Source organism: Tolypothrix sp. FACHB-123 (genome assembly GCF_014697075.1).
Classification (GTDB): domain Bacteria; phylum Cyanobacteriota; class Cyanobacteriia; order Cyanobacteriales; family Nostocaceae; genus Aulosira.
Map to the genome: position 1 here is coordinate 1 of NZ_JACJRE010000049.1, position 55,898 is coordinate 55,898.

The following is a 55,898-nucleotide window of genomic DNA, read 5'->3' on the forward strand; positions in this document are numbered from 1 at the left end:
ATGTCAATACATATAAGGCTTTTGGCAAAATAAAGATGCTTTTTTTGTGTTTATATGAGTGCTATAACTAATAATTTGGCATAATAGCTACTGAAGAACCATATCAATTCAAAACTCAAAACTTGTACTGAGAGCTTCGTGAAGTATTCAAAATTAAGCAAGCCAGAGTTTACAAGGGTTTTGAGACGAGAATTTGAGTTATGAGTTTTGGCAGATCGGTACAATTGATAATTACCGTTTCGCTGATTGTTTGCGACTTTAGCAGTGGGTGATTGATTGACGCAGTGCTTTACTAGCTAGACAATCTAGCCTAGTGTGTGGTATATACATTAGTTCCTAATCACCCAAAGATTGTGTCTGGATTTTGGCAGATTGTATTGTATATATTTCTCGGTCAGTAATCAATGGCACAAGCAATAGCTGACAAGTTACCACTAATGGTTTGCAGTGTTAATTAAAATACGCCATAACGAGCTTTTCCTTGTCGCTTCGCACGGTACATAGCAATATCAGCATCTCGGAGTAGGTTGTGTGGTTCTTCGTAATGACTACTACTTAATGCAATCCCAATGCTAGCGGAGGGAAAGATCTGATTTCCGTTGAAGTTAATTGGTACGCTTAAAGATTCCTGAATGCGTTTGGCTACATTGGTTGCGTCTGTAACGTCTTTGATATCTTCTAACAGTACAGCAAATTCATCACCACCAAATCTAGCTACTGTATCGCCACTGCGTAAACATGACTCTAAGCGTCGGGCGATCGCTACTAAAAAATCATCGCCGATCACATGTCCAAAGCGATCGTTAATTCCTTTAAAACCATCTAAATCTAAAAACAAAACTGCAAAATTATAATCATTGCGCCGTTTGCTGCGTTCAATTGTTTGTCTGAGGCGATCGAGAAATAAAACTCGATTGGGAAGCGCTGTTAATGCATCATGACAAGCATTGCGTAGTAGTTGGGCTTCTGTTTGTTTGCGTTGACTAATATCTTGAAACACTAAAACTGCACCATCAATATTGCCATCCACATCACGAATTGGGGCGACAGAATCACCAATAGGTATAATCTTGCCATCCTTAGCCAGCAGGTTACAGTTGTCTGGTATGTTTAAAACTTCTCCTGCTTGTATTGCTTTTGTGGCTAAATTATCAATTACTTCATCCATGTCTTTGTCAATTAAGTTTACAACTTCACTTAAATCCTTGCCATAAGCTTCATCTTGTCTCCAACCTGTGAGGGTTTGGGCGACTGGATTCATCATTTGAATACAGCCATTAGCAGAAGTGACTACGACTCCACAGCCCATACTATTAATAATTGCTGTGAGTTTCTGCTTTTCTTGTTCATATTTTTTATGCAGTCGATGCTTATAAAGTGCCATTTCGACAGCAAATTGCAAGTCTTTTTCAGCACATGGTTTGAGAATATAGCTAAATGGCTCACTGAGTTGCTGTTGGTATGTTTGATTATCTCCTGAATACTCCGTTAAATACACAACTGGTATCTGGAAATCATTTTGGATAATATCCACAAATTCAGTACCATTAATTTTACCTGCTAAACAGATATCAATTAATACTAGATGTGGATTATCCTCCGCTACTTTTTTGATAGCTTCTTCACCGGAAGCTGTCAATTCTAGAACAGAATACCCTAACTTTTGCAAACTATTTCTTATATCTAAAGCTAGGATTTTTTCATCCTCAACAACTAGGATTTTGTGGGAGAACATGTTAGACTAATCTGTTGGCTAAAGTGCAGATTTTGTTTTCAGTCTCGGCTCACTCTGAAAATCAATAATCCTATAATAATCAATCTGTAATCTACCTGTGTAGTGCCGTGAGTGAAATAATAACTAAGTTTTTATTTACATATTTTTTCTGGCGCTCATACAGTTAATATCCTGTTAATAAGCCAAAATCCTATTTGGAAATGTAAATTGTCATACAGTTATCAGAAACTCAAGAAATATTTTGGCAATTTGGCAGATTTACATCATAAAGAACACAAATCTTTGCGGGCTTTACGTAAGGGAGTAAAGATTTGAATGTTAAGAGAGTAAGCAGAGAACAGGGATTGTAGAAGTAATATCAAATTCTTCTATACTGTTGCAAGTATTCAGGGCATTTAATTGGTATTCCGGTTATTTTTTGCTACAATTTTGACTTAGTAGATTAAAAAATTTAATGTATCTTTTAGCAACAAATACAAGAATATACTCTGCAAAAGGTATAACAATATACGATTTTAATAAAGCTGAAGATTGGGTTTAAATGATAGATTGCTTGTATGAAAAGCAATATAAAAAATTAAATTGCATGTATCAAATATCTTTAAGGAAATTTCCCGGTCGAGAAATGTTAATAAGGAAGAAGAATAGTTGCCAAGAAAGCCAATAGTCAATAGCTAAGAATTGATTGATCAATAACTATTGACTAATGACCAATGACTAATGACCAATGACTAATTAGACTTGGTTCTTGTTAATTCAATGTGAATTTTGCCGCTAAAGTCGGGAATAGGTGCTGCGGGTTTGATGAGAGTAACTTGGACTTGGGTAACGCGATCGCATTCTTGGAGAATTGCATCTGCAATTGTGCTGGCTAGCTTTTCGACTAAAGCGCACGAGTATGTTTTAATTAGGTTTTGCACTAAGCCAATTACATGGCGATAATCTACTGTGTCTGCGATCGCATCTGTGCTCGCCGCAGCAGACAGATCCAACCATAACTTGACATCAGCCTCAAACCATTGTCCTAACACCTGTTCTTCAGCTAAAAACCCGGTGTAGCCGTAGCCACGAATTCCCGTTAAATAAATGCAGTCCATAACAGTAAAAGTGCGAATGAAAGCATTCTGGATTTTAGCTGGATCTGTCCCGTTGCAGTATAGGCTTGAGTAGTTAAGAATTCATTTATTGCTCTGTTTGCTGGAATGACGATCGCTTATAGCAATGTTAATCAACTTTGGGCTGATATCTTAACCCAGACACTAAAGCGCCTCGGATTGACTTGTGCTGTTATTTGTCCGGGTTCCCGTTCTACACCCTTAGCAGTGGCTTTTGCTACCCAAAGACCGGATATTGATGTTATCTCAATTCTGGATGAACGTTCCGCTGCTTTCTTTGCTTTGGGACAAGCTAAAGTTAGTGGAAAACCTGCGGTACTGGTTTGTACTTCTGGGACAGCTGGTGCTAACTTTTATCCAGCGGTGATTGAAGCTAGAGAAAGCCGCGTACCGCTGTTGGTGTTAACGGCGGATAGACCACCAGAATTGCGTGATTGTCACTCTGGGCAAACTATCGATCAATTAAAGTTATACAGTGGATATCCTAACTGGCAAACAGAATTAACTTTGCCTATAGCAGAGATGGGAATGCTTGGCTATCTGCGACAAACAATTATTCATGCTTGGGAACGCACACAAACCCCCTCACCAGGGCCAGTACATTTAAATATTCCGTTCCGCGATCCCTTAGCACCAATTCCTGATGGAACTGACTTGAGTCAGGTGCAATCTCAGTTAAATTTTGCAGATTTTTTTGCGGGACTAACAAATACTTTCCCCTTCCCCATTCCCCGTTCCTCATTCCCAATTCCCGATGAATGGCGACAATGCGATCGCGGTATTATTATCGCTGGTGTTGCCCAACCACAGCAATCACAAGAATATTGTAGAGCGATCGCCCAACTTTCCCAAACCTTAAAATGGCCAGTTCTGGCTGAGGGACTCTCACCCTTAAGAAATTACGCCCACCTCAACCCTTATTTAATTTCTACCTACGACCTGATTCTACGCCATCCCCAATTAGCTAAACAGCTAGCACCCACAATGGTAATTCAAGTGGGAGAAATCCCCACAAGTAAAGAATTGCGTAATTGGATCAATACTACACAACCGCGACGCTGGGTAATAGATCCTAGCGATCAAAATCTCGATCCTTTGCATGGAAAGACGACTCATGTGCGAGTTTCAATTACAGAATTGAAGTTTGGGGAGAAGGGGGATACATTTTCTGTGTCGATTCCTGAATATTTGCAATTGTGGTGTGATGGGGAAACTAAAGTAAGAACTGCTGTTGATCGGACTTTGGGGACAATGGCGGAGTTATTTGAAGGTAAAGCAGCTTGGTTACTTTCCCAAACTTTACCACCAGGAACGCCCTTATTCATTGCTAATAGTATGCCAGTGCGGGATGTGGAATTTTTTTGGCAACCAAATAATTTAGGAGTGCGATCGCATTTTAACCGGGGTGCGAATGGAATTGACGGTACATTATCCACCGCTTTGGGAATCGCCCATCACAATCAAAGTACTGTGATGTTAACGGGAGATTTGGCTTTATTACATGATACTAATGGTTTTTTAATCCGCAACAAGTTCGTCGGACATTTGACAATCTTGTTAATTAATAACAATGGTGGGGGAATTTTTGAGATGTTACCCATTGCCAAATTTAACCCACCTTTTGAGGAATTTTTTGGCACTCCCCAAAATATTGATTTTGCTCAGTTATGCGCCACCTATAACGTAGAGCATGAATTGATTACTAATTGGGAACAGTTGCAACAAAAATTAAATCCGCTCCCAACTCAAGGAATTAGAGTATTAGAACTCAGAACAAATCGCGCTCATGATGCTAAATGGCGACGGGAAAATTTACCAAAGTTTTACTAACTGTTGGTGGTTGACGCTTGACTGGGAAAAGAAATTTTCAGACTTGATTCACAGCTTAATTACGAATTACGAATTCCCTTGTACTTGTTTAATCGCATTCATTACTCGTTGGTAATTTTGCCTGTCGCCTTGTTTTTGATATAAATTTGCAGCTTGTTGTAAATCTTTCAGTGGTTGTGGGCGATCGCCTTGTTTGTAATATATTACCGCTCGGTTAAAGTAAGGATCGGCATAATCTGGTTCAATGGCAATAGCTTGATTGTAATCGGCTATTGCTGCGGGAACATCTCCTAGGCGATACTGCGTATTACCGCGTTTAAAGTAAGCGGCGGCATATTTGGGACGCAAGCGAATTGCTTGGTTAAAATCTTCTATTGCTGCGGTGTGATTATTTAATGATTCAGTTTGCAGCAGTCCCCGCAGATAATAAGCTTCGGGATAATCGCCTTTGAGGGTAAGAGCTTGATTAAGATCCGCGATCGCACCTTGAACGTCGGTAAATCTTCGCGCTGCACCTCGATTATAATAAGCTGCGGCAAACTTGGGATTTAATCTAATCGCCTCAGTCCAGCTTGCAATTGCCCCAGGGTAGTCTCCACGCTGGTATTTTTCCAAACCTTGGGCGAAAACTGCTTCCGCACTAGTTTGGGCAATTAACATCGGTACTGTCTGAGCTTGTACTTTAGGAGTGATGCCGATCAGCGCAATCGTCATTCCCAATATGGTACTCATCCCAACTAATGATTTCATAGTTCTCTACAGTCAAGACGCAATCAAATCATACCAGTGTTTTCCTTATTTGAGTTTTCATCAACCACTAATACAGCCGAACCTGTAATTTTCCCACTCCTGAGGGCGGTTAAGGCTTCATTCGCCTGAGTTAAATTAAAGGTATTGATTTCTGTGTGGATGGGAACTTGAGGTGCTAAAGCCAGAAACTCTTCGCCATCTTGACGAGTTAAATTAGCCACAGAGCGTAACACCCGTTCTTCCCAAAGAATGTCATAAGGAAAAGCCGGAATTTCGCTCATGTGAATACCCGCACAAATTACAGTACCGCCTTTTGCCACTGCACGCAAAGCTGTGGGTACTAATTTACCTATAGGTGCAAAAATAATTGCTGCATCTAAAGGTTCTGGTGGTAATTCCTCTGAACTACCAGCCCAAGTTGCACCCAATTGACGGGCAAACTCTTGACCTGCAATATCGCCAGCACGGGTAAAAGCGTATACTTGCCGCTGTTGATAGCGTGCTAGTTGAATCAAAATATGAGCTGCTGAACCAAAGCCATAAAAACCAATTTTTTCTGCGTCACCAGTCATGCGATAGGCGCGGTAACCAATTAAGCCGCCACATAATAACGGTGCTGCTTGCAAATCTGGAAAGCTGGGATCTAAAGGAAAGCAAAAGCGAGAGTCAGCTACAGTGTATTCTGCATAGCCACCATCAATATTGTAACCTGTAAATTCTGCAAAATCGCAAAGATTTTCTCGACCGTTAAGGCAATAACGACAGCGATCGCAAGTATGACCCAACCAAGGAACACCAACCCGCTGACCGATGGTGAATTGTACAACGCGATCGCCTATCGCCTCAATCGTACCGACAATTTGATGTCCGGGGATGAGGGGTAACTTGGGATGAGTTAATTCACCATCAACGATATGTAAATCTGTGCGACAAACAGCACAAGCATGAACGCGAATCAGTACTTGCTCAGGATGGGGTTGAGGTACTGGTACGTCAGCCAATCGCAAAGGTTGATGCGGTGCCTCTAATATCATTGCACGCATAATTAATTCAGGATGATTTAAGTAAAGTATTTAGACTACTTGACTATTAATCTTAAGCCCTAGATCGGGCAACCTGAGATTAAGCGCTAATTGTCAGATCAAACCTGGCTCATCTGTTTGATTAACTCTGACTGTGATTCAGTTACAGCTAGGGAAGACTGCTCCAGAACAACTGCGATCGCATTAGACTGTAAAGAAATATTTTCTACTGGGGGATTATCGGTACAACAACCGTCTTTCCACTTTCCACCTAGTTTCCGATGACATGCTTTTTCAATATGCTGTCCCATAAAAAGTAGCAATTATGTTAACTGCTGTAGTGTGTCTGATTATCATAGTATTAAATGGCAAATTCCGGCAACTAGCGGCAATGAACATACATAATTGGGCATAATCAGCAGAGTCAGCACAGGAAGTAAAGCAAGTAAATCACTATTGTTTACTTTTGCTGTGGTTACCACACAACTTCCGTGGTAACGACACTGAATCTGATGGTAACCAATGCTGTTTGTGAAATTAATACCAATTCAAATAATGTTTGCGACACATCAATATATTCTAGAGGGCAAGGCAATACCCACCTGTGTCAACTTAAGTCACAGATGGCTGATTGCAAGGCTTACCTGCTCACCTGGGAATGAATTCCAAGGCTCATAGTCAAAGTAGGGGCGGGTTAAGCGAGATAGTCGTGAATTACTTGGAGCATATCTGTAAACCCGCCCCTACTAAAGTAAACTGGGGATAAATGATAATTTTTAGTTAGCTTTAGCTTACTTTTGCTATTAGACTCAGAATTCATTCTGAGGCGGGCTATGGGTTTGGCGTGGTTTCACATTAAGTAGACACGCATGGATATTGCCTTCTCCCTACCATCTGTCGCGTTCTTTTTTCAAATTGGTATAAAATTTATGAAAAAAGTTAGGTTTAAAACCGAGCAGAATTGTAGGTGACTGTCTTTAATGCGCGAATTTTGCATTGATTCATCCCTCAATTAACAGTCAACAATGCCGAAGGAATGCGTTGACTGGGCAGCAACAGATGATCAATAATTTGGTTGCGTAAATCTTTGGTCAGGTAACTATCACTCTGAATACATTTAAGTAGCAAAATATTAGCGTAAAAATAATCTTTTAAAATCTTAATTTCATCTGGAGTAAATATAATATCATTCCAGCCAATATCTAAATATAATCTCATAGCCGATCGCAAGCGATTCGCCCAGTCTAGCCAATCTGCTTCTGGCGCTAGTTCGTCGGGGCGGCTTTCTTTTAAAAACACGAGAAACTCTGCTAAATCTTCATTGATATAATTACTGCGATCGTCTTCATACTGGCGACAATTATGAACTTGTGCTAGGGAGTAATTAGGTTGCAGTTGTTGCGATTCTTGAGGAATATTCTCCCGTTCTTGCTTAGTAATACAAATTAAACCACTATTTTTATCAACTAAACTTACTTCTGTGCGTAATTCCGGCTTTGTCACAATTTCATTGCTAGCAGGAAGTTCTTCTTTCAACAGCGGACTTAAATTTTGTGATTCAAAACCTTTTTCCTGGGTTTTAGTCGAAATTATATGCGCGTGATAATCAACTAAATCAAAGGCAAAATCAGATAATAGCGAACGCGGATGAATACTTTTGCGTTCTTTATTGATTTCTCTTAAAGTCACCGCTAGTTCCTGGGCTAAGTGATAATCAACCTTTGACTGTAAATTGCTATATAATTCAAATACCTGATCAACAAACAAATAAAATGCCCGCCACGAACTAGATTTGACTGCATGTAATGTGGTGACATTATCTAACCAAATTAACATATCTTGTAAAACCTTATTTTCGTCCACCAGCAGATTAATTTGGCGAAACATCATTTTAAAGAAATCATCAGTATTTGCCAATCTTCCAGCAATCATCAAAAATACTTCTCGCCACTGACGCTTAGTTAAATGCTGTTGGATAACTTCGTTTAAAGCTGCTGTATTTCTTGTTTCTACTACATGATGAGCAACGAAATATTCTTGAAACGTCAAATGTGAAAAAGAATATACATCTTTGGATTGCTTAATTAGTAAACCATGATTTGCTTCAATAGCTCTTAAAATATCTTGACTCTCTTCAGCCAGCTTATCTGGGGCAATTTCGAGAATATTTTCTAAATAATTTTCAATTAACCTTTCTAACACATTCTAATAATACACCGCACAAGAAGTTGAGATTTTTTTCTTGCATCTTGATTGGTTCGCTACTATTAAAAAAATTCCGAATAGTTTTATCAGAAATTACATCTTTGTTGCTGTTGGTTTTATCTTGATAAAGATTATTCAGTTCGGTAATCAGGAGTTTTGGCGAACCACCAAACTTTTCGATATAAGCTTGCTTTAACTTTTCCCAGATTTTTTGAGCGATGATGATTGCTGTCATTGCTATACCCTCTACCTGTGATAATTTTTGAGTCTTCTTGAAACTAGAGTGAATGCAGTGGGCAATATATAAAAAATACCATCGCTAAAAGTTGGGTCATTAATGATTTAACTGTTTCGTTTTATTGATTTTGCAAGCTTTTCTAGATATCTCATGCTGTAGTTTAACGTACAAATACTTATATTACTAGCTAGCGCTCATCTCCCGACTGACTTTTATTTTTACTTTACAAACATTTCCTGTGAGCAGTTAACCGTCAACCCTTGCCAATGTTTTGACAGCTGATTTTTCTAGTTTATCTTCCGCAAGTTAGAAGCGGTAATTAAAATTTTTCCCTCTCAAGATAGTAGCCATTCGGTAGAAAAGGTTTGAAGATGGCAAATAACCGCTCATTACCGATTCTTTCCTAAGTTCACTACCGCTTGTTCTAAAATTCATCTTATGAGCAACACCACAATCCGCCCTAAGGCGTACCTAGATCCACCAAATGAGCGTTTCAATGAATTTAATTGTCAAATTTGTGACAAATTTAGATTCGCCTTAAATAACATCAACTCCGCTCTCATACTTTTAATTAGAGTGCGGTTGGATCAAAAGAAGAAACGTATCGCCTTGGAATTTATTGAGGAAAATGCTCGAATGCAAGGCTTATTGCTAGATGAATTACTCAATGGGCGTTATGCTTCAGCCGCTGCTAGTCAGTCACTCCTAGGTTTAGTGGGGGAGATGAGATTTGTCATCAATACCATTAGTTCCTGGAGTAAATCTTTACATAGTAATCAGCTCGAGCAAAGTACTTTAATTCAAGGTATTGAAGTGATGGAACACCATGCAAGAAATCAAAACGAACTAATTGACAGGTTGGAAAATTGGATTTTAACGCAAAACCAGCTTGCTTGTGCAAATAGCGATCGAGAGTAGAGAAACAAGCGAAAAATAATCAATGCCCAATGCCCAATGCCCAATGCCCAATATGGCACAGCGATCGCTACATTAGAAGATATATAACCAAAAATCATTATCGAGTCAAAGCGATCGCAACTCGCACACACCATCATGAATGCAAACGCCATTATTTCTCAAAATCCCCTACTTAAAGGTGCTGGCTTACCTCCGTTTACAGAGATTAAACCAGAACAAGTAGTACCAGCCTTTCAGCAGCTAATCACACAACTGGATGCAGAGCTTGCTAATTTAGAAACTAATGTACAGCCGACTTGGAGCGGTTTAGTAGAACCCTTAGAGAAATTCACAGAACGCTTGTCTTGGACTTGGGGTATTGTCAATCACTTAATGGGCGTCAAAAATAGCTCTGAACTCCGGGAAGCCTATGAAGCAGTCCAACCAGATGTAGTGCAGTTCTTCACCAAGTTGGGACAAAGCCAACCCCTGTACAATGCTTTTAAAGCTCTGCGTAGCAGTGGAGAATGGAATACCTTAGAATCCGCCCAACAAAGGATTGTGTCAGCCGCAATTCGCGATGCAGAACTTTCTGGTGTCGGTTTAGAAGGCGAAGCAAAAGAACGTTTCAACGCCATTCAACTAGAATTAGCCGAACTTTCCACCAAATTCTCTAATCATGTCTTAGATGCGACTAAAGCCTTTAGCTTAACCCTCACCACTAAAGCAGAAATCGACGGCTTACCCCAAAGCTTACTGAGTTTAGCAGCCCAAGCCGCCCGTGCTGCCGGTGAAGAAAACGCCACAGCAGAAAATGGCCCTTGGCGCATCACCTTAGACTTTCCCAGTTACGGGCCTTTTATGCAGCACAGCACCAGACGTGATTTACGCGAACAGCTTTACAAAGCGTTTATCAGTCGTGCTGCTAACGGCGATTTAGATAATAATCCCCTAATTGAGCGGATTTTAGAATTACGTCAAGAACTCGCAGGTTTACTCGGCTTTCGTAACTTTGCCGAATTAAGTCTAGCTAGTAAAATGGCTCCCAATGTCGAAGCTGTAGAAGCTTTACTAGAAGAACTGCGTCGCGTCAGTTATGATGCAGCAGTCAAAGATTTAGCCGCACTCAAAGAGTTTGCTTTAGCCAAAGGCGCAAAAGAAGCCGAAGATTTAAAACATTGGGATATTAGCTTTTGGGCGGAACGTCAGCGAGAAGAAAAATTTGCTTTCACCGCCGAAGAATTACGTCCTTACTTTCCCCTTCCCCAAGTTTTAGATGGCTTATTTGGCTTAGTCAACCGTTTATTTGGCGTTACCGTCACTCCCGCCGATGGTCAAGCCCCATTATGGCATGAGGATGTGCGTTACTTCCAAATTGCTGATGAAACCGGCGCGCCCATCGCCTACTTCTACCTAGACCCCTACAGTCGCCCCGCTGAAAAACGCGGTGGTGCTTGGATGGATGTCTGCATTAATCGCGGCAAAATCGTAGAAAATGGCGTTACCAGCATTCGTTTACCTGTAGCATATTTAGTTTGTAACCAAACTCCTCCCATTGACGGTCAACCCAGCTTAATGACCTTCAATGAAGTAGAAACCCTATTCCACGAGTTTGGACATGGTTTACACCACATGCTCACCAAAGTGGATTATACAGGGGCAGCAGGTATAAATAACGTCGAATGGGATGCGGTCGAACTACCCAGCCAATTTATGGAAAACTGGTGTTACGAGCGTCCCACCTTATTTGGGATGGCGAAACATTACCAAACAGGCGAACCTCTGCCAGAACATTATTATCAAAAGCTGATTGCTGCACGCAATTACATGAGCGGTAGCGGGATGTTGCGCCAACTCCACTTTAGCAGTGTGGATTTAGAACTCCACTCCCGCTATCGTCCCGGCGGTAATGAAACCCCAAGCGATGTGCGTCAGCGCATTGCTAAAACTACTACAGTGTTACCACCACTTCCCGAAGATGCTTTCTTATGTGCTTTTGGGCACATCTTTGGTGGTGGTTATGCAGCCGGCTACTACAGTTACAAATGGGCGGAAGTTTTGAGCGCTGATGCGTTTGCTGCCTTTGAAGAAGCGGGGCTAGAAAACGAAGAAGCAATCAAAGATACAGGCAGACGCTATCGAGATACAGTCCTGTCCCTTGGTGGTAGCAAACATCCAATGGAAGTATTTAAAACCTTCCGGGGACGGGAACCCAGTACGGCTCCCTTGCTCAGACACAATGGTTTAAATTAACCTTTAATTGGTTGACGGTTGACGGTTGACAGTTCACAGTCAATCGTCAACCGTGAAGGATTTTATGCCAATTTGAAAAAAGAATGCGACAGATGGTAGGGGCATAACAGTGCCATGCCCTTTAGAATATAGGGAAAAAAACTCCATCTCCTTGTGGATGGAGTTTCTTTTCACTTGAATAAAAATTTAACTTTTGCCCAAAACTACTAAGGCGACGCGATCCCACAAGACTCATAAAAATTGACTACTTACAGTTGCGCTAATATCACAAGTAGATGTGCTACGTTATCCCAAGCAAAGATACCGCAGTCAATTATTTAGCTTCATCAACTGGGGGGAATCTCCGATGTTGGCACAATGGCAAGGCTTCAAAAGTGGCAAATGGACAGAAGAAATCAATGTCCGTGATTTCATCCAAAAGAATTACACCCTTTACAGTGGCGATGAATCTTTTTTAACAGGTGCGACTCCCACCACTCAAGCACTCTGGGATAAAGTCAAGGACTTAATGGCAGTTGAGCGCGAGAAAGGTATTTTAGATACAGATACAGAAGTTGTTTCCACAATTACCTCCCATCAACCCGGTTATATTCACCGCGAACTGGAACAAATAGTAGGATTGCAAACTGATAAACCCCTAAAACGCGCTATCATGCCGTTTGGTGGCATTCGTGTAGTTAAAGATGCATTAACAGCTTACGGTTACGAACTCAGTCCCCAAACCGCAGAGATATTTACCAAATATCGCAAAACTCATAACGACGGCGTATTTGATGCCTATACTCGCGAAATGCGCTTATGTCGGCGCTATGGTATTATCACCGGATTACCCGATGCTTACGGACGGGGGAGAATTATTGGTGATTATCGGCGCGTAGCTTTGTATGGTGTTGATGGTTTAATTGATGATAAAAAATCACAACTTTTGTCTTTAGAGTTAGATGAGATTGTTGAAGATACAATTCGCTTGCGGGAAGAAATTTCTGAACAAATCAAAGCTTTGTTTGAATTGAAAACAATGGCTGCAAGTTACGGGTTTGATATTAGTCAACCCGCAGCTACAGCCAAAGAAGCTGTGCAGTGGTTATATTTTGGCTATCTTGCAGCTGTGAAAGAACAAAACGGTGCGGCGATGTCTTTGGGAAGGGTTTCGACGTTCCTAGATATTTACTTTGAACGAGATTTACAACAAGGAACAGTTACCGAATCCCAACTGCAAGAACTCATCGACCATTTTGTGATGAAGTTACGCATGGTGAGATTTTTGCGGACACCAGATTATAACCAACTGTTTTCTGGCGATCCTACTTGGGTAACGGAATGTGTTGCCGGTGTGGGTGAAGATGGTAGACCTTTAGTAACGAAAAATAGTTTCCGGATTCTGCATACTTTGTCTAATTTAGGCCCAGCACCGGAACCAAATTTAACTGTGTTGTGGTCGGAACAGTTACCAGAGAACTTTAAACGTTTTTGCGCTAAAGTTTCAATAGACACTAGCTCGATTCAGTATGAGAACGATGATTTGATGCGTTCTTACTGGGGTGATGATTATGCGATCGCCTGTTGCGTTTCTGCCATGCGTATTGGTAAGCAAATGCAGTTTTTTGGCGCGAGAGTTAATCTAGCCAAGTGTTTGCTGTATGCGATTAACGGCGGTAAGGATGAAATTTCTGGCGAACAAGTTGCAAGTGCGATCGCGCCGATTACTTCCGACTACCTAGATTATCAACAGGTACGGGAGCAATTTGAAACAATGATGGGGTGGTTAGCCAAGGCGTATATTAATACCCTTAACGTCATCCATTACATGCATGATAAATACTGCTACGAACGGATCGAAATGGCACTCCACGATCGCGATATTTTACGGACAATGGCTTGCGGAATTGCTGGGTTATCGGTGGTTACAGATGCTTTATCAGCAATTAAGTATGCCAAAGTCAAAGTATTGCGTAACGAAGCCGGATTAGCCGTCGATTATGAAATTACCGGCGATTATCCCAAATATGGCAACAACGACGATCGCGTTGATGAAATCGCGGTAGATTTGGTTACCAAGTTCATGAACGAACTGCGTAAACATCCCACTTATCGCCAAGCCACACCAACACAATCGGTATTAACAATTACCTCAAACGTTGTGTATGGTAAGAAAACCGGTAACACCCCCGACGGGAGAAAAGCGGGCGAACCCTTTGCGCCTGGTGCAAACCCCATGCATGGAAGAGATAGTAAAGGTGCAGTTGCGTCTTTAGAATCTGTAGCGAAAATTCCTTACCAATGCGCGCAAGATGGAATTTCCAACACTTTCTCAGTCGTACCATCAGCTTTAGGTAAATTAGAAGTCGATCAAATCAGCAACCTAGTGGGAATGCTGGATGGTTACTTCCACGATCGCGGACACCATATTAACGTTAACGTTCTCAAGCGAGAAATGTTAATAGATGCAATGGATCATCCAGAGTTATATCCACAGTTAACAATTAGGGTTTCCGGTTACGCGGTGAACTTTATTAAGTTAACGCGAGAACAGCAACTTGATGTAATTCATCGCACATTCCACGAACGATTTTAGGTTGCAGATTAGCTCAACATTAATGTGTTAACAGTGACAAATAATTAGTTAATGTACAACAGTTAAAGGCGGCACCCGGATTTGAACCGGGGGATGGAGGTTTTGCAGACCTCTGCCTTACCACTTGGCTATGCCGCCGCACTCGCTTAACTATATTACCAAGATTTTTGTGAAAAACGCATCCTCTGTTTAGAGAAATTTCTGAATTTTCCCAAAATCAGGGGTAAATTAAGTTTTTGTACTTAGGGCGATCGCCTTTTACTTGATGAAAAAACTGCTGATTCAACCAACACAAAAAAAGGATCATCGCCGGGTAATGGGTTGTAACTCATTACCCACAATGTTTTAGATTAAGTTTTAAAGTTTCACTTCATCAGCGAAACTTTGACGCCGGAAAAACCGAAAAGGCCCGGCTACAGATCCCCACAGATGCTCATCAGTTTCTAAATCTCGTCCGCGGTCGAGGCTGAGAAAGATATCTTCGCTGATTTCAAATTCGTTATCGAGATAGGTTTTGTTTCCCTTGCGAAAGACGATGCAGCCTTTACCTGGTTCAACTTTACCTTTAAAGCTGTTACCCGTCCATTCGACAATCATGTTACAGCCGGATAACTTTTCTAAATTATCCACCTTTAAAGTGGCAAGCTTTTCCAAGTTACGGGCTGCACCGTAAAAATTTGTTTCTTCTTTAACAGTGTAATTTTCAATGTGGATGCGATCGCCTGTGTCGATTAACTTCAACACCCGCACCCGATAAGGATCGTGTAGTGCAAAATCATAAGCTTGTTCCACAAACAAACTTACCCCTGATAAAAACTCTAAAGGTAGGGGACGCATACACACGCGAATATGAGCATAAAGTGGTGGGTTGTCAAAAGCTTGTTGTTGATTGCTAAAATCAGCCGCCATCCAGCGAGCCAAGGTAGCAATGTCCGTAGAGTGAGTCATTACAAATAATCAAATGATTGCTGAATATTCTTCTTGAAGTATTTTAAGGCTTTGTGATGGTATTGGGCATGGGGCATGGGGCATGGGGTATGGGAAACAATATGTGGATTTAGATGAGATTGCAACTTAAAATCTAAAAATTTTTTTCTCCCCTGTCTCTCCAACTAATTGGGGAGAATTACGATCGCTTTATGCGTCCTTCAAATTGGTAATTTAGTTAATGGGGTAGGGAGATTCGCAAATGACACAATGTAACGACAGTAAGCAATTACATCTGTTAACTATAATTATGACTGTGGCTATAGTCTGGCAGTTTAGCAGCTCGTTGACTTTGGCACAGAGTAAAAAGCCCCAACAACCAGATAAATTTCTCCCTAGTCCACTAGAAAATATACTTCCCGATCCATTACTAACACCTTTAGGCGATCCAAAAAAGTTGACTCCGGCGCAACTGCAACAGCTAGAACCGCAAATTGAGCAGCTAAATCAGGAAGCTGCGGCTAAACTGGAAGCGGGAAATACGGAAGCGGCGTTTGAAATTTGGAACCGAGAACTACGTTTACGCCGCTTGTATGGTTCATTAACTGAGGTGCAAGCATTGTCACGGGTGGGAGCGATCGCTTTTAATCAAAATAATCGCGAACAGGTGCAATATATTACCCAACGCTTGCAAGCTATTCAAACGCAAACCCTATCTCAGCCACTCTTGGATTTACAATTATTGCGATCGCTTGGTGAGGCTTATGAAAAAGTGCGATCGCCAAAACAGGCTTTGGAAGTGTACAATCGCCTATTAACAGCAGTCAAACAACAAAAAAATACCGCCGCGATTGTCGATACCCTCAAAAGCATTGGGGAAGTACATCTGGGTTGGTTCGATTATCCCCAAGCCGCAGCCACTTATCAAGAATTGTTAGATTTAGCTACTGCTACTGGTGATAAATTAAACGAGGTAGCATACTTGCAACAGCTAGCTTATATTTACGAACAGGCGAAAAATCCGCAAGAATCGATCAATATCTTGAGTAAGCTGGCAGAAATTTACACTAATGAAAATAATATGACGCAATTACCAAAATTTAAAATGGCGATCGCGGCAAATTATCAAACATTAGCCAAAGAAAACCCAGCTTTATTAGCAGAATCCTTTAAAAATTATCAAGCAGCTTATACCACAGCTTGGGAACAGCAACAATATGTTGATGCGGGTGAAGCTTTACAACAGTTAATTGCGCTGTACCGTTCTCAAGGACAAATAGAAGATGCATTACAAACTAGTCAAATTTTAATTGCAGCGCAAACTCAAGCTACCAACTATTACGGCGTTATGCAAGCTTACGACCAAATAGGACAACTTTATGTACAACAAAAACAATATCCCCAAGCACTCACAGCTTTTCAAAAGGGTTTAGAGATAGCGCAACAACTCAAGTATGATGAAACCTACTTTAATCAACAAATTGAAAAAATATCGAAAGGCAATTTGTAAGTAACATCTACTGTCCGTTCGCTGATTTTGAGGTGGTAAAAGTTATCAAAACCGCACGGAAACTACCAAGAGTTTTCTCAACTCGCCGCAGGTATTTGGCAGCCAGCAAAAGCTACTTTCTCTAACTTCATATCATCAACGCAGCAATCAGAAGAAGCTTTATGGCCACATCATGCTAGTAGTATCAAGTAGGCAGGAATTGCTATGAAAAAGATTAGTACATTTTTTAGTGAAGAACGCAACCAACTCCAGACAGATATTGAAAATACTAGTAGCATTGAGCAGATAGTTAAGCTAATTCAAAAGCGACTTGATAATTTGGAAAGAATTTATATTAGCGAGCTAAATTTAACTCAAGTCCGTTTAGCTTCCTTTTTATTAGATACGTTGCGACAGTCTATTGGGACTCTGGCGGCTGCTAATCTTGCTCAAATCGCTCCCACACAGCAAAAGCAAATTACTAACCCAGTTACAAACTTGAACCCTCACAGAGTCATCCTGAAACTACTAAAGATACTGCTTTATATAGGAATTTTGGCTTGGTTATTTTATTTAACTAAAACTACACCAGGTGCGTGGATGGGGATGTTGCTGGCTTCTGTGCTTTTGGGGTTGGAAGTTGTAGTGCAACTCGACAAAAACAATCAGGATGATCATTCAACGCCACAACAGCTATTAAACTTACCTCAAGCTGTTCTCCGGGTGGATAGTAAAGTTCTTTTAGACAACCTTGCTGATGCACTCCACACAATTGACCTAGCAATCGCTAGATTTGATGTAGGAAGTAAACAAGAAGAAGAACTTGGTATAGAAGAACTGCCAGAGTTATTGGGTTTTCTCCAAAAGCTTATGGGCGCATCATTTCTGAATAAACCCCAGATGGCGATCGCACTTGCGCAACTTCTGCCACAAATTTTAATGGAGCAAGGAATTCGTGCCCAAATTTACCGAATCAACGATGCGCAAAGCGATCGCAATTATTTTGATTTTGAGCCAAGTATCGACCCTGACAGCAAAGATTATGTAACTTTAGCACCTGCATTGCTCAAAGGCGATCGCTTGTTGCGGCGCGGCCGAGTCATTGAACCAGCGTATTTCCAAGCTAAAGAATAACAGATACCAATTCAAAATTTTACCCTGAGCGTAGTCGCAGGGTCAAAATTAAGAAATTCAGACATAAAAAGAGTTTGGGATTGTGTATCTGTCGAATTCTTTTTGCAAATTTTTAGACAAAAATACTATGGAAATTTTAGAAACAATTGGGTTTGATTTGGGACATGGTGAAACAGCCGTGGCTAAAGCGATAGTGGAGAGTATTGAACCTCCTCAAATGTTGGAGATTAATAATAGGAAAAATCAAATTACGGCTCTTGGTTGGCATCCTAGGCTTGGTTATCTTGTCGGAGAACAAGCATTAATTCAAGCTGGCGTTACCCAATTAACAATCTCTTTCAAGCAAAAACCAAACAACGACCCCAAGTATCAAGAAACAATTAGTACTTTTGTTACCACCTACTACCGCCTTTTAAAGGAAAGTAAACAAATTGAAGGTGGAGAAAATACTTACTTTTACGTTGGTTGTCCTTCTGGATGGTCTGTGAGCGATCGCACAGAATATCAAAAGTTACTACAATCAGCTGGAATCAATTTACTCAATGTTGTTCCTGAATCGCGGGCTGCTTTTATGCAAGCCAAAGAAGCCGGAAAACTAGAGTATAAAAAACTCCTTTCATCGGTGCTAATTGTCGATATTGGCTCTTCAACTACAGATTTTACTCTGGTTAAAAGTTTACAAGAAATCCCCATAGATTTTGGCAGTAATACTTTAGGCGCATCGTTAATTGACAAAGCTATTTTTGAGCGCACTCTGGCTAAACATGAGCAAAAAGCATTATTAGAAAAAGTATTTACAGAATATCCCCATCACCAAGCTCGTTGTGAACTTGCTTGTCGTAAAACTAAAGAAGATTACTTTTCTAATGAACAGCTATATAGTGATGCCCAATCCTTTGCTCGTGGCTTTGAGTCTATCAACGAGCAAATTTATTTTATTCCCCAAGTTAACCAATTAATTATGGAAGAGATATTGCATCAACCTTTGCCAGAATTAGCACAAAAAAGTTGGATGCAATCATTTCGTGATGCAGTCTTAGAAGCAAAAAAGCAGCTAGATAAACAAGGAATTGTGCCAAAGATTTTGCTGATGACTGGTGGTGCCTCCCGGATGAAATTTACACACCAAATCTGTCAAGAAATCTTTCCCGAACCAGAAACCCTCCTCCGCCCAGATCCTGAACCAGAACGTTGTATTGCATTAGGTTTAGCGCGTGTAGGTAGATGGGATTTGCGTGCTACTGCCTTCCAACAAGAAGTTAACAAACTCGTTGAATCAAACAAGCTCAAAGAATTGATTACCAGGCATATTCCAGAGTTAATTGAATTGTTAACTCAGCCACTAACAAATAGTTTAATTGAAAACGCAGTTCGACCAGGAGTAAAAGACTGGCGCAAGCATAAAATCAAGACTTTAGCCGATTTAGAAACTTCAATTAAAATTCAAGCAGAACAGTGGTTACAAGGCGATATTGCCCAGCAGATAATTAATAATCAATGCATTAATTGGTTTAACAATAAAATTCAGCCAGACTTATCCGCCCAAACAGATCCAATATGCCGCAAGTTTCAAATACCGAGAAGTAGTTTAAGGTTTGAGGATAGCATTGATCCAAGTTTTGTTAACCCTGAACTAACAATTGGTGATGCTATTCTTGCCGACACAGTAGCATTTATTGTCAACATTGTAATTGGTGGGGGTACTCTTGGTAGCATTATTACTTTGATACTAACCGGACATTTTACATGGCCGATTGTCTTAATATATGGTGCTTCGGTGATGGCTGCTGGAATGGAGTTAAATCGTAAAGATGTTCAAGAAGTAATTAAAACAAATGTTAATGTTCCAGGTTGGCTACGTTCTAGTTTTTTGAGTGATCAGAAAATTGACGATATGTGTCAGCAAATCAAGCCCGATTTAGAAAAAGTGTTGCGAGAACAACTAACAGCAAATCAGGAGGCTTTTAACGAACTTATTACTAAAGTTGAGCAAGGTTTAGAAAAAGCTCTTTCCTCGAAAGTTCAGGAGGCAATAATTCTGATCCAATAGTGGGATTGGTAGGATATCTAAGTCTTTTTTAATCCAAAAAACTAAATAATATAACAGCTTGATTTTTTTGATTTTCAAACTGTTAGGAATTTGCAAGAATTAAATCTTGATAGGCTTTGTTGCATGAATGAAAAAAATTTAGTCCTCCCATTTGTGACTTTCAGGCTAGCCTAATTGGATAAGCTAATGCGCGTCTAAATTGCATAACTATTAATAAGGGTTGTTAAACATTGACTATCAACAATCAACTGTCAACAGCCCTAACGATGGTTTTTGCAACTTAAAAGCAAAATACCTAATGACACGAACAATGGGTTCAGAAAATAGATCAGGGGAAAAGCGATTAAAAGACATACTGTACCTGCTAATGTCCACCAAAAAGCAGATTGGCGTTTTCGTACCAGAACAGTAAGTGCGATCGCCCACAGAACTGCACCCACAGTAATAAATGCTCCTGGCCCTGGCGCACCAAAATAACGATACAAGCTATTCTGAATCGTTACATACAGCGCCCCATCGTACTGCATTTTGGCAGGCAATTCTAAAATATGGGCAAATTCCAATCCTGTAAATAATGCTACTAGTATAATTGTGAGCGATCGCCAGATTCTCAGAAACATCATGACCTCTTAAAGGCAATACAAGCAATACTAGTAAAGCGAGCTAGCCCAACGGGAAACGAAAGAAACTGAAGCTGAGTCAGCCCGGCTTCGTGTATAAGCATTGACAGTTCTTCTTGACTAAAACATCGATTTCCCCAATACCACTGAATTAACCAACCCAATAATCCAGACTGAGTGACGACAACAATCAAAGGTGCGCCTGGACGCAGAACCCTGACCATTTCCCGTAATCCTTGTAGCGGATTGGGTAAGTGTTCGATTGTGTGGGCACAGATGACAGCATCAAAAGCACAATCTGCAAAAGGCAAAGTATTGACATCACTTTGATAAACTTGATGAGGAACCTTTGCCAGAGAAAGTTTTTGATCTGCTTTGTTCAGCATTTGGGCTGAAATATCAACTCCAGTGATATGTGCTTTGGGGTTAATAATTTGAGCAAATGCCAGACTGAAAGCTGCTGTACCAATACCGCAATCACAAATGGTTAATTTATCTTGACTGTGAGGTAACATATCGGCATTTTTCAGCGATCGCCATAACTCTCTGTAAGCATGGCTATAACCTAAAACCTGAAGATGTTGATGCCACCAGGAAGCAGCTTGATTATAGGTTTGAGACAGTTGCGCGTTTGTGGGATAAACTCGTTGAACAGAGATTTGCCACCATCCGATTGTCCATTCCATTGTCAAACCTCATTGATGCATGACTGTAATTTCACAGTCGCTTTGAAGCTGGCATTTATCCCTAACCAAATGGATAGATAAAAGGATAGTTTTAAAAGTAGTTCAAATCGCAAAACTACTGATTCAGAATTTGTTGAATATCTTCTGGGATAGACATTTTTTCTGAGTCATCAACATTGGCTTTACCTCCTCTGAGGTATCTTTTTTTTCCAGACAAGAGTGTTAAGGGAATTGCTAAAACTGTTGACATTAGTTGCATAGAAATCTCCTGAAAGTCTTTTTGTTTCCAGGCGAGTTTCAGCATATTCCAATGGGCAATTGGATGAGCGATCGCATCATTCTGTCCGAGAATGTGAGCGCGTTGTAAGGCTATCCATGCTGATTCAAAGTCTTGCTCTGCAATCAATGTTTTCGCTTTGCTAAGTTCTGCTTGGAAATGTTCATATACAATCGCTTTCATCTAATTATCCTCCAAATATTAACTTGATGAGCTTGTTAGTTTTTGCAAGGTGAAATAATAAGAGGAATCACCTGTTTTAAAAAGTCCATACCAGGCTTCGAGAATTTGGGCATCGTAAATATCAAGCTTTTTGAAAATGTGGTAAGCAAACTCAAGAGGAGCGGTAGAGTTTGCAGTAATAACATCACCAGCTGTCACCGCCGGTTGATTTTGATAAAAAGCTGCTCCACCATAGTTTGTTGCTTGCAAATACTCGGAGGCATTACTGGTGTGGGCTTTATCATCCAAGATGCCGACACGCGCTAATCCTGCGGTTGCACCACAAATCGCCGCAATTGGGATACCTCCTGCCAGGAAGGCTTTTGCTGTTGCCAAAATTTCAGTATTTGAGCCTGCATCCCATGCCTCACCTCCTGGCAGAATGAGCATGGCGCTTGAGTCTAGTTCGTCGAGGGTGATATCAGGCAGAATTGTCACTCCCCCAATGGTTGTCACAGGTTCCGCATCTAAGCCAACGGTTTGCACGCGATAGCGTCCAGGGTGTTTTTGAAATGCCGGGTTGTTTATTCCCGCAACGGTAAAACCAATTTCCCAATCAGCAAGGGTATTAAATACGAATAGATGGACGATTTGCTTTTCCATACAATACAAGTGGGGAAGTAGATTCGCTTGTTACCAAAAAAAGTTTTTTATCTTCCCCAGATTCCCCAGCTTAACAAGTGTGCCTCATTCGTTCACTAGCCGAAAGGATAGGTGTTGGAGTTAGACTTTCTCCTAGAATAAAATCCCTAATTCTCTAGCTTTCGCTACAGCTTGAGTGCGATTGTTGACTTCCAACTTGCCGTAGATATTTCGCGCGTGCCATTTGACAGCAGCCAGACTGACAAAAAGTCGCTCGGCGATCGCCTGATTCGACATTCCAGTTGCTAGATAATTTAGCACTTCCAGTTCGCGGTCAGTTAATGGCTCAATCAACGCTGAGACTGAAGTAGATTTATTCTGCTCCACTGAACCAGATACAGCTAATAAAAGATGCACTTGTGAGGTATGAATATTCTTTGAGACAGCGTGTTGCAATAACTCTGTCATTGGTTTTCCTTCATCTAAAAACAGACGAATGTAATTGCCTTGGCGGGGAATATTCAAGGCTTGATTGAGATAATTTAGAGATTCTTTTCTATCTCCTTGAGCTTGCAAAACCAACGCCTGTAAAAGCAAGGTTTCCATAACGCGGATAGTTCGTCCGCCTATTTGAGCAAATTCATACAATCGCTTAAGCAATCCCAGGGCATCTTGTAAATGAGATGAAGATGACTTATGTTGACCGTAAGCTAGTAGTACTCTGGCATAAGTTAAGTAATCGAGTTCGGAACCTGTCGGAAACTGTTCAGTTCGACTATAGTGCAGTTCACCCTCTACACTCAGATTACTGTTCTCTGCCCAGGCGATCGCCGCATCTAAATTTCCTTCTGCCAAATGCAATCTCACCTTACAGGTTTCAACAGCCAGGATGGTCGGCCAGAGCCAAATTTGACAGCGTTCAGCCCCAAGAATGGCAGCCCACGCTGCTTTTAAGTCTCCTTGAGACAGGCGTACTCGTGCCAGTGTAATATAGCCCATCATCAATCCAGGCTGCTGATTCTCAATAGCGCGCTCAATGCTTTGGGTAAGATGTTGTGCAGCTGCTTCTAACTGGTTTTGTTCTCTTAATACATCAGCTAACGCTACCTGCACCAAAACACCTGCATAAGTTGCTAACCAACGTCGTTGCGTTGCTAGTTCCAAGCCTTGCTGACACAGAGAAGTTGCTAACTCCAGTTTTCCTCGCAATGCCAGAAACTGTGCTTGTAAATAAAGCCCTGCGATCGCGGGATCGGCTGTGCCTTGTGCCTTACCAATAGAGCTAACTTCTGTTAGTAATGGCTTTGCTCCCTCATAATTATCGGCAACAAAATAAGTCACACCAAGATTGAGCATAATTAGCGATCGCAACCAAGAATGGTCTGACGGCAATAATTGCAAAGCTTTTTCCATGAATGCGACTGATTGGGCTGTATTTCCTTGCTGACGCGCTTGCATTCCTTTAAGTGCGGCTACTAACCCCCAAAGGCGATCGCTGTTTTCAGTGGTATCAATACCTTGATTTAACAAGCTTTCTAAGGTTTTGAAGACGCCAACTGTATCGGGAAACGAAGAAGTGGTGAAAGCAGCCCAGGCTTTAGCTACAAGTAACCAGGGACGGGTATAAGTCAGTTGTGCGGGTAATGCGTTCAGAGCATTACCCAAAGCGATCGCATCAATGCGAGGGTTTTCTGTGGTTTGAATTTCTTGCTCAATTAAAAAAGCTGCATACTCAAATGTCTCTGCTGAGATGGCGTGTTTAATAGCATCTGTAATATATCCCTGCTGTTCGTACCATTGGGCAGCATAATGATGATATTTCCCAATACAATCTGGTTTTCTGCGGTGCAGAATATGACGCAGTGACTCAGCAAACAGATGATGATAGCGATACCAGGTGCGATTACCGTCCAATGCAATGACAAATAAGTTTTGCCGCTCCAATTGCTCTAAAATCTCGGCTCCATTTACCGCATCTTCTCGCATCAGAGCTTCACAGAGGGAGCCGCACATCTGCTCTAGGATAGAGGTTCGCAACAGAAACAATTGCAAGGACGGCGATTGCCGTTGTAAAACTTCCTCGACCAGATAATCTAGGATATAGCGCTTATCTCCGCCAAATGATTCAATGAAAACCTCTAAATTAGTATTATCACGTAAGGAAAGCATAGCTAACTGCAACCCGGCAATCCATCCTTCAGTTTTTGTTTGCAAAATTGCTATCTGTGACTCTGTTAATGGCACTGCTATAGACTGATGCAAAAATGTGGCGGCTTCTGCATCAGTGAAACGTAAATCATCTGCCCGTATTTGGGTTAATTGGTTGCGGACGCGCCATTTGGCTAAAGGTAGGGGTGGATCAACACGAGTTGCGATCGCTAAATGGATCTGTGTTGGTAAATGCTCCAGAAAAAAAGTTAGCGTGTCATGAATTGCGGCAGTTTTAATTAGGTGATAATCATCCAAAATAAGAATTAAAGCCGTTTCCAGTTGTGCTAATTCATTAATTAACGGTGTCAAAAATACTTCAAATGGCACTGCTTCGCTCGCTTGTAACATTGCCAGCGTAGCTTCACCAATATGATGAATATTCTGCTGCAAAACAGCGATAATATATCTCCAAAAGCGCCTTAAATCGTTATCTTGGTCATCCAGGGAAAGCCAACTTACAGATACTTGAGTTTGATGTGCCCATTCGCTCAACACAGTTGTCTTCCCAAAGCCAGCCGCAGCCGAAATTAGAATCAGTCTGCTGGTTAACCCCTGATTTAATTTTTCCCACAGGCGTTGCCGTTGCACTAGAGGCGAAGGTGACAATGGAAGATGCAACTTGGTTACTAGCAGAGGACTAAGCATATTGAATATCTGCACAAACCCTTGTTTTCAGGATAACAAAACAAGCATTTTCTCTTCATCCATCTAGTAAGCTAGTGGAACTAAAAACCAAACTCTGTTAAATATAATACCGAGTTGAAGAACGTAGCCCCGTTCGCGGAGCGTTGCCGAAGGCTAGGGGCTTTCCGCAGGATAATTATGGGGGATTTTATGAATATTTTGCTGAGAACATTCAAGAAGCGTCTCAGGCAAAATCAAAGGTCACTAATCATTGCTCATTCTTCCCGCCAAACAAGCGACGATGTATAGCAATTGCCCAGGTTCAACGGGTTTAGCAATGTGCATTTGATATCCTGCTGCTAGCGCCTCTGTTTGCTCTGCATCTCCAGCATAGGCGGTGAGGGCGGCGGCGGGAATTTGCCCTCCAGCTTCAGCATCCAGCGCCCTTACCTGACGAATCAAATCATAACCGTCTTGCTCTGGCAAACCAAGATCAGACAGCAGAACATCGTAGCCGTTAGGGTTAGCCATCAAGGTTGAGATTGCAGCATTAGCTGATGCAACAGCTGTCACTTCTACTCCGTATTGCTCAAGGCTAACCATAAATAACTGGCGAATATCCGGTTCGTCATCAACAACCAGTACCCGCACACCCGCTAATGAGGTAATATTCCCACTTGGCACTTCTAAGCGTTCTTGTAAGGCGACTAATTGTCTAGTAATCAGCAGAGAATGTTCACTCGATTGAGTTTGTAAAGGTAGGATGATTGTAAAAGTTGCCCCTTGACCATCACCCTGGCTCTCTGCTTCAACTGTACCGCCGTGGAGTTCTACTAAGTGACGCACAATCGAAAGCCCCAGCCCTAGACCAGGGTTTGAGCGCCTTCTGCTACCATCAGCTTGACGGAAGCGCTCGAAAATATAAGGGAGAAAATCGGGTCTAATACCGCTACCTGTGTCGCTAACTTGAATTTCAGCGTGGAAATCACTGTACTCTAGAGTGATATTAATTCTGCCTCCGGCTGGGGTAAATTTAATCGCGTTAGAAAGCAAGTTCCACATCACCTGCTGTAAGCGATTGGGATCGCCGTTTATCCTGATGTCTGTGGGATTTAACCTGGTTTCAATTTGGATATTTTTGGCTTTGGCTGATATCTGGACAACATCAATCGCAGCTTCAATCACCGCTACAAGCTCAATTAATTCAGCATTGACACGCAGCCTACCAGCGCTGATAAGTGAGACATCTAACAAATCCCCAATGAGCTGGGCTTGAGCTATGGCGCTGCGCTCAATTGCTTCTAATCCTTGATTAAGGATCTCTTGTTCGAGATTTGACCGCCGTAGCAACTGTGCCCACCCCAGTAAAGAATTAAGCGGATTACGCAGTTCATGAGAAAGAACTGATAAAAACTCATCTTTAGCACGGTTAGCTGTTTCCGCAGCAGCACGAACTGATTGTTCTTGAGTAAGCAACTGAGCGCGTTCTGCTTCCAATCGCTTTTGCTGGGTAATATCCTCAATTACTAAAAGAATTAATTGCATCTCGTCGATTTGTGGCAATCTCCGCGCATTCAGCCGCATAATTTTGTGTCCAATTGACTCAAAGTTATGCTCAACTTCTAAATCTTGAAATGGGGTATTGCTGGGGATAACATCTTCTAAGAGCGATCGCAATAATGAGATATTCCACTGTCCATTGCCAAGTTCAAAAATCAACCGCTGTTCTGTTTGTGTAGGTACTACTTGGAAGGTTTGGTAGAAAGAGCGATTGGCTTTCACCACCCGTAACTCTAAATCCAGCACCAAAATCGATTCTCGTACCGTATCGACAATTGCTTGGGCGTAATCTCTTGATGCTCTTAGCTGTTCGGTACTGCGTTTGAGTTCGTCAATGTCAACTAAAACAACCACAGCACCATCTATTTTGTTGTCGATTGTGCGGTAAGGTCGAATGCGTAAATCATACCAGTGTCCTTCTGAGTCTTGAACTTCCTGGGTTTTAAAGTTGAGAGTGCCAATCACTTCTAAAATTTGTTGCTCTAAATCAGAAATATTCAAGTTGTGATTAATGTTACCGATTGGTCGTCCGACATCCGTGGGAATTAGGTTAAAAATCCTCCCCGCCACCGGAGTAAACCGCCGAATCCGCAAATCGCCCCCCAACATGAGAATGGGAATATTAATATTGCTGAGTAAATTCTGCAAATCATTGGTTACCTCAGTTGACTCAAGATTCCGCCGTTGCAGTTCGTCGTTAATAATGTTTAGTTCTTCATTGGTTGCTTGAATTTCTTCTTTAGCAGTTTCTAATTCCTCATTAGTACTTTGTAATTCTTCGTTGCTAGAAAGGATTTCTTCGTTAGCAGCTCTCAAGTTTTGATTGGTAGCTTGCTGTTCCTCAATAATTGATTGCAGATATTCTTTTGTAGTTGCTAACTCCTGCTTCAGTGCGTTAATTTCCTTTAGGGCAGCTATTTGTTGTTTCTGGGCAGACTTAATGTTGCGATCGCTTTTGGCGTTGCGCTCCGCGCCATCGCTAGCTGACTCAAAATCAACAGGCGGTAGTGATGGTATATCTTCAAACATCACTAAAAAGTAGCGTTCTTCAGTGCGGGGAGATTTAAACGGTACAACTTCAACCTTAACCAACCTAACTTGTCCGTTTTCGAGAATTTGGATATCTTCTTTTCGCACTGTCACCTTTCGTTGTTTTGCTTGGTGAATGGCAGTGCGTAGCTCTAGCCGCAATTCTTCTCTTGCCATCCTCAACAAATTAAAGCTCGGCCTGCCTGGTGGGGGTTGCAGATATAAATTAGTCTGTCCGCGAAATTGCAAAATCTCCAAATCGTTGTTAATAACTACACCAACCGGGGCATAGTGATTTAACACAATTCGGTCGGCTGCTGTCTGAATTTCCACTTCATCCCAAGCATTCTCAATCGCTGGTTGCTGCTGAGTATTTACTACTAAGGGATAGTTACTGGCAATTATATTTATACCTAATCGAGTAGATGTCATTTTTCGGGTATAAATCTTGGACTTTCTGTCCGCCAGCGTAAACAAATTTGAAAATTCACCTACTGTCTCTGAGGTACCCAACATCAAAAAGCCACTTGGCTTGAGACCATAATGAAATATGGGTAGGAGTTTCTTCTGCATCGGGATACCCAAATAAATCAGTACATTGCGACAAGTAATCAGATCCAAGTGCGAAAAAGGCGGATCGGCAGTCAGGTTTTGCCTAGCAAAGATACACAACTCACGCACTGGCTTGCTGATTTGGTAACCACCTTCTACCTGGATAAAGAAGCGCTGTAGACGTTCTGGAGAGACTTCTGCTACCAGGCTAGGCTTGTAGATGCCAATCCTCGCTGTTTCAATTGCTGCCTCATTAATATCTGTAGCAAAAATCTGGATTGGTGGATTGATTACCTGATTAGACAAAAACTCTAGCAAGCAAATAGCAATTGAGTAAGCTTCTTGACCAGTTGAACATCCCGCTATCCAAATGCGGATCGGTGAATCTGGCGTGTGATCCTGGGTAATAAGCGGAAATACTTTTGTTTTTAAGGCTTCAAAAGATTCCGGATCGCGGAAAAAACTGGTGACAGAGATCAGCACATCTTGATATAACGCCTTGACTTCTGTGGGATTTTCCACCAGATAATTGACGTAATCTTCCAATCTGTCCAGCTTGTACAAAATCATTCGCCGCAGGATGCGCCGCTTGAAAGTGGTTTGTTTATAGTATTTAAAATCAACTCCTGTAGCAGCACGTAGCAAACTAAAAATTGTCGAGATACTATCTCCCTTTGCTGGAGTTAACTCAGGTACCTCAGTTAGTGTTTCTGACTGCTGCTGGATATAAGGATGGCGACTCAGCTTTGTCAGCTCCTCAGCAATCTCTTGCGGGGTGAGAATAAAATCTACATGACCCGAAGCCACAGCAGTGTTCGGCATACTATTGACTTTTGCCGATTCTTGGCACTGGGCAAAGGTAATACCACCACATCCTTTAATAAATTCTAGTCCCCTTGTGCCATCTGCATCGCCCCCCGACAGCACGATGCCAATTGCTTTACTTCCCCGTTCTTCTGCTAAAGACATCAAGAAAGCATCCACTGACATAAAAACGCCGTAGGTTTTCCCCCTAGGAGCCAGTTTTAGAACTCCCTGAGCAATTGTCATTTTGGTATTAGGCGGAATCACGTAGACATGATTCGGTTCCACAACCATACCATCCTGCACTTCCGCTACAGGCATTTGGGTTGACCGTGAGAGAATCTCACTCAACAAGCTTTTTTGATTGGGACTCAAGTGCTGAATTACCACAAATGCCATACCTGTATCATTTGGCAAATGGCTCAGCAATTCTGTAAAAGCTTCTATTCCACCCGCAGAAGCACCCATCCCCACTATGGGAAATAATTCGTTTTGATGATTTTGCTGTTCTTCATTTGACGATTGACCAGCAGGGGAATTAGATTGAGATTTTTTAGCAGACCGCCTAGGGTTCATGATGTCAGCAGTTAATTGTTTCGGTTGTTAAGTTTTTAAGTAATTAAAACAACAGATATATTTTGTAATCGTTCAAAGATGAGTCCGATTAACTAGCGGTCTGGAGCTTTAATTTTAAGGCAATGATATAGCAATTCTAGGTAATTTATCAATCACTTGTGAAACCCAGCAATCCTGAACTCTTAACAGTAAATAAACAATCAATGTATACCTAGTTTAGCAAAAATCAAATAAGAGTCTTAGATATAGATATATAGCAATCCTATTTCAGATGTGAAAAATATCGGTTTTGGCTGTTGAATTTTAACCGTTGACAGTCAATAATTAAAAACCCTTGATATCAGATTTCACAAATCATTTAGGCTTGATATAGAGACGAACCTGAAATTCTAAAAATGTCAATATTCCCAATTTATAGCAGATACGTCCAGAATTCACAGATTTTTATAGCTTTGCTGATTATTTAGTGAGCGCGTTTCATTCGTACGGCGCTCTTTGCTACTTCAAAAATAAACAAAAATAAAAGCGATCGCTTGGACTGAGAAACTCTGCGATCGCCTTTTATGGGTACTAAACAATCTTTTTTTGTACTATCTGCCACCTGGCTATCAATAACTCTAATTGTTAACGTCGGTCTACTTAGCAGTTATTCTTCGCTCTTCACTAAGGTTGATATTGAGTTTTTTAGTGATAATTTTTGTTAAAATATATTTTTAAAGATCACTGGAGAGGCAAACTCATGGTTAACAGCAAATTTGATGATACATTAGCTGCCATTGAGTTAAATGCAGCGAGAAAACTAAACTGGGATTATAGCCAATTTAAAGAGTATTTTGATTTTACGGTAAATGAGGCAACTATTGAGATTAATCCCAAAAATCACCTCGAAGCATCTGAAGTAGAAACTTTAAAGCAAGCTCTATTAGACTATGGTTTTCAATACAAGAAAACCATAAATGATTTGATATTAGTTTTTGAACAAGACATCGAATTAAGATAAATCAATCACAAAAATTTAATTAAACCCACTCTTCAGTGTTACCATCAGACTCCAGAAAAAATAAATTCTGATTTCTGCTTACATAGATCTAACTTTGGCTAGACTCTTTCTCTATCCGCTTGTGCAAAAATCACCAAAGCTGCACTAAGGATCTTAATAAGAGACTATGAAAACACTGTTACTCTACCCCCAGTTTCCTCAGTCTTTTTGGTCTTACGATCGCGCTATGGAAATCGCGGGACTCAAAGCCGTCATTCCACCCCTGGGAATCATTACTGTTGCAGCATTATTACCCGAAGATTGGGAAGTAAGATTTTATGACCGCAATGTCCGTCTAGAGACAGAGGCAGATTGGGAGTGGTGTGACCTAGTGATTATCTCTGCCATGCTAGTGCAGAGACCAGATTTCCACGCCCTGATTAAAAAAGCCGTCAGGTTAGGTAAAAAAGTAGCAGTAGGCGGGCCTTATCCCACATCAGTCCCACAGGAAGCCCAAGCTTCTGGGGCTGATTATCTCATCCTAGATGAAGGAGAGATGACAGTTCCGCTATTCTTAGAAGCGATCTCTCAAGGCCAAACTCAAGGAATCTTCCGCTCGCCAGAAAAGCCGGATGTGACTCAAAGCCCTATGCCTCGCTTTGATTTGCTGGAACTTAATGCCTACTTCATGATGGCAATTCAGTTTTCTCGCGGTTGTCCCTTCAATTGCGAATTTTGTGACATTATCTCTCTCTACGGTCGCAAATCGCGGACTAAAGAACCTTCTCAAAGTTTAGCAGAGTTGCAATATCTCTATGATTTAGGTTGGCGAGGATCGCTATTTATTGTCGATGACAACTTTATTGGCAATCAGCGTAATGTTAAACGCTTCTTAAGAGAATTAATTCCTTGGATGCAACAGCACAACTATCCCTTCACCTTCATGACCGAAGCATCTGTGAACTTAGCAGAAGATGATGAACTGCTAGAACTGATGGTAGAAGCAGGATTCTATGCTGTTTTTCTCGGTATTGAAACTCCCGATCAAGATAGCCTCGTCGTAACGCGCAAAGTGCAAAATACACGCAACCCCTTAGTAGAAGCCTGTCACAAAATCAATGAAGCAGGTTTGCTGATCTATGCTGGGTTTATTCTGGGGTTTGACGGAGAACGCACTGGTGCAGGAGAAAGAATTCAAGCCTTTGTGGAAGAAACCAATATTCCTCAACCCATGTTGGGAATCCTGCAAGCTCCGCCCAACACAGCCCTCTGGAATCGCCTCCAACAGGAACAGCGTTTAATTGAGGGTGATAGCATTCATCCGACGGGAGATCAGAATACTCTGATGAATTTTATTCCCACCCGCCCCATTGCCGAAATTGCTAGAGAGTATGTAGAAGGCTTCTGGACGTTATACGAACCTGTCAACTATCTGCGCAGAGCTTTTCAACAGTGCCTGAATATTGTGCCCTCTAAAAGGGGAACACAAACAATGCAGATTCCTGTAGGTAGGAAGTTGCGGCTTTTTGCCCAGTTAATCTGGCATCAAGGCTTACGACGACCGGAAATTAGAGGTCAATTTTGGGGACAACTATGGACACTGCTGTGGACAAAACCCCAAGTGCTGAATATGTATTTGGCGCTATGCGCTGCGGGCGAGCATTTTTGGGAATATCGAGTTTTAGCCAGGGAACGCATTACGCAACAGCTAGGCTATGACCCATTAGAAGTCTCTGTACTACCTCAGGTGGAACGAACGCTAGTCAAGAATATGTAATTCACAATCAATGGTCAGAACTGTTCAGCTTGGTAATCAAAGCAGCTAGTGAACAATGACTGAAAAATCTTTCTAGAGTGATAATATAGACACTCACAAGCTGAATCTGACCATGAAATTAGTTTGCGCTCAAAGTGACCTCAGTACAAACCTCTCCCTTGTTAGCCGTGCTGTCCCTTCACGACCAACACATCCGGTACTTGCTAATGTGCTGCTACAAGCAGATGCACAAACTAACCAAGTAAGCTTAACCGCTTTCGATCTCAGCTTGGGTATCCGTACTAGCTTTAACGCTGAGGTATGGCAAGGAGGAGCGATCGCACTTCCTGCTAAATTACTCGTAGATATTACCTCTCGTCTCCCAGAAGGCGAAATTACCCTCGATGATGAATCAGCAACCGAAACCAACACAGGGGAGGGGTTAATTGTTACCCTGACACCAAAAAGCGGACATTATCAAGTACGCGCAATGGGTGCAGAAGAGTTTCCTGAATTACCTGTAATTGAAAATTCCGAAGTCATTCACTTAACCGCCGCCGCCTTAATTGAAGGCTTGCGCGGTTCCTTATTTGCTACTAGTGGCGATGAAACTAAGCAGGTACTCACAGGCGTACATTTAACAGTTAAACAAGATACGCTCGAATTTGCCGCTACTGATGGGCATCGTTTAGCAGTAGTAGAAACTACTAACGAGCGTCCTATGGAAAATAGTAACCAACTAGAAGTAACAGTACCAGCGAGAGCGCTACGGGAACTCCAACGGATGTTAGCTCATAGTTCCGCTGATGATGAACCTGTAGCTTTATATTTAGATCAAGGTCAAGTAGTATTTGGTTGGAAAAATCAACGCTTAACCAGCCGCACTTTAGAAGGACAATACCCCACTTATCGGCAACTCATACCCCGTCAATTTGAGCGCCAAGTTACTATCGATAGAAAACAATTTTTAAGCACTTTAGAGCGAATTGCAGTCCTAGCCGATCAAAAGAATAATATTGTCAAACTCAGCATAGATGGTGCTAACCAAGAAATTACATTATCTTGTGAATCTCAAGATGTGGGTAGCGGTAGAGAGTCAATGCCAGCCCAAATTTCTGGGGAAGATATAGATATTGCTTTTAATATCAAATATCTCATGGAAGGGTTGAAAGAATTACCATCTTCTGAGATTCAAATGCATCTCAATCAAAGCCTAACTCCGGTGATTTTTACACCTTTGGGCGGTTTAAAAATGACTTATTTAGCTATGCCTGTGCAATTGAGAAGTTAAATATGGGGCATGGGGAATTGAAAGAATTTTGGATTTTAGATTTTATGTTGAAATCCAATAACAAATGGCGAGCATCCCAAATTCACAAAAAGTCCCTCACCCTCAAGAGTATTGCATCAAAATTGGGATGCTCCCGACAAATTATAAATCAATACAGTTCAGTTAGCGCCAAAAACATTAAGCTGCGTAGGTTGGGTTGAGGAACGAAACCCAAAATTTCCAGGGGTTTGTTGGGTTGAACGAAGTGAAACCCAACCTATAATTATCCTTAACTGAACCGTATTGAATTATAAATGACTAACGACTATTTTGTTGAATGGGAATTTCAATCCAAAATTCTGTCCCTAAACCTGGTTCAGAATCGCATTTAAAGATACCGCCATGTTTTTCTACCACAATCTTGTAACTAATTGATAACCCTAAGCCAGTACCTTTACCCACTGGCTTAGTGGTAAAAAATGGGTCACATATTCTGGTTTTTAATGCTTCTGGAATCCCAGGGCCATTATCAACAATGCGAATTACGACACTCTTGATATTGCCTTTCATTTTACCAATAGAAGTATAAATAGTAATTTGATTTTTATGAGTTTCTGGGCTGGATTCTTGATAATCTTCTAAAGCATCGATCGCATTGCTCAAGACATTCATAAATACTTGATTTAACTGTCCGGCGTAGCATTCTACTAAGGGAAGTTCATCGTAATTTTTAACTATATAGATAGCAGGGCTTTCGGGCTTAGCTTTTAAGCGATGTTGTAAAATCAGCAGAGTATTATCAATACCCTCGTGAATATTTACTGCTTTCATTTCCGCTTCATCTAGACGCGAGAAATTTCTTAAACCCAAGACAATCTGACGGATGCGATCAATCCCCACTTTCATGGAAGTGAGAGTTTTAGGTAAATCTTCGTTGATAAATTCTAAGTCAATTTCTTCTCCAAGTTCCCAAATTTTCTGGCTGGGATTGGGTAATTCTTGCTGATATAAATCTAGCATCTTCAGTAAATCATCAGCATATTCGCTGACATGAACTAGATTGCCGTAAATAAAGTTTACAGGGTTATTAATTTCATGGGCAATACCCGCCACCAATTGCCCTAATGAGGACATTTTCTCGGTTTGGATGAGTTGGGTTTGGGTTTCTTGGAGATCGTGTAAGGCTTGGGTTAGCTGTTCTGTTTGCTGCTGAGTTCGTAAAAATAAGTTAACTTGTTGGATTGCTACACCTAGCTGATTAGCAATTTGCGCTAAAAACTGAATTTCTGAGGTTTCCCAGTGGCGGGGTGCCGAGTTTTGATAAGCTGCGAGTAAACCCCAGAGTTTTTGACCGATAAAAATTGGTGCGATCGCATATGCTTTAATTTGAAATTTTTCTAGCAGTTCAACATGACACCGAGAATGATTAGCCTGATAGATGTCATGGACTGCAAAGGTTTCATTTTGACGATAGCGGCCGCCTTGAGTTTCCTGTAAATAACTATCCTGCCAAATTGTTTTTGTTTCTGGGCTGATTAACTTTATCCAACCTTCATTGACAAACTCAGCAATAAATTCACCACTCCAATCGGCGTGAAATTGATACACAGCTACCCGATCTGCTTGTAGCGCTTTACAAATTTCTTGAGTAGTTGTTTGAAAAATTGCATCTAAATCAAGAAATTCACGAATTTTGGCGACAACTTCAAACAATACCCTTTGTTGCTCCGCCGCTTGTCGTAAATCTAAGGCTTGCTCTTGGGTGCGTTTGAGTAATTCTGCTTGCTGGAGTGCTACCCCAAGTTGGCCTGCAATCTGACTAATAAAGTTAACTTCTGACTCTTGCCATTGGCGGGGGGCAGAATGTTGATAAGTACATAACAAACCCCATAATTTTTGTCCCACAAAAATTGGTGCTAGGACAAAAGCGTAAATTTGATACTCTTCTAAGTTATCGAGATGACATTGAGTAAAGCCCATCTTGTAAATGTCATCCACTGCAAATGTTTCGTTGTAGCGGTAACGTCCTCCCTGAGTGTCTTGAAGATAAGTATCATTCCAAACTGTATTTACTCCTAGCTTGGATTCATTTGACCAATGAGGACTAGCAACTTCAAAATCACCAACAAATTCACCACCCCACTCAGCATCAAAACGATAAATAGAAACGCGATCGGCTTTGATTAATTGACAAACTTCTTGAGTAGTTATTTGAAAAATATTTTTAATATCAAGTGACTCGCGAATTTTAGCAATTACACCAAACACAGCTTGTTGTTGTTCTGCTGTTTTTTTAACTTCAATTGTCCGCTTTTTAACTTGTTTTTCTAAATTGCTATTAAAAGCTTGTACTTGTTGGTAAAGTTCATATTGCTGAATTGCTGACGCAAAATGTTTACCAATTTCTCTGGCCATTTCGATTTCTGCGTCTGTCCATTTTTGTACTTGAGCTATTTTAGTTTCACGCCATAATTCAAAGGATTGACGAGGATATAGTTGCCTCTGGTCGGAATCGAATTGCCCTGCCCACAAGGTTTCTGTATTGATTTCATCGCGAAAAATACTTAAATAGCCTACTAACTCTTGGCGATAATTCAAGGGAATCATCAAAATGCTGCGAATCTTAGTGCTTTGAAATGCAACTTGTACTGTTCGTATATAAGGTGTTTGGTAGATGTCAGAAATTGCCCAAACATCATATTCACCAGATTGATAATGTTCTTGCCAAACACTAGATTGTTCTATGAGCGGATAGATAGTTTTTTCATCTACAATAGGTTGTTGTCCGCAGATATAAAGCCTGACATATTCACTTCCGGGAATTAAACATTCTCCTAGGCTTTTAAATTTACTATTGTGGAAATTAAAAGCATTATGTCTAATACAAAGTCTACCTCCCGAACCACCAAAAGCAGCTACGGTAGCTTCTAAAGCTGGCTGTAGGACAATTGTCGGTAATGCATGTAGCAAAGTAGCAATACGGTTAATGCTAGCTTCCCGTTCAGCTTTTTCATGGGCTTGAGCCAGCAGGTTACTTTGAGCGATCGCTATTGATAATTGATCTACTACCCTTTGCACTAGTTCAATTTCATGCTCTGAAATCTTATGGCTTTGGGCATGATGAGACACCAAAAGTCCCCAGAGTTCTTTTTGACATAATATAGGCACTGCTAAGGAAGACTTGACTCCCATTGCTGTGAGGTATTTCACATGACAAGGATCGACAGGACGATAATGAATATCATCTGCTAGCTGTTCTCCTGTTTCTAAGTTACGCAGATGGCTGTGACCAATCTGTTGTTTTTCTACATCGACTACAGAACGCACCTGTGAATTTTTCAATAATTCTCTTGCATGAGGTGGAATATCATCAGCTGGAAAATTTAGCCCTAAAAGGGATGGTAATTTATCGTTATAAATCGATTCAGCAATGACCTGACCGCTACCATCAGCATGAAATTTGTAAATCATGACGCGATCGGTTCCCAGCAGCGATCGCACTTCTTTTGTCGTCGTTTTTAGAATATCTTCTAAATCCAACGTTCTCCGGATACTGCTTGTAATCCGTCGTAATAATCCTTCTTGCTCAAGGTTTAACTGCAACTCTATTTTTGCGATCGGGGTCATTGCTTGTAAATGCTATAAGTTATTTTTTATTTAGAAAAAATAAAAAAGATTATATCTAAAAATATTATTAAATTTATTGCCTATACATGTCTTCAGTAAAACTACGGTATAGGAACCTAGAAAAATTAGATAAATTGCCGCTAAAAAATCATCATTTATAATATGAAAAAATTTTTTCCAGCAATAAGATGAAACAATTAATCACTGTTTAAATTGCATTAAATAAGTGTGCTGTAATCGTCAAGATGGAAAATCTATACATAGCTTGCTAACACTTGCTAATACTTGCTTTTACCAATCAATGCTCATTGATAAATGCTGTGACTCAAGCCCTTGAGCCTTGATTAACAACATAAAATGCTGTTTGCATAAGTGTAATTATATACAAAAATATTACTTAAAAAACAGACGCGATCGCGATCGCGTCTGGACAAAAACAAAGTTTAATTCTGATAGTCTTGAAAGTTTAAGCAAACCGAATTTTCAGATAGTCTTCATCCATTTTTGCACCAGCAGGTTGGAGTGCGGCTAGAGCTTGTGGTAATACTAAATTACGCCGATGATTGCCAATAGTAATGTTTAATTCATCTCCTGTTTTACTCAAATTTACTTGATTTTTGGGAATCCCCGGTAAATACAGTTCTAAACTGTATTGGTTATTCTCTTGGACAACTCTAATAGTTGTTTCTTTGTAATAAACTTGCGTGGGATCTTCGTCTTTGTAGAGTGTCTCTTTCAGTCTTTCTAAGGCGGCTAAACCACACATTTCTTCCGAAAATAAGGGAACTTCCTTCACCGGGAGAGGATGAAAATCATCATGGATTTCTTGACGATACTGCTGCTGATTTTCCTTCCAGCGTTGGAAAAAGGGATCTTGAACTTCAGGGGGAATGATGCGATTAGCTATCACTAAATCTGTGGCAACATTATACAAACTCAAATAAGCATGAGCGCGCAGAGATTCTTTAATTACCATCTTTTCAGGATTGGCGACTAGGCGAACTGAAGTTTGAGTATTGTCAGTGAGTACTTTTTCCAAAGCTTCTATTTGTTCATAGAACTCATAAGGCGCATCCATGACTTCTTTATCAGGTAAGGAAAAACCAGCAATTGGGCGAAACAGAGGTTCCACCAAAGGCCGCAGCGCTACCGAGATGTTTTGAAATGGTTTGTAGAAACGGCGCATATACCAACCGCCAACTTCCGGTAAACTCAGCAATCGCAAAGCTGTACCTGTAGGCGCTGAATCAATAATCAAGACATCATATTCGCCTTCATCATAATGGCGTTTCATTCTCACCAAACCGAAAATTTCATCCATGCCTGGTAGAATAGCTAATTCTTCCGCCTGTACTCCTTCCAAGCCTCTAGCTTGGAGAACTTGGGTAATGTAACGCTTCACAGAACCCCAGTTTCCTTCTAGTTCTTGCAATGCATCTAGTTCTGCACCCCATAAATTTGGGCGAATCTGTATTGGTGCGTGTCCTAGTTCCAAATCAAAACTATCGGCTAAGGAATGGGCGGGATCTGTACTTAAGACCAATGTGCGATAACCTAACTCTGCACACCGGAGTCCAGTAGCAGCGGCTACAGAAGTTTTTCCCACGCCGCCCTTGCCTGTCATTAAAATTACCCGCATGAATGATTTTATCCTGCCTGAGAATTGTTTACATTTATTTACGCTATCTCTATTATCGATGTTTAAAGAGAATAAATGCTATGGCAGTGTATCTCTAAGCGAAGCTTAGAATTATCATAAATGTGACAAATAATCAAGTTATGCTGGTAAACTAGCTGCTGAGCGCTCAGGCGATCGCATTTTTTAGCTATTTTTTCCAGAAAATCCATGTTGTTTCAGCACATCTAGCTGCGAACAGTGCCAATAATCAATGTGAGAAACAATTAAACCTTCCGAGTTGAGACGTAATTCACTCCAGCCAGAAATGGAAATTCTGGGTTTCCAAGGTAGGGGACTATTCCAACTGAGTGTCCACTCGGTTTTAATGGTGTCTCCTAATAATTGAATGTCATGTAAATCCATGTGGGGATTGAGAAAAAAAGTTTTGATGAAATTAATCATCAACTTGTAGAGGGTGACACCACGAAATTTAAAAACAGCATCTTGAAAATAAACATCTGCTGCATAAATACTGTAAGTTTGATTTACAGGAAATCTTTGATAGTCTTCTTTGAGAATTTGAATTATATCCATAGCACCCCATAGCACCGGAAATATTTGCGATCGCGAAGTTTACACTTGTATTTCATTCCACAAACGTTCTAGTTGATACCGCCATACAGCTAGGACTTGTTCTCGCGCTTCTTGAGTTTGCTCAATTTCTCCTAGTAACCCTTCTGTATAAAAACGTTCGAGATTTTGCATTGTAGATTGGAGAGATTGTCCTTGTTTTTTGGCTGCTTGGACAATTTGTCTGATGCGATTTTCAATTAATCGATGGAAAACATCATTTAAACCAGCTTCATGTAAAGATATGAGGTGAGCGATCGCCCTGGACAAATCCTCACTTGTCAAAGTGGCGTTGTTATGCTGAAACACTCCCCACATTGCTCCTTGATACAAGGCATAGCGTACTTCCTGAGTTTGATCAAAGTTGGCTTCGAGAAACTGTTCTAGGAATGGTTGTGCTGCTTCAATGGGCACAATGGGTAATAAAACTCGCAACCATGTATCATCTTCGGAGAGCAATACCAACAGCCGAAAATTAGCAGTTTCTACTTGCCACGATCCAGGTGCGATCGCAGCAACAGCTACTTTACCAAACAATTTTGTTAAGTTACCCGCAATTTCTTCCGGTTTCATAGGTGATTTTAAACTATCACCTCTAGATTACCGCTTTCGGGTATCACAACTGCCTTGCTGCTGACAGGATTACTTTCTTGGCTAAATCTGTCTATTGGGCGATCGCTTCAGTCATCACAAATGCTATTTAAAAAACCTTTCCTTAATATTTGCTGACTTTTATCTTACCAACATAATCAAAGCGATTCTCGATCAACTCCGTAATTTTATTTTCTAAGCTCAAACTGAGTACATTATTGCCAGACAAACTAACATATATAGTTAAGTCACAATCAGATTGGATGACATTAAAAAGCTCAATTTGCTGGATCTCCGCATCTTGATTGGCTAATTTTTGCTCTAATAAAAGCTGATACACATCTTTAGCTAAAGCGTTTTCCTCCGGTAAAGTTTTTCCCTGGCGTATTTGACATTTGGGATTGGATGCATCTGGATTTTTTGGACTGATATTTACATCTTTGGGTGGTTGAATAGCTATGTAACCCAGAAATCCCATCAGGAGACACACTATTAAACCCACAGTTTTTCTCAAACTTAGCCGTCTTTTACTTTGATTGGCGTTCTGTAAATTGTGTTTAATTTCTTCTAATCGCTGTAAAATTTCTTCTGGATTTTTTGGTCTCTCTTCTGGAGACCAAGCCATTAAACTATCGATTAAATCTGCTAAAGAATTTGATAATTTGGGAACTAGGTTACGCCAAAGCAGTTTTCTATCTCTTCCTTCAGGTAATTCATTGGGAGCTTTACCTGTTAATAAATGCACAAAAGTACGCCCTAAAGCATAAAAATCAGATTGAGGTACAGGCTTACCTTTTTCTTGTTCTGGAGCGACATATCCCTTAGTACCAATTCTGCTAATACTTTTCCTAGTTAAAACAGCTTCTGTAATCGATCTAATAGCCTCAATTCCAATTAATACTATCTCTTCATTCTTGCTTCTCAACATGATATTGCTCGGTTTGATATCACGATGAAAGAAATTTTTTTGATGAAGATTGCCTAAAATTACTGTTAGCTGTTCTAACAAATTAATTACTTGCTGTTCGCTCAAAAAGCGATGATTTCCACTTTCCAGTAATTGTTGCAAATCAAATCCGCCAATTTTTTCCATTACCAAACAATAAGCTACCATCTGATTCGCAATATTTATCGGGAAGTATCCTCCCGGATCTACTTGCGGTAATCCAGGAAACCAATGCTTTACTAAAACATATGCTCCGCGGTTAAACCGGGAGATTGCTTCTTCATTATCTGTATATAAAACTTTAATGACTTTGGGATTTCCGCCATCAATTGTATCAATGGCATCATAAACCATAGACTCTTTAATTTGGCGTTGATTTAATATACCAATTACCCGATAACGCCCATTTAAGAGTAAATCAGAACCACAGTCTTCGCAATAAATTTCGTTAAAATTCTTGGGTTTGTGTAGGCATTTTAGATTAATACATAAGCAAGTAGGTTGTTTGGAGTCGGAAGATTTGAATGATTCAAAGATTGCCATTATTTTGGGAATGATGATGGAATAAAGATGGGTAAAGATACAAATAAATTATTTATGTTTTAGAGTAAATTCCTGATAAAAACATCAATTAAAACTATGCCAACATATAATTTAAAATATTTTTTACTCACCCTGAATAGTCTTCATTAGCTGAAAAATAAGCAAATTTATTCTTTAAAGGAAATTTCTATACAATCTAGCTATGGAATCATTCCGATAATTTTCCCACTTTTCATGGAAATGATTCATGAATTTATAAAGATTTATAGACCTCCTCTAAAGCAAAAATTTAGGGTAATATAAAATACTTTACTAAATTTATAAACAAGTCCTAATATCTACTAGTATGTATTTTCAATTATATTATGATTGCTTAGTCATCATTTGAATCCGGTGCAAGCTTGTTAAAAGTTTTACTTTTAAAATATCTAATATCCAAGTATAAATAAGTTATAAATAAATCCATCCACTTGTCCGCGCAAAATACTCTGTTTATCTATGCCTAAGTTAAAAAGCCAGAAAGCGAAGCAAACACAAAGTCGGCTTTTTCAGTATGCTCTCTTACCTGTGTTAACCTCATTGATCCTGGTTTGCATCTCTCATGCTACGGTTGCTCAAACTTCTCCCTCCGCCAGTTCTAAAGTATCTGATAATACTCAGTGGGTTTTGTTAACAGGATGCTTAGTGTTCTTTATGAACTCAGGCTTCGCTATGTTAGAGTCTGGCTTTTGTCGCCGGGCTAATGCCATAACTGTCTTAGCCAAAAACCTAATTGTATTTGCTATTGCTGCTTTAGCTTTTTGGATTTTAGGTTTTGGTTTTATGTTTGGCGATGGGAGTGAATTCATCGGGACAACAGGTTTTTTGTTACAAGGTTATGACAATAGTCCTGCAATCCAAAAAGATTACCAAGGAGTTTTTGATTCATTAAGCTGGGCGGCGATTCCTCTGAGTGCTAAATTTTTCTTTCAGTTAACTTTTGCTGGTACTGCTGCAACTATTGTTTCCGGGGCGGTAGCTGAAAGAATTAAGTTCGCTGTATTTATGATTTTCAGCTTTTTCTTAGTTTTAAGTTATTCCATCACTGGTCATTGGATTTGGGGAGGTGGTTTTCTCTACACCCTAGGTTTTAGAGATTTTGCTGGTTCAACGGTGGTTCACTCAGTTGGTGGTTGGGCTGCTTTGATCGGAACTGTTTTGTTAAGACCGCGTTTGGGAAAATATCGAAAATTCAATCCAGATGAAAAACGTTCTTGGCGACGAACAAGCTTTTACGGCAAAAAAATTGTTGCTGTACCAGGACATAATCTCAGTGCTGCAACTCTCGGTTGTTTTATTCTTTGGCTTGGTTGGTATGGTTTTAACGCTGGTTCCACACTAACAGTTAATTCCGAAGCGATCGCTCATATTATTGTCACTACTCTCATGGCTGGTGCAATGGGAGCAATTGGCGCTACTTTTTGGTCTTGGCAATTTTATGAGAAACCTAGTCTCTCATTTATGATTAACGGTATTTTAGCTGGTTGTGTGAGTATTACCGCTTCTTGTGCTTTTGTTAATATTCCCAGTGCAGTATTGATCGGCTTTATTGGTGGGGCGCTGGTTGTTTACGCGGCTGTTATTTTAGATAAGTGCGAAATTGACGATCCCGTAGGGGCTATTTCTGTTCATCTGGTTTGCGGAATCTGGGGAACCATAGCAGTAGGGCTGTTTAGTCAAAATCCTAGCAGTTATACCTGGGCTAAAGAATTTTTTACTCACGAAAGCTCGTTACAAGGCGGGTTATTTTTTGGTGGTGGGACAAATCTTTTATTTGCCCAACTAGTGGGCATTGTACTGGTTAGTGAGTTTACAGTCATATTTAGCGCGATCGCCTGGATTGGGATCAGCTATTTTATGTACCTTGTTTCCCGTAAATCTACTTCGGAATTTAAAATTTCCAAATTTTTACGAGTTTTACCTCAAGAAGAAGTTATCGGTCTAGATAGTTTATTTGCTGAAGGTAGTGACATCCAGAAACTCAAGCAAGAATACATCGAGACACAAAAGCAAAAGCGTTATTGGCAACGCAAACGCAATCTTGGTAAATAATCAAATATCTTTTTACCCTATGCCCAATGCCCCATTCCCATTACTTTTTATATATCAAAAAGACTGAACCAATAGCCCCAGGATTTTCTACATAAATTTTATTGTTGTAATATAATCCTGGCGACATTCCCCCATCAAATAAAATGCCTTCTTGAATAATGCCCAAACAATTATTCCGCGCAATACCTTCGAGAACATCATCAAATTTATCTGGTAATAGTTCTTGATTAATTGAGGAAAATTCAATATTTGAATTAGCTTTAGCATCATTCACTAATAAAATCACATAACCTTTGTCTGTGACAGCAGCTAAAGAACGATTAGTAGCTTGCTTACAAGCAAATTCTCCCAAATCTGCACAAATATCCTTAAACTTACCGCCACGATAAAATCTGCCATTACCTCCTACTAAGTTGTAATTAAGAATTTCATTGCTTCTTCTTCCAGCCTGGATAGTGGCTTTTCTCTCTTGAGGTTTACCTCCAGATATACCAAAAGAAGAACGTTTAGTTTTAAAGGCTCCGGAATAATCAAAGCCGCGAGAAATATTCAATCCTTGGGGTTTATTATCTGTATCTATATAATCGGCATTAATAGCAGCTATTGGCTTTTGTCCGTTTAATTGCGAATTCTCATCTGTGATAATTTCGCGAAATTGTTTTGGTATGTATTCTTTGCGTAATCTTCCTTGATTATCTTTAGCGTAGAGTTTATGTGCCAATCCCACATTTACTTTAAAATCTAATTTTGGCGATCGGGGATTAAAAATAATTACATGATTGATACCTTTAGCAAATTTTTTGCCCTGGTTATTAGTTTGAAAAAACTCAATACTAAAATTAGCATTTTTGCCAGCACAAGCAGTCGTTTTCGCTGGCTCTTGAGCTGCATTAGATTCCAGATTTTTACAGCCTGATAATAAATTCAGCAAAATTCCCAAAATAGATATTAAGAAGAATCTCGACATATTTAGATAAATCCCATACTTTTACAAATACAAAAACTCGCTACAGAATTACTATAGCGAGTAAAAAATTGATTATTCAATCTGGAGTAAATTTACAGTGCGGTTAGCAAGCCCTGTAATTGAGAATCTCTCATTAAGACAGCCATTCTAAAACAGCTTCGTCTTTGGTATTGGTATTGCGAGATGGGGTTTCACGTTCAAACTTCATGTGAATTGAGCGGGTTTGCTCGCCATCAGCCGCAACAGCCAAGATAGGATAGTCAATTAGACCATCTTGGAAGGACATCTGGAAGCGGAATGTACCATCGGGATTGAGCTTGATTGGACGACCGCCAATGGTTACGGTAGCATCTGGTTCAGTTGCACCGTAGACAATCAATTCAGCATCCGCAATTAACCAGAACTTGCGGGGACGCATAGGTACAGCAGAAGCGGAGAAGCCTACACCAGACATACCTACACCAGACATGTTTAACCCAGAGGTAGTGGGAACTGCCCACATACCTACACCCGATGGGAAAATGTAGGAGCTGATGGCTTGTTCTGGAGGTACAGAGCCAGCTACGTGCTGCATGGAACCAAACAGAGAACCTGCAACTCGTTGCGCTTCCGCAGATTCCGCCATCCCAAAGATTTGGTCGTAAATCGGGTTACCACCGTTAGCATAAGCTGTTGTGGCAATCTTCTTAGCTGGGGGAACCAATTCGTAAACAGTCTTACCGCGCAACTCTTCTTCAAAGTTGACTGTGACGAAAACGTCTTCAATCCAGTCGGAAGGATACACAGGAGGAATGTGGACTCGCGCCGAACGAGCTAGGACTAACCAACGGCCATCAACAGCACGATAACCGATATCGATTACATAATCGCGATCGCTCACGGGAACTGGTAAATACCATTCTCTCGCCAATTCATCCGCAGGATATTCTTGCAGGCTGTGGGGGCTTTGGTAATCAAGATTGATGTCGGTTACATCGTAAATCCGCAGCGCTAGCTGTTGTCCTCCTTGACGACGCAATTCTTGTTTATGTTCGTTGGGAACATCCCAGTAGGTGTAAGCCCATTGAGGATCGCGGGGTAAAAGTACAATCCGGCTTTCACCGTAACCAGCAGGTAGATCTCCTAGTCCTTCATCAACATCAGCGAGAGAACCACCATTACGATCTACTTGACCTAACTCGAATTTTGCTGCTTCCACGGTTTCCTGTGCCTCCAGTGAATGAGATGAACTAAGCGAAAACTTGTTGCGCTGAACTTCCTGAATTGATGCTAATAATTGGGATTTACGCATCCGGCTGTAGCGAGAAATTCCATATTCACTTGCTACTCTACGTAATTGCCGCAGTGTCATCTCCTCTAGCGGCGGGCGTTCTTTTGCCATTAATTTGGACTCCAGTAGTTTGAAAGGTAATTTATTTCGTCTGGTTACAGAATGTTATTTAACATCTCATCTACTCCAGATGAATTTCTTATTCCTGGCTCCTGGTCTTGCCCAGTGTTGTAGTTTTTTAAACTGGTATTAAATACTCCCTTTCAATTCCTAGTCATGCCTCAGCATTTTTTTGGGATCAATTGGAGTTCTTGTTTAATAAATATTAAGCAATAACCCTGTGTAGGGATCAAGGGGGCGCAAGACGCTTTTTCGGCATTTTCACGAATCTATCAGCCCTTTGGGGATCGTATTGTGATGAAACCATGACATTCAAATTCTCTGTTAATGGCATTTCAACTTTAATATCAAGATTCCATGACAAAAACTTCAGCAGCAGTCACAGCAGAAAATCAAAACAGTCTCCAGCAGTAGTTTCACTGGGAAAAACAGCGTCAATAACTCCTTAAGGGACTTACAAATAAAAAAATTATCAATCGCTATGCAGGCAGAGGGGCAGGGGGAGTAAAGAAAAATCTGATTAAATAAATTGGGTAATTTATTCTCTGGAAATCCCCTAAAACCTATTTTGAAAATTTTTGGGTGATACCGCGAAGATATCACCCAGTTAAACAGTTATTGGTTTGGGAGTGAACTGAAGAGGCTACGTCCACTCAGTCAAACTCTCTATTATTCACAATAGTAGCTAGCAGAAAACTTTCTTAGGAATGAACAGCTGCTAAAAGATCATGCTGATCTTGTTGATGACTGACATACTCTGAATACGCCAAACATCGTCTTGCCGAACCAAATTATACCTAACTCGTAAAGTCTCGTCAGAAGACTTCTGGATTTGACCATTTTGATAAAACTGTGTAACTTCCTTCACCGTAGCTTCGACACTGGCGCGCTTCGATTCGGGATCGGTTTTTTCTACAGATTCTACCTTCAAATTATGCTCATATTGGCGGTAGCGGTTCGCGGCCTTTTCTCCTTGGGCAATTGACTGCCATAAATCTAAAGATGAACCAGTTAAAATCTGCCGCAAACTATCAACATCATGATTTGGCCCTAAAGCTGCTGCTTTAGTGGATAACCAACTCCGAATCACTTCTTCTGCGGTTGCAGTAGTTAAAGACCCCTCTGGTGTTTGTGGTTTGGTGTCTTTGTCAGGAATCTCTATTGGTGGATTATTAATCGCTATGGATAATGGATTTTCTGGTAACGATGGTACTGGGTATAAAAGATCTCTGACAAATCCAAAGGTGGTGGAGACTATGAACCAAAAAACAGCTATGACTACCAGAGAAATCAACACAGTCCACAATAGACGCATTTTTCCTCCTAAAGAATTAGCCAAATTGCGCCTTCTTTGGGGATGACGATGTTCTCTGTTTACCGCGGGATTGGGCTTGCGTTTTTTGCGCTGTTGTGGCTGTCCAGGTGCAGTCACCCTAGCTGAACCATTCATGCTCTGATGCGGTTCTCTAATGCGTTCCGCAGATGGAAACTGTGATACTGGGTTTTCTGGTGTTTTGCTTCTACCGGATGTGGAAGCAGATGACTTGTTCCATCTCGATGGAGAGAAGTTGGGAGACTCCAGCCTTTCCCTAGAAGGATTAGCAGGTAAATCTGGGTCAATTGTTCTGCCGTGATGGAATTGTCGAGAAAATCCCGGAGAATTGTTGGTATGGCTACTGTTTGTTTGCGGAGGCGACAAAGGCTGTCGGTTGATCGCAGACCATTCATTAGTTGGTTCTGCATCCGTGGGTAAAGCTTCTAAATAGGTTTGTACCTGTGGTTCAGCAAAGTAGCTTTTGAGAGAAGCTGGCTGTTTTGTCAAATCGCGAAAGTGGGGAAAAACTTCATGTTGTAACCACTGTTCGCCATATAGACAGAGTCCAGGTAACAAATCTGGAGATTCTTGAGATTTTTCGCGAATAAAAGCTAAAGCTTCGTATTCTTGACTCAGTTCTAAAACACGGGTGGCCTCTTCAGTTTGTCCCAGTAAAAGGGCACACAGTGATTGTTCTAAATGAACATCTTGGCGCTTACCCAAACGCATCAGCATTTGCTTGGCTTGACGGATCAAAGCTGGTTGACGTTGCACAAATCCCCGTGCTATCAAGGCATAAACGGCCAAATAAGTAGCAACAGCAGAAGGACGTTTGCTTTCTGCTTCAAATAACTTGTGTTGTTCTGCAACTGTTAAGTGGTAGCGCAATTGCTGGATAAATCGCAGGAAGTCATCTATGTTCAGACCGGATTCATCATTGCCATTGCCATCGATGCCACCGCGATCGTCTAAAATGCTCTGCAATAATTCCAACCCTTGGCTGCGTTCGGCAGTGTTGGTTTCTGCTAAAGCTAGTAATTCCAGAATCCGATACGGTCGCAATTTATAAAGATCAGCCTGAATTTCTGCTTGAACGCTAGCAAATAAGCCTTCACGAGACAGTACTTCTAGACCAGTTTCTAGGGAATTGGCAGCATTTTCATAATGACCTTGTTGCCATTGTTCTCGACCCAGTTCTAGACAAGCTAAAGCGATGGTCAAAACAATGTCAGGCCGATCTTCTTGGGACGCTTCGCTGGCAAGATTATTTTGTGTTGTAGCCTTTGCTGCACTGCTTTTATGAACTAAGTAAGGGCGACCAAGTTTGAGTACAATTTCGTACTCGCCTAGGTCTTGCAAAATCAGTAAAGCACCAACTAATTCGTCTTGAGAAATTTCGATGCTGAGATTGTGTGAGTCATTCCCACCATGATTATGTCCTGGTGGATGTTCAACTGCTACGGTCGCAGAGGCAGTACCATCAGGGTCATAGGCATGGGCAAGATACAGCTGATCGTAACTGCTACGTTCTTTTGGATCTGATAAAACCACGTAAGCTTCTTCTATAAGTTGTTTGCGCGAAGAAATTGCTGCTTGAGAATACTCACGCCGCGGCAATTGTACAATGCGATCGCTGTATGCTTGCCGCAATTGTTCCTGACTTGCCGCTAACGGTAGTCCTAAAATTCGGTAGTAATCTAGCGGAATTCGCACAGCCTACTTCCCCTGCACCACGATCAACATAAATTCATCTAGAGCATTCCAGGCATGTAAAACCGTGCCATAATAATACCGTGTTGACTTTACACCACAAGTGTATATTGCAACAACCTGTTTTGTGTTTTCCCGAAATTTGAGTCATATTCTAGTACCTATATTTTGCCTTCGCCTATAAAGCTTCAGCTTTTTGTTTTAATTCTTAGTATTTTGATTTTTGATACCTGATATCACCTTTATATACCATCAAAAATTTCTGGTTTTCTCAGTGATGTCAGTCTCAAAGTTGTGTATTTAGCAATATTCTGACTATCCCATACAGGAGATAGTATTATCCTAAGTAAGTCAAGTTAACTTTTTATACTTTACTCAAATTTAGGTGTATCCTATTTCTGGTAAAGCTTACCGGATAGCATCAAGCATAGCTTCAGGAATCAAAGCTATGCTGAATACACTGAGTCTTTCTGGTGTAAACCAGACAGACGAACTTGACTAAAATATTATGTTTTTGATTTATCTTCAATAGGGTGAGTATTGCTATTTTGGCTTTAAGGCTACATTTTGGTGTAGACATGCTCAACCAATTCACAATAGTTACTAAATCTAAATCAATCAACACTTGCGTGTTGATTTTACCAGATGGCACACTACCACTAAAATACAGCTACTGTATAGCGATCGCTTCCTCGCTGGTGAGAAACATCTTATTTCATGTCTGGGAAATTTAATGATTGATTTTTTTAAGAATTTCTCAATGAATGCCTTTGCATCCCGTGGGATAATTAATGCTTGGTAGATTTCCTACTGATAACTAGAGAGAAAAATCATATCATTACTAGATTTAAATTACAATTATCTACCTGAGCATTTATTCAGATTAGGCAGTTTCATCCTGGTTTTTGCCAAATTGTTCGTGGCTATGCAGAAAGCAAGCTATCCTGGTTGGTAGCTTATAAAGGGGTGCGGAGTTAACTTCACAGAGTGGTTGAGACTGTAGGCTACTATCCTCACAAAACCTGGGCGAAAAAATTGATAATTAAAAATTAAAAGTAAAAAATTCACCCATTCCCTAATGTTCATTTAGGTAAATATGGTTTGAGCATTGACTTTGGTAAACACTAGCCTGTTAAATAGCTAATGCTCAATCAAAGCCAGTTCTGGAAAATTCTCAAAATCCCAATCCCAGGGGGGATAAGGTTTTTGTCAGTTGTCAGGCTTGAGGTTTGTTAAACCCTTACTAGTTGTCAGTTGTCCAAAAATCTGCCAGTACTACCACAGTTTTCTCTGGGGAAAATAAAAAACAAAACGGGGCGATCGCGATCGGATGGGGCATTGAACTCCTGCCAAAAACAACTGACAATTGACAAAGCGCAAAGTCGAGTTAGTTTTATAGGCTAGTCTCCTGACTTGAACGAACTGGTATTGATTTGAGGAACCCTCAGAGCGGATGGTAGTTCATTTAAGTGGCGGAACATTGCCAATGGACTGTTTCAACTTTGTCAGAAAGGACAACTGACAACTAAAGCGCGGTAAATTTCATTTTGATGCGACAGGGATACTAAACAAATAATGGTTCAAGAACGCACATTACCCACTTTTAATACCGCTAAAGTTCAGATTACCAAAGAAGAAGGCTTGCGGTTGTACGAGGACATGGTTCTCGGCAGATCTTTTGAAGACAAATGCGCCGAAATGTACTACCGGGGCAAAATGTTTGGTTTTGTCCATTTATACAACGGTCAAGAAGCAGTTTCTACTGGCGTGATTCAGGGGGCGATGCGACCAGGAGAGGATTATGTATCCAGTACCTACCGCGACCACGTTCACGCTTTGAGTGCGGGAGTTCCAGCCAGAGAGGTAATGGCAGAGTTATTTGGTAAAGCCACAGGTTGTAGCAAAGGCCGTGGTGGTTCCATGCACATGTTTTCTGCGGAACATCGCTTATTAGGTGGCTATGCTTTTGTGGCTGAAGGTATTCCTGTAGCATCTGGCGCAGCTTTTCAAAGTAAATACCGCCGCGAAGTATTGGGAGACCAAAGTGCTGACCAAGTAACAGCTTGCTTTTTTGGCGATGGTGCAGCCAACAACGGTCAGTTTTTTGAAACCTTAAATATGGCAGCTTTATGGAAACTGCCAATTCTTTTTGTGGTAGAAAATAATAAGTGGGCAATTGGCATGGCTCACGATCGCGCCACTTCTGACCCAGAAATCTACAAAAAAGCCAGCGTGTTCAACATGGCAGGTGTGGAAGTAGACGGGATGGATGTTTTGGCTGTGCGTGCCGTCGCCCAAGAAGCCGTCGCCCGCGCCCGTGCAGGTGAAGGGCCGACCTTAATTGAAGCGTTAACTTACCGTTTTCGCGGTCACTCCCTAGCAGACCCAGACGAACTACGCAGCAAAGCTGAGAAAGAATTCTGGTTTGCCCGTGACCCAATTAAGAAGTTGGCAGCTTATTTAGTGGAACACAATTTAGCAACTCAAGAAGAACTCAAAGATATCGATCGCAAAATTCAGGCACTCATTGAAGACGCAGTGAAATTCGCTGAAAGTAGCCCTGAACCAGATCCTAGTGAGTTATATCGTTTCGTGTTCGCAGAAGACGAGTAGATAAGGGTTAGGCTTCGGCTCCGCTCAGCCGAACGGGGCTAGGGAAGGGGGACAAGGAATTTTAGATTTTAGATTTGCGATAGCGCAGCGTTAGCGAGTCCGCGAGCGTCTTTTGGATTTCAATCTAAAATCTAAAATCCAAAATCCAAAATTGTTTCTCTGCCCAATGCCCCATGCCCCATACCTATTAAGGAGAAATTTGTGTTTTCGATAGCAACTCAACAGCAGCAATACAAAACCTATATTCTTTCTGATGAAACTGCTGGTTCTCAGATAGAAGTTGTTCCCGAACGGGGGGGTATTATTACCCGTTGGCGCGTCCAAGGGCAAGAAATTCTCTATTTAGATGCAGAACGCTTTACTCATCCTGATTTGAGCGTTAGGGGTGGAATTCCGATTTTATTTCCGATTTGCGGGAATTTACCGGATAACACTTACACCTATAACGGTCAAACCTATAGCTTGAAACAGCATGGTTTTGCCCGTGATTTACCTTGGCAAGTTGTTGACCAAGTAACAAGCGATCGCGCTAGTCTAACTTTAGTCCTCAACAGCAACGAACAAACACGCGCTGTTTATCCGTTTGAGTTTCAACTGGCTTTTACCTATGAACTCCAAGGTAATACCCTAGCAATTCACCAGCAGTATCAGAATTTGTCCACTGTGCCATTGCCTTTTTCGATGGGCTTCCATCCCTACTTTGTGACTGCTGATAAAGATCAACTAGAGGTTTCCATCCCTTCTAGAGAATTTCAAGACCAAAAAACTAAACAAATTCATCCCTTTGATGGTAAATTTGATTTTGGTCTGGATGAAATCGACGTTGCCTTTAAGCAGCTAACTAGTCAATCTGCTTCTGTGGTAGATAACAGCAGAAAATTAAGGTTGACATTAGATTACGGCAAAGAATATCCTATATTGGTCTTTTGGACAGTTAAGGGTAAAGAATTCTATTGTCTAGAGCCTTGGAGTGCGCCCCGCAACTCGCTCAACAGTGGCGAACATCTGACTGTTCTAGAGCCAGGTACTAGTTACCAAGCATCTGTAAAGTTAACAGGTAATTTCTTCTAAAACCCCTTTACAAAACTACAGATGTCTGTGCTATAATCAGCAAGTTGCGAAAACAACGGAACGGGTCGCTAACTCAACGGTAGAGTACTCGGCTTTTAACCGATTAGTTCCGGGTTCGAATCCCGGGCGACCCATTTACAAGAAAACAATGCTCGCCTTGACTCGAAAGTAGAGGCGAGTTTTGTTTTTAGGGAGAAATTGTGGATGCGATCGCCTAAGACTGATAATAAAATTCCTTAGACTTGAGTCTAGTTGAAAAATGCTTCCTCTCTAGAAGAGGCGATCGCGCTTAGATAACGTAAAAAGTACAGTCAAAATAGTTGCAACGAAATCAAGCGATCGCTCTAACGAATGGTGATGGTGTGTTCCCATCACAGAAATCTGGTTTTAGATGAAATGTTATCTGAAGGAAAGTACCTTACCAAAGAGATGCGATCGCACCGTCCCTATTCGCCCCTATTTTCATAAGCTCTTGACGTTGCTTGTTCAAGTCGCTCAAACCTATGGCGCTCAACACCGTACGCCAAGTTTAAGGCATCAAGTATAAAGTTCAAGTTATTAACATAACCTCGGAAAGCATAACGAGGTCTCCTTGCTTCATCATAAATGAGCTGCATATCTTCTGGGCTTATTGCATATTGGGAACCTGCTTCCTCAAGCTGTTGGGCTGTAAACTCACTGAGTCGTTCTGCTAATTCGGCTTTAGCTGCGTATCCCGATTGCTCACTCAGGAGAGAGATTACCAGTTCTCGTGCATCTTCGATATACTGCGTATTACCTCTCATCGTGTTACCAATGTCTATACCTGCAATTCGTCCTATTTGCATACCTGCACCATCAACCCAGTTAATGAGTTCGACACCAAGAATGTCAGTATCATTATTCCGAACACCCTCTGAAAATCTCTGTTCAAACCATCGGTGCCAAGATCCATTACCTCGTACATATTCCCGCTCTTTCCAATGTCTAACCGCTCTGAAAAGCTGACCAGCTAAATTCGTATCTACTTCAAGCGGGTGTAGCTCAAAAACTCTTCTGATTTTTGATTCAATATTGTATAAATCAACGCTATCTGGATTTATCGGTATTACACTTCTTCGTCTACTTCTACGATTATGACGAGCTGCTCTGGCAGTAGCAACCATTTCAGCATAAACCTGTGTTTCATAGAAGAGGCTTAGTAAACTAGCAATGGCTGCAACGCCAACAATTACCCTTTGAGGGCGATGTGCTTCAGGATGTCCACCCCTCAGATCGCGAGGGCCTACATGTGGTGCCACAAGGTCAACAAATTCAATACCTTGTCTCCGCAGTGTGTCTGTTACTCCTTGAGCCAAGCCAGCAGCATTACTAACAATTATGCGTACACGTCCTGGAGGAGAGCTACCGCTAGAAATGGACGCACGCGTTTGTCTTAAAAGTCTAAGAATATCCTGTCGATTACGCAGTTCTTGAGCTGACATGCCCTCAACTTGTCCAATCAGACGAGAAATATTGTTTTCCAAATTTCGGGTAATGGCACTTGCACTACTTATACTCCTTGACGTGCTGATAGCTTTATTATCAAGAATATGCAATTCGCGAGTCCGAGTATTGTAAGCTACGCCGTCTAGTCCAGGTTGTGTAACGCCATGGCCACCGGCTCCACTTGGGCCTTCAATGAAAATCCAACCATTTTCACGACTGTAAGCAAAACCCATTGTTTGCTCACCTATATGACCTCTCGCATGAGGTGGATACATTGGATGAGGTACTGGAATACCGCTTTGTCCTTGGTGTTCAACAAAAGCTTCCTCAACCTGCTGATCGGTTTCAGGATCAAGGTCATCCCTTTGTAATACTTGTCTACTAGTATTTTGCTGCACTACATGGGTTAATTCATGGGCTGTCAACTCATTATTCCCTGGTGCTTTCCCTTCGCCAAAATAAACATCACTACCATGAGTAAACGCCTGTGCGCTCAAATCTCGGTTCATCTGTACAGCTTCCCGATTGGTATGCACCCGCACCTGGCTGAAGTCAAAACCAAATCTGGGTTCCATAAAACTTCGCACTTCACTTGATAATGGACTCCCCCCGCCTTTACTACTATTTAGCTGACTTTCAATACTATCCCCCGCTTCCAAGCTGCTATTACTAGCTCTTTGTAATATCTGTCTTTGGATAGATGTATTTAAAGGTTTAGGTTTAATTTTATCTTCTTCCTCTGATATAGCCTCCCGTTGCACTACTGGAGATGTGTTTGGCACTTCCTCTAATGATTTTTGCCGTTGTACAGTGGGTGCTGGCATTGACATGACTTGGTGCGCCATCATGTCGGCTTCTTGTTCATACTTATCCCCCACTTCTCCCACCGTCAATTTTGCTTGGGGATGACGCACAGGTATGCGGCTAATGTCATGACTAATTGGCTTTTCTTTGAATGCTTCTTGTTCTGATGATTGCTCATCATTAGACTGTATTTCTTGCAGTTCAGTTGATACGTCAGCTGCTGTTTGAATTACATTATTTGTTGGTAAACCAAAGCCGCGCACCGGATTCGCTAGTTTTGTAGTTGTAGGTGAAACAAGAGATGAATGCGCAAAAGTTGATGGGGTTGCTTTCTTGGCTGCAAAGGTGCGCTCTCTCATCTCTACCTCCATTAATGGCTGATACGGTGCATATTTTGATAAATTTTATACTTTTTATAGAAGCGATCGCTATCGACTTAAGTATAACCCGTATTCCGCACTTCATTATGAAGCATAAAGAACTACATAGCTGTACTGAAGCAAAAGGTAAATAATAATACAATTAAAAACCAGGAACCAGACATTTA

38 protein-coding genes and 2 tRNA genes are annotated in these 55,898 nt (G+C 41.0%); 16 read left to right on the forward strand and 24 right to left on the reverse strand.

The features are described 5' to 3' along the window. Nucleotides 1-454: 454 nt before the first annotated feature. Together H6G41_RS25525 and folB are read right to left on the reverse strand one after the other, a co-directional pair. Nucleotides 455-1,735, reverse strand: a complete 1,281-nt coding sequence (locus tag H6G41_RS25525; RefSeq protein WP_190749874.1) for a diguanylate cyclase domain-containing protein — start codon at nt 1,733-1,735, stop codon at nt 455-457. Between the two features lie 731 nt (nt 1,736-2,466). Beyond that, nucleotides 2,467-2,832: a dihydroneopterin aldolase gene (gene folB / locus H6G41_RS25530; protein ID WP_190749876.1), complete on the reverse strand. Its 366-nt coding sequence runs from the start codon at nt 2,830-2,832 to the stop codon at nt 2,467-2,469. 105 nt (nt 2,833-2,937) lie between these two features. Between folB and menD the strand changes: the two genes are divergently transcribed. Further along, nucleotides 2,938-4,680: a 2-succinyl-5-enolpyruvyl-6-hydroxy-3-cyclohexene-1-carboxylic-acid synthase gene (gene menD, locus H6G41_RS25535; RefSeq protein WP_190749878.1), complete on the forward strand. Its 1,743-nt coding sequence runs from the start codon at nt 2,938-2,940 to the stop codon at nt 4,678-4,680. 66 nt (nt 4,681-4,746) lie between these two features. Here menD and H6G41_RS25540 read toward each other — a convergent pair whose 3' ends face one another. The 5 genes from H6G41_RS25540 to H6G41_RS25560 form a co-directional block, all read right to left on the reverse strand. Beyond that, nucleotides 4,747-5,430: a tetratricopeptide repeat protein gene (locus tag H6G41_RS25540; protein ID WP_190749880.1), complete on the reverse strand. Its 684-nt coding sequence runs from the start codon at nt 5,428-5,430 to the stop codon at nt 4,747-4,749. Between the two features lie 23 nt (nt 5,431-5,453). Continuing rightward, nucleotides 5,454-6,473, reverse strand: a complete 1,020-nt coding sequence (locus tag H6G41_RS25545; protein WP_190749882.1) for a zinc-dependent alcohol dehydrogenase family protein — start codon at nt 6,471-6,473, stop codon at nt 5,454-5,456. 98 nt (nt 6,474-6,571) lie between these two features. Then, nucleotides 6,572-6,763 (reverse strand): hypothetical protein, encoded by a 192-nt coding sequence (locus H6G41_RS25550; protein ID WP_190749884.1) that lies wholly within the window; start codon nt 6,761-6,763, stop codon nt 6,572-6,574. Between the two features lie 697 nt (nt 6,764-7,460). Then, nucleotides 7,461-8,654, reverse strand: coding sequence for an NACHT domain-containing NTPase (locus H6G41_RS25555; protein ID WP_190749886.1), 1,194 nt, complete (start codon nt 8,652-8,654; stop codon nt 7,461-7,463). Next, nucleotides 8,635-8,892: a hypothetical protein gene (locus H6G41_RS25560; protein WP_190749888.1), complete on the reverse strand. Its 258-nt coding sequence runs from the start codon at nt 8,890-8,892 to the stop codon at nt 8,635-8,637. Before H6G41_RS25560 ends, H6G41_RS25555 begins: the two co-directional genes overlap by 20 nt. A 441-nt stretch (nt 8,893-9,333) precedes the next feature. On the opposite strand from H6G41_RS25560, the gene H6G41_RS25565 reads away from it, so the two are divergent. The 4 genes from H6G41_RS25565 (at nt 9,334) to pflB (ending at nt 14,620) form a co-directional block, all read left to right on the forward strand. Continuing rightward, nucleotides 9,334-9,813: a hypothetical protein gene (locus H6G41_RS25565; protein ID WP_190749890.1), complete on the forward strand. Its 480-nt coding sequence runs from the start codon at nt 9,334-9,336 to the stop codon at nt 9,811-9,813. 29 nt (nt 9,814-9,842) lie between these two features. Then, on the forward strand, nt 9,843-9,989 hold the full coding sequence (locus H6G41_RS25570) for a hypothetical protein (protein WP_190749892.1): 147 nt from the start codon (nt 9,843-9,845) through the stop codon (nt 9,987-9,989). Continuing rightward, nucleotides 9,949-12,045, forward strand: a complete 2,097-nt coding sequence (locus H6G41_RS25575; protein WP_190749894.1) for a M3 family metallopeptidase — start codon at nt 9,949-9,951, stop codon at nt 12,043-12,045. Before H6G41_RS25570 ends, H6G41_RS25575 begins: the two co-directional genes overlap by 41 nt. Before the next feature lie 346 nt (nt 12,046-12,391). Then, entirely contained in the window at nt 12,392-14,620 is a 2,229-nt protein-coding gene (gene pflB, locus H6G41_RS25580; RefSeq protein WP_190749947.1) for a formate C-acetyltransferase, read from the forward strand. 66 nt (nt 14,621-14,686) lie between these two features. On the opposite strand, the gene H6G41_RS25585 is transcribed toward pflB, so the two are convergent. Both H6G41_RS25585 and H6G41_RS25590 read right to left on the reverse strand, forming a co-directional pair. Continuing rightward, nucleotides 14,687-14,758, reverse strand: a tRNA-Cys gene (locus H6G41_RS25585). Nucleotides 14,759-14,977: 219 nt separating this feature from the next. Continuing rightward, nucleotides 14,978-15,568 (reverse strand): chromophore lyase CpcT/CpeT, encoded by a 591-nt coding sequence (locus tag H6G41_RS25590; protein WP_190749896.1) that lies wholly within the window; start codon nt 15,566-15,568, stop codon nt 14,978-14,980. 241 nt (nt 15,569-15,809) lie between these two features. On the opposite strand from H6G41_RS25590, the gene H6G41_RS25595 reads away from it, so the two are divergent. The 3 genes from H6G41_RS25595 to H6G41_RS25605 all read left to right on the forward strand — a co-directional run bounded on the left by H6G41_RS25595 (nt 15,810) and on the right by H6G41_RS25605 (nt 20,220). Then, nucleotides 15,810-17,057: a lipopolysaccharide assembly protein LapB gene (locus H6G41_RS25595; protein WP_190749898.1), complete on the forward strand. Its 1,248-nt coding sequence runs from the start codon at nt 15,810-15,812 to the stop codon at nt 17,055-17,057. Nucleotides 17,058-17,261: 204 nt separating this feature from the next. Continuing rightward, on the forward strand, nt 17,262-18,170 hold the full coding sequence (locus tag H6G41_RS25600; RefSeq protein ID WP_190749901.1) for a hypothetical protein: 909 nt from the start codon (nt 17,262-17,264) through the stop codon (nt 18,168-18,170). A 127-nt stretch (nt 18,171-18,297) separates the two neighbouring features. Then, nucleotides 18,298-20,220 carry an Hsp70 family protein gene (locus tag H6G41_RS25605; protein WP_190749903.1) on the forward strand — a complete coding sequence of 641 codons (1,923 nt, stop codon included), beginning with the start codon at nt 18,298-18,300 and terminating at the stop codon, nt 20,218-20,220. Nucleotides 20,221-20,480: 260 nt separating this feature from the next. Here the strand turns inward: H6G41_RS25605 and H6G41_RS25610 are convergent, their stop codons facing one another. The 6 genes from H6G41_RS25610 to H6G41_RS25635 all read right to left on the reverse strand — a co-directional run bounded on the left by H6G41_RS25610 (nt 20,481) and on the right by H6G41_RS25635 (nt 29,963). After that, entirely contained in the window at nt 20,481-20,843 is a 363-nt protein-coding gene (locus tag H6G41_RS25610) for a hypothetical protein (RefSeq protein ID WP_190749905.1), read from the reverse strand. Beyond that, the gene (locus H6G41_RS25615; RefSeq protein ID WP_190749907.1) at nt 20,840-21,526 is read right to left on the reverse strand and encodes a class I SAM-dependent methyltransferase; all 687 of its coding nucleotides are present in this window, start codon (nt 21,524-21,526) and stop codon (nt 20,840-20,842) included. The genes H6G41_RS25610 and H6G41_RS25615 overlap by 4 nt, the downstream gene beginning before the upstream one ends. 115 nt (nt 21,527-21,641) lie before the next feature. Then, nucleotides 21,642-21,986 (reverse strand): DUF3703 domain-containing protein, encoded by a 345-nt coding sequence (locus H6G41_RS25620; RefSeq protein WP_190749909.1) that lies wholly within the window; start codon nt 21,984-21,986, stop codon nt 21,642-21,644. A gap of 18 nt (nt 21,987-22,004) precedes the next feature. Continuing rightward, complete coding sequence (locus tag H6G41_RS25625) at nt 22,005-22,628, reverse strand: type 1 glutamine amidotransferase family protein (RefSeq protein WP_190749911.1); 624 nt, start codon at nt 22,626-22,628, stop codon at nt 22,005-22,007. Nucleotides 22,629-22,760: 132 nt separating this feature from the next. Further along, entirely contained in the window at nt 22,761-25,463 is a 2,703-nt protein-coding gene (locus tag H6G41_RS25630) for a LuxR C-terminal-related transcriptional regulator (protein WP_190749913.1), read from the reverse strand. Between the two features lie 243 nt (nt 25,464-25,706). Continuing rightward, nucleotides 25,707-29,963 (reverse strand): chemotaxis protein CheB, encoded by a 4,257-nt coding sequence (locus tag H6G41_RS25635; RefSeq protein ID WP_190749915.1) that lies wholly within the window; start codon nt 29,961-29,963, stop codon nt 25,707-25,709. A 739-nt stretch (nt 29,964-30,702) separates the two neighbouring features. Here H6G41_RS25635 and H6G41_RS25640 point away from each other — a divergent pair. The 3 genes from H6G41_RS25640 to dnaN all read left to right on the forward strand — a co-directional run bounded on the left by H6G41_RS25640 (nt 30,703) and on the right by dnaN (nt 33,989). Further along, nucleotides 30,703-30,963, forward strand: coding sequence for a hypothetical protein (locus H6G41_RS25640; RefSeq protein ID WP_190749917.1), 261 nt, complete (start codon nt 30,703-30,705; stop codon nt 30,961-30,963). A gap of 166 nt (nt 30,964-31,129) precedes the next feature. Then, a complete protein-coding gene (locus H6G41_RS25645) occupies nt 31,130-32,719 on the forward strand; it encodes a B12-binding domain-containing radical SAM protein (RefSeq protein WP_190749919.1) in 1,590 nt (529 codons plus the stop codon). 112 nt (nt 32,720-32,831) lie between these two features. Further along, nucleotides 32,832-33,989, forward strand: coding sequence for a DNA polymerase III subunit beta (gene dnaN / locus H6G41_RS25650; RefSeq protein ID WP_190749921.1), 1,158 nt, complete (start codon nt 32,832-32,834; stop codon nt 33,987-33,989). 297 nt (nt 33,990-34,286) lie between these two features. On the opposite strand, the gene H6G41_RS25655 is transcribed toward dnaN, so the two are convergent. The 5 genes from H6G41_RS25655 to H6G41_RS25675 form a co-directional block, all read right to left on the reverse strand. Further along, nucleotides 34,287-37,595, reverse strand: coding sequence for a GAF domain-containing protein (locus tag H6G41_RS25655; protein WP_190749923.1), 3,309 nt, complete (start codon nt 37,593-37,595; stop codon nt 34,287-34,289). A gap of 466 nt (nt 37,596-38,061) precedes the next feature. Further along, nucleotides 38,062-39,234 (reverse strand): TRC40/GET3/ArsA family transport-energizing ATPase, encoded by a 1,173-nt coding sequence (locus H6G41_RS25660; RefSeq protein WP_190749924.1) that lies wholly within the window; start codon nt 39,232-39,234, stop codon nt 38,062-38,064. Between the two features lie 183 nt (nt 39,235-39,417). After that, nucleotides 39,418-39,807, reverse strand: a complete 390-nt coding sequence (locus H6G41_RS25665; protein ID WP_190749926.1) for a DUF2358 domain-containing protein — start codon at nt 39,805-39,807, stop codon at nt 39,418-39,420. A gap of 39 nt (nt 39,808-39,846) precedes the next feature. Continuing rightward, a complete protein-coding gene (locus tag H6G41_RS25670) occupies nt 39,847-40,416 on the reverse strand; it encodes a hypothetical protein (protein WP_190749928.1) in 570 nt (189 codons plus the stop codon). A gap of 142 nt (nt 40,417-40,558) precedes the next feature. Next, a complete protein-coding gene (locus tag H6G41_RS25675; RefSeq protein ID WP_190749930.1) occupies nt 40,559-41,923 on the reverse strand; it encodes a serine/threonine-protein kinase in 1,365 nt (454 codons plus the stop codon). A gap of 498 nt (nt 41,924-42,421) precedes the next feature. Here H6G41_RS25675 and H6G41_RS25680 point away from each other — a divergent pair, with 498 nt between their 5' ends. Beyond that, the gene (locus H6G41_RS25680; RefSeq protein WP_190749931.1) at nt 42,422-44,014 is read left to right on the forward strand and encodes an ammonium transporter; all 1,593 of its coding nucleotides are present in this window, start codon (nt 42,422-42,424) and stop codon (nt 44,012-44,014) included. Nucleotides 44,015-44,054: 40 nt separating this feature from the next. On the opposite strand, the gene H6G41_RS25685 is transcribed toward H6G41_RS25680, so the two are convergent. From H6G41_RS25685 to H6G41_RS25695, 3 genes are all read right to left on the reverse strand, one after another. Beyond that, on the reverse strand, nt 44,055-44,981 hold the full coding sequence (locus tag H6G41_RS25685; RefSeq protein WP_190749933.1) for a phosphodiester glycosidase family protein: 927 nt from the start codon (nt 44,979-44,981) through the stop codon (nt 44,055-44,057). A gap of 133 nt (nt 44,982-45,114) precedes the next feature. Beyond that, the gene (locus tag H6G41_RS25690; RefSeq protein ID WP_190749935.1) at nt 45,115-46,362 is read right to left on the reverse strand and encodes a DUF4912 domain-containing protein; all 1,248 of its coding nucleotides are present in this window, start codon (nt 46,360-46,362) and stop codon (nt 45,115-45,117) included. Nucleotides 46,363-47,089: 727 nt separating this feature from the next. Next, nucleotides 47,090-49,399, reverse strand: coding sequence for an IMS domain-containing protein (locus tag H6G41_RS25695; protein ID WP_190749937.1), 2,310 nt, complete (start codon nt 49,397-49,399; stop codon nt 47,090-47,092). 530 nt (nt 49,400-49,929) lie between these two features. Between H6G41_RS25695 and H6G41_RS25700 the strand changes: the two genes are divergently transcribed. From H6G41_RS25700 to H6G41_RS25715, 4 genes are all read left to right on the forward strand, one after another. Further along, nucleotides 49,930-50,130 carry a hypothetical protein gene (locus tag H6G41_RS25700; protein WP_190749939.1) on the forward strand — a complete coding sequence of 67 codons (201 nt, stop codon included), beginning with the start codon at nt 49,930-49,932 and terminating at the stop codon, nt 50,128-50,130. A gap of 841 nt (nt 50,131-50,971) precedes the next feature. After that, nucleotides 50,972-52,009 (forward strand): pyruvate dehydrogenase (acetyl-transferring) E1 component subunit alpha, encoded by a 1,038-nt coding sequence (pdhA, locus tag H6G41_RS25705; RefSeq protein WP_190749941.1) that lies wholly within the window; start codon nt 50,972-50,974, stop codon nt 52,007-52,009. 201 nt (nt 52,010-52,210) lie between these two features. After that, nucleotides 52,211-53,080: an aldose epimerase gene (locus tag H6G41_RS25710; protein WP_190749943.1), complete on the forward strand. Its 870-nt coding sequence runs from the start codon at nt 52,211-52,213 to the stop codon at nt 53,078-53,080. 62 nt (nt 53,081-53,142) lie between these two features. Beyond that, nucleotides 53,143-53,214: transfer RNA gene (locus H6G41_RS25715), tRNA-Lys, on the forward strand. A gap of 312 nt (nt 53,215-53,526) precedes the next feature. On the opposite strand, the gene H6G41_RS25720 is transcribed toward H6G41_RS25715, so the two are convergent. Next, complete coding sequence (locus H6G41_RS25720) at nt 53,527-55,710, reverse strand: DUF4157 domain-containing protein (protein WP_190749945.1); 2,184 nt, start codon at nt 55,708-55,710, stop codon at nt 53,527-53,529. Nucleotides 55,711-55,898 lie beyond the last annotated feature (188 nt).

What these genes read in the sequence shown, in the direction of transcription:
- pflB (WP_190749947.1), top strand. Translation starts at nt 12,392, where the DNA reads ATGTTGGCACAATGGCAAGGCTTCAAAAGTGGCAAATGGACAGAAGAA.
- H6G41_RS25595 (WP_190749898.1), top strand. Translation starts at nt 15,810, where the DNA reads ATGACACAATGTAACGACAGTAAGCAATTACATCTGTTAACTATAATT.
- H6G41_RS25720 (WP_190749945.1), bottom strand. Translation starts at nt 55,710, where the DNA reads ATGAGAGAGCGCACCTTTGCAGCCAAGAAAGCAACCCCATCAACTTTT.
- H6G41_RS25670 (WP_190749928.1), bottom strand. Translation starts at nt 40,416, where the DNA reads ATGAAACCGGAAGAAATTGCGGGTAACTTAACAAAATTGTTTGGTAAA.
- H6G41_RS25630 (WP_190749913.1), bottom strand. Translation starts at nt 25,463, where the DNA reads ATGCTTAGTCCTCTGCTAGTAACCAAGTTGCATCTTCCATTGTCACCT.
- H6G41_RS25575 (WP_190749894.1), top strand. Translation starts at nt 9,949, where the DNA reads ATGAATGCAAACGCCATTATTTCTCAAAATCCCCTACTTAAAGGTGCT.
- H6G41_RS25640 (WP_190749917.1), top strand. Translation starts at nt 30,703, where the DNA reads ATGGTTAACAGCAAATTTGATGATACATTAGCTGCCATTGAGTTAAAT.
- H6G41_RS25635 (WP_190749915.1), bottom strand. Translation starts at nt 29,963, where the DNA reads ATGAACCCTAGGCGGTCTGCTAAAAAATCTCAATCTAATTCCCCTGCT.
- H6G41_RS25680 (WP_190749931.1), top strand. Translation starts at nt 42,422, where the DNA reads ATGCCTAAGTTAAAAAGCCAGAAAGCGAAGCAAACACAAAGTCGGCTT.
- H6G41_RS25620 (WP_190749909.1), bottom strand. Translation starts at nt 21,986, where the DNA reads ATGAAAGCGATTGTATATGAACATTTCCAAGCAGAACTTAGCAAAGCG.
- H6G41_RS25540 (WP_190749880.1), bottom strand. Translation starts at nt 5,430, where the DNA reads ATGAAATCATTAGTTGGGATGAGTACCATATTGGGAATGACGATTGCG.
- H6G41_RS25605 (WP_190749903.1), top strand. Translation starts at nt 18,298, where the DNA reads ATGGAAATTTTAGAAACAATTGGGTTTGATTTGGGACATGGTGAAACA.
- H6G41_RS25545 (WP_190749882.1), bottom strand. Translation starts at nt 6,473, where the DNA reads ATGCGTGCAATGATATTAGAGGCACCGCATCAACCTTTGCGATTGGCT.
- H6G41_RS25525 (WP_190749874.1), bottom strand. Translation starts at nt 1,735, where the DNA reads ATGTTCTCCCACAAAATCCTAGTTGTTGAGGATGAAAAAATCCTAGCT.
- H6G41_RS25665 (WP_190749926.1), bottom strand. Translation starts at nt 39,807, where the DNA reads ATGGATATAATTCAAATTCTCAAAGAAGACTATCAAAGATTTCCTGTA.
- H6G41_RS25645 (WP_190749919.1), top strand. Translation starts at nt 31,130, where the DNA reads ATGAAAACACTGTTACTCTACCCCCAGTTTCCTCAGTCTTTTTGGTCT.
- H6G41_RS25590 (WP_190749896.1), bottom strand. Translation starts at nt 15,568, where the DNA reads ATGACTCACTCTACGGACATTGCTACCTTGGCTCGCTGGATGGCGGCT.
- pdhA (WP_190749941.1), top strand. Translation starts at nt 50,972, where the DNA reads ATGGTTCAAGAACGCACATTACCCACTTTTAATACCGCTAAAGTTCAG.
- H6G41_RS25560 (WP_190749888.1), bottom strand. Translation starts at nt 8,892, where the DNA reads ATGACAGCAATCATCATCGCTCAAAAAATCTGGGAAAAGTTAAAGCAA.
- H6G41_RS25660 (WP_190749924.1), bottom strand. Translation starts at nt 39,234, where the DNA reads ATGCGGGTAATTTTAATGACAGGCAAGGGCGGCGTGGGAAAAACTTCT.
- folB (WP_190749876.1), bottom strand. Translation starts at nt 2,832, where the DNA reads ATGGACTGCATTTATTTAACGGGAATTCGTGGCTACGGCTACACCGGG.
- H6G41_RS25655 (WP_190749923.1), bottom strand. Translation starts at nt 37,595, where the DNA reads ATGACCCCGATCGCAAAAATAGAGTTGCAGTTAAACCTTGAGCAAGAA.
- H6G41_RS25625 (WP_190749911.1), bottom strand. Translation starts at nt 22,628, where the DNA reads ATGGAAAAGCAAATCGTCCATCTATTCGTATTTAATACCCTTGCTGAT.
- dnaN (WP_190749921.1), top strand. Translation starts at nt 32,832, where the DNA reads ATGAAATTAGTTTGCGCTCAAAGTGACCTCAGTACAAACCTCTCCCTT.
- H6G41_RS25675 (WP_190749930.1), bottom strand. Translation starts at nt 41,923, where the DNA reads ATGGCAATCTTTGAATCATTCAAATCTTCCGACTCCAAACAACCTACT.
- H6G41_RS25690 (WP_190749935.1), bottom strand. Translation starts at nt 46,362, where the DNA reads ATGGCAAAAGAACGCCCGCCGCTAGAGGAGATGACACTGCGGCAATTA.
- H6G41_RS25610 (WP_190749905.1), bottom strand. Translation starts at nt 20,843, where the DNA reads ATGATGTTTCTGAGAATCTGGCGATCGCTCACAATTATACTAGTAGCA.
- H6G41_RS25615 (WP_190749907.1), bottom strand. Translation starts at nt 21,526, where the DNA reads ATGGAATGGACAATCGGATGGTGGCAAATCTCTGTTCAACGAGTTTAT.
- H6G41_RS25565 (WP_190749890.1), top strand. Translation starts at nt 9,334, where the DNA reads ATGAGCAACACCACAATCCGCCCTAAGGCGTACCTAGATCCACCAAAT.
- H6G41_RS25550 (WP_190749884.1), bottom strand. Translation starts at nt 6,763, where the DNA reads ATGGGACAGCATATTGAAAAAGCATGTCATCGGAAACTAGGTGGAAAG.
- menD (WP_190749878.1), top strand. Translation starts at nt 2,938, where the DNA reads ATGACGATCGCTTATAGCAATGTTAATCAACTTTGGGCTGATATCTTA.
- H6G41_RS25685 (WP_190749933.1), bottom strand. Translation starts at nt 44,981, where the DNA reads ATGTCGAGATTCTTCTTAATATCTATTTTGGGAATTTTGCTGAATTTA.
- H6G41_RS25600 (WP_190749901.1), top strand. Translation starts at nt 17,262, where the DNA reads ATGAAAAAGATTAGTACATTTTTTAGTGAAGAACGCAACCAACTCCAG.
- H6G41_RS25570 (WP_190749892.1), top strand. Translation starts at nt 9,843, where the DNA reads ATGCCCAATGCCCAATGCCCAATATGGCACAGCGATCGCTACATTAGA.